The sequence below is a fragment of the Paenibacillus hemerocallicola genome (assembly GCF_006265175.1).
Classification (GTDB): domain Bacteria; phylum Bacillota; class Bacilli; order Paenibacillales; family NBRC-103111; genus Paenibacillus_AB; species Paenibacillus_AB hemerocallicola.
Genome location: NZ_VDCQ01000012.1, coordinates 114,457 through 159,387, shown reverse-complemented (window position 1 = coordinate 159,387; position 44,931 = coordinate 114,457). Strand labels below are relative to the sequence as shown.

The following is a 44,931-nucleotide window of genomic DNA, read 5'->3' as shown; positions in this document are numbered from 1 at the left end:
CGTGACATTAAGCGGTGTCTACTTTTTATTCTAACTGCAAACCAACCTTATTTGTGACGCAGATGGATGAATTCCTGTCGAAACCCGGCTTTCTAAAGGAAATAAGGTTGAAATGGGCATTAAAGTCGACGCAAAGCGGGAAAACGATGCGGATAGTGCTGAAACCAACCTTATTGTGGCAAGGATGGATGGAATCCGGCCAAAAGGCTTCTACTACCCGCGGGTACCTGTGGCGGCTGCGTTTCCCCGTCCTGACCGCTTTGTACGGGCCATCTCTGATAAGGACACCTTCACCTAAGTAGTAACAATGAAGCTCATTATTAGTGAAATAAGGTTCAGTTATGCTTTCCCAAGCTTTCCTGGACCGGTTGATCCGGATCTAGCAGCTCCCATCCCTCCGGCGGTTCGCCGAAGTCCGGTATGTCCATGCTGACGCCGTCCCGCAGCGCCGACTCGTGGGCCACGAGCCCCGGGGCGCAATATTTGGCCGCTTCCCAGACGTTGACCGGAGGAAGCTTCCCGGTAAATGCCGCCTTGACGAAATCGTCGACCAGAAATTGATGCGAGCCGAGATGGCCGTTGCGGAGACCCTTGAACGAAGCCGGCAGCCGGTGCACGGGATGGATCGGCGAGAACAGGCTGTTGAAATCTTTTTGCAGCACCTCGTGCAGATGCTCGTCCTCTTTCGGAATATGGTTTCTCGCGCAATGGAGCAGCTCGGACAAATCGACGATTTTATTGTGCGCGAGCTCGGTCCAATATTGCCCGCCGCTGCTCTCCTCGAAGCTGCCTTTCGTCCCGAAAATGCTGACCGGGTTGCTGCTGGACTTGCCCCACCAGCCGACGCGCCGGAATTCGTTGATCCGCACCATGCCTCCGTCCGAGGAACGCAGAAGAGCGGTTTGGTTGCTGTACGGGTTGCCCCACAAATTGCCCTCCTCCGTGAAAATGCCGTCCTCGTGCCGATCGCGGTAGCCGAGGCAGCTGACTTGCGTCAACCTGGCTCCCGTCACGGAAACGATCATGCTCGTCGAATGCGTCGGATAAAACATCGGCGGAAAACCGGCCACCTTCTTCCAGTCGGCCCCCCCGGAATGCTGGAACGCTTGATAAAAGCCGTGCGACATATCATGCAGATAAGCGGCTTCGCCGTACACGAAATGCCCGAAATCGCCCTTCTTATAACGGTCGCGGCAATAGATCGTATGCGGATAATAGTAGCACGTTTCACCGTTCATATAGACGAGACGCGTTTCTTCCACGACCTTGACGACCTCGGCAATCTCCTCCAGCGTCGAAGCGATCGGCACCGCGCAATATACGTGCTTGCCGGCTTTCAACGCCTGGATCGTCAGCGGACCGTGCAAATGCCGTTGCGCGAAGATGGCGATCGCGTCCACGTCGCTCGCGCACAGCTCGTCGTGGGAAGCGGCGGTACGCCGAATACCGTATTTGGCCGCGACTTGTTCCAACCTATCCGGCAACAGGTCCGCCAGCACCACCTCGCTGACGAGCGGATGCGCCTTGAACAGCGGGATAAACGCTTCCGAGAAGGAGCCTACCCCGCATATACCGATTTTCATCATACTGTGATTACCGCCCTTTCATGAAAACCCTTACTTTCCTCTATTGTAAAAAAAGCGAAACCCGAATGACATACCCTCAATTGAAGCATCCATATCTTCATTTTCCGTGGCGGGATGCTATAATGTTAAGTAAAACAGCAGACCTGCGGAGGTTTCATCGAAATGAAATCCGAGTTATTGTCCGATTATATGCCGACCATCACTTATTACGATTATTGGGAGCGGAAAGAAAGGTTTCTGCTGTTCGAGGACCGTTATACGGATTGGACATGGTTTGCGATAGAAGAAGGCGCCATTTATTATGAATTCGACGATCACAAAGGGACCGCCTCGTTCGGCGATTTGCTCGTGTGCCCTCCGGGAACCGATTTTCACCGGGTCGTGGTCGAGCCGGCAAGCTTCCATTTTATTCACGTCAAGTGGTCGCACGAAAAAGAGAGCGGCATAGCAGATCCGGCCGACTTGCTGCCTACCGGTAAAATTACGGTCCGCGATACGCTGCGGCTGTCGGCCAACTATGCATGCTTGCGCAGCCTGCCGATCGTGACCAGGCTCCCCCAGAGCAACAGAAGAAACCATTACATCCGCGATTTGTGGTATACGTACTGCTCCGAAGAGGAGCCAGCCGAAATCCATACAATCCCGTTCCGCAACCGCAAAGCGGACAGCCCGATGAAGGAAGCCGAGAAGAAAATCCGGCACAGCGCCTTCGAATCGTTCGAGCTGCGGGATGTGGCCGAAGAGCTCGGCATGAGCCCGGCCAAGCTGACGAAACGGTTTAAAGCGAGCTTCGGTCTCACGCCAAGCGAATATCTGACCGGTCTCCGGCTGGAGAAAGCCCGTTCGCTGCTCCTCGAAACGTATCTTACGCTCGACCAGATCGCCCAATGCTGCGGCTACGAGAACGGCTTTTATTTAAGCCGCATTTTTACGAAGCAGTATCGGATGCCGCCTTCGGAGTATCGCAAATCGTACAGGGTGTGAATATCCGAAAGCCATATCCGCATTTTCCACATAATCGCGGGACCAGGCCGACAAAGAAACGGCGACCGCATAAGCCGCTTATGGCGGGCGTGAGCAGCACGTTGCCTGTAAATAACGGTACAAAATTCCGTTATTGTCCCGAATTTCATTGCACTCTTCATTATAAAGTCATTGTTTTCCGTTAATTCGAATTTTCGAGGTGAAAATGACCGTGAACCGCGATATAGAGGAACGGTATTCCGTTATTTTGCCCTGGGCGCTCGTATTCGGGTCAATAACGTAAGCCAGTTCCGCTATTTGTTGGATTCAAGCGGCCGTAAGTGTCGGGAATGGCGGCAAGTTTTCACCGATCATGCGATGCTGACACTTCCATGTGCGAATTATGCTGCGGCAGGAAAAAGAAGCAAACTGCTGTCCCATGGACAAAAGTTTGCTTCTTTGTATGAATGAAGCTCGCCGCACCGACTTACCGGGCGAGAGGATACGGGCCATCCTCCCCCCCTGAGCCAAGCCTCTCATGCCCCGATCGATCCCGCCCCGTTCTCGCTCATCGTGGAGACGAGCCTCCGATACGCCTCGTCCTTCGCCATCAGCTCTTCATGGGTCCCTTGCTCCACGAGCCTGCCTTGGTGCATAACCAGAATCAAATCGGCGTTGCGGATCGTCGACAGCCGGTGGGCAATGACGATCGTCGTTTTGCCCGCTCTGCGCTTATCCAGATTTTCCTGCAGCTTCTGCTCGGTTTCCATATCGAGCGCCGATGTGGCTTCGTCCATAATCATCAGCTCGGGATCGCCCATCATCGCCCTTGCGATCGCGACGCGCTGCCTTTGGCCGCCGGACAGCGTGTAGCCGCGCTCGCCGACGACGGTATCGTAGCCTTGCTCCAGCGACTCGATAAAATCATGGATTTGCGCGCTCCTGCAAGCGTCGATCATCTGCTCATCGGTAATGCCGACACGGCCGAGCATCAAATTGTTGCGGATCGTATCGGGGAGCAGGAAAGGCTCCTGGAAGACGACGGACAATTTCCCCATCCAATCCGTCATCCGAATGTCGGACAGCGGGATGCCGTTTATACGGATACAGCCGGACGACGGCTCGAAAAACCGCAGCAGCAGCTGCGTAATCGTCGATTTCCCTCCTCCGCTGGCGCCGACGATAGCCAGCTTCCTACCTGTCGGCAGCGACAAATCCAGGTCATTCAACACATGGCGCTCCGTACCCGGATAAGCAAACGTCACGCTCTCGAATTCGATGCTCTTCACGGGGGCACGCAGCTCTCTGGTGCCTTCCCCTATTTTCTCCTGCTCGAACAGCTCCTTCACCCGGTCCGAGTACGCCAGCTGCCCGGACATGTTCATCGCGAAATTGAATACGGTCTGGTAATTCGTAAACAATTGGTTCGAGTACTGATACACGATGACGAACGCCCCGATCGACACATTGCCCTTAATGACCGAGTAGCCGCCGAAAACGAGAACGGCCATCCGGCCGATCCATTGCACGGAATTGCTTAGCAGCAGTTGAGAATTCGCAAGCTTTCCGTTCTGCATCACTCTATCGAAGAAGATCGCGAACGTGCCGCGGAAGCTTTTCTCCTCCCAAGCCATCCGGTTGAAGGCGATGACTTCCCGCGTGGAGGAAATCCCTTCTTCGATTTTCGTAAGCAGCTCGCCCCGCTTCTCCTGCATCTCTCTCACCTGCTTGCGCATGATCGGCGCAAAATATCGGCCGATGGCGATGTACAGCACGCTGAAGACCGTTACGATGCCCAGCACTACCGGACTGTTCCAGCCGATAATCGCGATAAGCAGCAGCGTGCCGCCCAATTGCTGAATCCCTCTCGGCAATTCGTCCGTGACGAACGTGGACACTTGCTGGATATCGCTGGTGAAATATTGCACCCACTTGGCTGTACGGCCGCTCTGGATCGAAGAGACCGGAGTTCGCTGGATGACGGACATCAGACTGCTGCCCATATGCTTATGGAGGCATAGTCCGTTCATGCGGGTCAAATATCTGCCCCACCAGTTCAGCACGTACGAGGTTAAATAAGTAAGCGTGAAGTACAGCAGCACCCATTTCAGCTTGTCGTAATGCTTGCCCACGAGAACGTCGTCGATCAAAAACTTTTGCGAGCCTTGCGCCATAATTTGAGCGGACTGGCCCAGTACGAGCACGAGCATGCTCAGCCCGATCGCCCATCGCGCCTTGCTCACGTATACCCAAATCCATCGGATCGTCTTCATCGCATACCTCTCTTTCGCCTTATCCGCCGACGACAAGGTCGCCTTCCAGCTCGTACAACCACCCTCGCCGCTCAATGAGCTCCCGATAGTTTCCGGCCTCCGCTACTTTGCCGTCCTTCACGACGATGATCCGGTCATAATCGCGTACGGTCGACAGCCTATGCGCGACGGTGATCGTTGTGCGGCCCTTCATCAGCCGCTCAAGCGCTTTCAAAACCTCCCGCTCGCTTACGTTGTCGAGTGCGGAGGTAGCCTCGTCCAGCAGCACGATGCGCGGGTTTTTAATAAACAGTCTCGCAATCGATATCCGCTGCCGCTGACCTCCGGACAGCTTCACGCCCCGCTCCCCCACATTAGTCTCGTATCCGTCGGGAAGCGCCATAATAAATTCGTGGGCATTCGCCGCCATGGCCGCATCCTCGACTTGTTTGTCCGTAGCGTCCGGATAGCCGAAACGTATATTCTCCCGTATCGTCGTGCCGAATAAATAGATTTCCTGGAATACGATGCCGATCGAATCGCGCAGCTGATCCAGCGCCAGCTGCTTCATCGGTACGCCGTCAAGCCGGATCTCGCCATCCGTCGGATCGTAAAATCGGTCGACAAGCTTCAATATCGTCGATTTGCCGTTCCCGCTCGTCCCGACCAATGCGATGCGTTCGCCCGCTTGTATATCGAGCGTAAAGCCGTATAAAATATCCGGTCCTCCGTAGCCGAACCGTACGTTGCGGAAGCTCAGGCTCCCGTTAACCCGCGGCAGTATGGTCGGCTGCGCCGCTTCCGTTACCGCCGGCTTCAGCCCCATGAATTCTTTCAGCTTCTCCCCTTGATGAAGCAGCAGGCTTTGATCCATGAAAATGGAGACGAGCTGCGACGATTGGCGGTTCAGCATCTGGTAATACATTGTAAAGGCGACGAATTCGCCGACCGTCAAAGCGCCGTTGCGGTTCAAATAGGCGCCGTAAACGAACATGACCAGCATGCCAGCGAACGAGGACAGCTGCCTGGCCAGCGCCCGGAGTCCCCGGTAGATGAACTGCTTCCTTTGGCTCTCGTTATAGCTCTCGTGCTTGCGCTCGAACCGTTCGAGGTCCCACGATTCGCTGCGGTGCGCCCGCATTTCCGTAAGTCCCGTAATGCTTTCGTATATTTTGCGGTTCCAGTCGGTTCTACGGTCTCTGGCGATTTTGCCCCAGAACGACGTCTTCTTGGTCAAATACGGACCCGCCATATAGTACAGCAAAAAGCAGGGCAGCGTCACGAGCGTCAGCTCCGCGTTCATGTGCAGCACGAAAGCGAAGGCGACGAACAATAACAGCGCATTGTTGATCAGGTTCGGAAAATGCCTTTGGTAGATGCCTTGCACGGCCTGTACGTCGCTATTGAGCAGCGACAGCGTTTCCCCGACGGCATGACTCTCGTAATAAGAGAAGCTGAGCCGCCTCAGCTGCTTGATGCAATCGAACTGCAAATCCCGGGACGCCTTTTCCCTGATGAGCCGGGACAGCAAATTGTTCGCCGCCATCGCGGTAAACATGCACAATAAGATCAACACGAGGACGCCGACGATGACTTTGAATTTATCCGCGTTCCCCGCCATGACGACATCGTCGATGATATGCTGCAGCACCCGGAATATACTCATTTGCGATAGCGAGATGAACAGTCCGCAGACGATAAACAATACCATTTGCCATTTGTACGGCTTGAGATACGTCAGCAGCCACATGTAAATCCGGAAATAGTAGGCTCCGTTCTTCGCAGGATCCCGCTCGTATTCCCGCTCCCAATCGTCATCCGGATCCCGTCTTCGCCCCCGGTTCCGTCCTTGTCCCCGCCGCGCGTCTTCCGGGTCGCGCTCCTCTTCTGCCCGCATTTTCGCCAAGCGGATCATTCCTTTCCAGTCCGTGAATCGCCGCTAAGATGTGGATGCACTTCCATCCGTCCACCAGCATATCACATGCCCTATTCGCGATGAAATAGATGATGTTATTTCAATACATGGATTAAATGACTTTCCGCATGGATGCGATGGCGGTGCGGGGCCGGGGTATGTAAAGCAAGCATTCCGCTCCGAACCAACCATATCTTAACGAGCTATCTTGGACAAAATCGGGTATAGTAGTTGGTAGAGTTCGTTACGCATAGATCGGGTAATAATGATTGCGGAGTTCGGCTATGCCGTTTATGTTGGTAACATAAACTTTTATGCAAGCAAACTCCGACTCACTCCTATCGAGGTGATTGCCGTTGAACGTTTTAAAGCAAAAAGACCGTCAAGAATTGGACAAAAAAATCCCTTCGATGCCGTGGTATGTCGAGAAATTCATTAATTACAAACTGCCGGATCTGTCCCCCTCCTCGTTGCTGGAGTATGCGCGCGACTACGATACGTTCTTCTCCTGGCTGCTGGCCGAAGGGATAAGCGATGCCCCCTCGATCAAGGACATTCCGATAGAAGTGCTCGAGAAGCTGAGGATGGAAAATATAGATACATACAAAATGTTTCTGGCTACGAAAAAAGACCAGGCGAATACGAAGACGACGATTTCCAGAAAGCTGTCCTCCCTCCGCTCGTTGTTCCATTATTTGAGCCAAATCGCCGAGGACGACGACTTCTATCCTTTGCTGAAGCGGAACGTCATGGCCAAGGTCGAAATCAAACGGACGCACAAGCCGAAGGATACGGCCGCCAAGCTCGAAGGCAAGCTGCTGCAGGAATCGGAACTCGTGGAGTTTATCGATTACGTAAAGACGGGTTATCCCCATACCGTATCCAGAAACAAGCAAGCGCTATATTCCTACGAGCTGAATAAAATCCGCGACGTATGCTTGATCAGTCTCATTCTGAACTCCGGATTGCGCGTATCCGAGGTCGTCAACCTCAATATCGAGGATATGGATTTGAAGAAGAAGCTTCTATACGTATACCGAAAAGGGAAAAACGACGAGACGTTCAAAACCCCGGTTTACTTCAGACAGGAAGCGATCTCCGAGCTGACTGCTTATTTGGAAATACGCCAGCTCCGCTATAATCCGGACAAAAGGGAAAAAGCCTTGTTTCTCGCCGTCGCCAACGGTTCGAAAGAAGGCAAAAGAATGACCAAACGGGCTATCCAAGAGATGGTGATCAAGTACGCGAAATATTTCGGGAAGCCTTATTTGTCCGTCCATAAGCTCCGGCACTCGTTCGCAACCGACTATTATTTAAGAAACGATCTGTACAAAACGCAGGATCAACTCGGTCACGCCTCGCCAGAAACGACGCAAATCTATGCCCATCTGACGGACAAAACGATGGCGGAAGCTATCGATAAATCTTGAACGCGAATTTCTTGCCTCCCGTAATCAGTTCGACCAGCTCGCGGCTGTCTCCCCATACGGTGCCTACGACGTTGACTCTGGCGTCCTGCGGTATGTCGGTCAAACATATTTGCAGCTCGCCGGAGTACCGCTTGTAGCCGGCATTGTCAATCGTGACGCTGTACTTGCTCCGCTCCTTGCACCGGTCGGCGGCAAGGGGAGCCCCGACAGTAGCGAATCTGCGCGATCCCGAGGAACGAATGACATAGTCGGGGGCGTCCGGCCGATTCGTATGAACGCCGGAGAACAGGATGCTCCGCTCCTCGTCCGAAATGCCGTCCTCCGGAACAATCCCCAGCTCTATAATCTCCGGGTCTATCCCGATTAATTGTCCAAGCTCATCGTCGGATGCATAGGCGTCCCCGAAGTATACGGCATCGGCCAAGCCCGAGTGGAGTAAAAATTGGGCCGATACTGAAGGCGACATCGTCCGGTGCTTCTCTATCGTTGGCAATCCTTCATGGATCGGCCCTCTTCTGCCCTGCAGGGAAGGAACGAACGCAGACAGCTTCAAGCCGTATTCCGAGACGATTCGGGCTTGATTCGCCGCCTGATTCGCCGTAAGTCCGGTATAGGCTCTCGGGTAGAAGTTATGGCAGGCGCTCATTCTCGAAAAATCCGTATGGCGGGCTTTGAGCTCCGCCAACTGAGCCATGCTTATCGTGCTCGCATTCAGGACAAGCTCAAGCCCATGCTCGTTGCCCGACATGGCGGCAATCTCCTCATATGGAAATCCGTAATCGATCCGAAGCGCGGCGAGTCCGAGTCGGCGAAACGGAGACAAGTCATGCACGGAAGCGCCCGCTACCTTCATCGTGGTTGGTGAAATATCCGCCGTCATCTCCATTCCAAGCTCGTTCACGCGGCGGCAAAGCCGTTCCATCTCCGCCCATTTCGTCCGAAAGTCTACTTCCGGCAAATGGAGCGATGTAAAGACTCGACGGTATCCCAGCTTCGCTGCCGTCTCCACATAGGCCAAATTGGACTCCAGAGAGAATTCGTCGTTCGTATAAACGGAAATTCCAAGCATATCCTCACCTCGAAAGGGTATGATTTGACCTCGCAAAGCCCGTCAGAGCGTTTCTTCGGATGGAGACAACAGCAGCTCCAGCCGGCTGCAGAAGCTTTCCTCGCTCTCCAGCCCCGCCCAATACAGCTTGACCTCCCGCTCGATCGTCCTGAACTTCTTATCCCCGATACCGAGATCCGTGAACGGATGGAACGACGCGATCATTTCCCTGAATAGCGAGAATCGGGACGGCCTGTACATGTTTTCGTCGCCGACCCATTCGGCAGCCGGCTTCAATGCCGGAATACTGTACGTTTGTCGACGTATCGACAGCTGGGACGTCTCGGACGTCAGGAAGCGGACAAGCTTCATCGCCGCTTCTTTTTGCCGGGAGCCGCGGTTCACGGCGAGCCCGATGTTCATGAGCAACGTCGCCGGCCGGCCGAAATGGGGCACCGGAGAAATATCGAACTGAACCGGCTTGTCTTGCAAAAAGTTAAGATGGAAATAACTCGTCATAATGACGGACGCCTTCCCTTGAATAAACAATTGCTCGGCATCCCCGTTGGAGATGTTCTCGGACAATATCGGAAAGTGCTCCTGCACGTCGCGGCAAAAACGGAACGCTTCCATCATGCCCGTGCCGGATAGCCGGATACGCCCGTTCGCTTCTTTTTCGAATGCGCCTCCGCGCTGCAGAAGAAAGACCGACCATCGATTGGCCGAAAGGAAATGGTAGTAGAAGCCCAGACGTTCGCCCGGAATGGCCAATTGCGAAGCGATATCGAACATGCGCTCCCAGCTCCAGCCGCCGTCCGGTTCGGGAATGCGGTTGTCGCGGAAATGCTCCCGGTTGTAGCACAGGATGACCGGCGAGTATATAAAAGGCTGGACAAGCAGCTTGTCGCCGTGCTTGAAGCTGTCCGTCAGGAAAGGATAAATATCCGGATCCGGCTGTTGCGGCTCCAGAGCGTCCGTCCAATCCTGCTCCAAATAAGTATAGAAATGGTTGTTGTTCAAGGTGATGACGTCAAACATCCCGTTGTCCAAATACTGCTTGACAATATCGGGACTTTCATTCGTAAACGGAACCGCCTGCACCTCTATGTCCGGATTCATTTCCCGAAATCGGGCCAATAGCCTATCGATTCCCGTCTCCCTCGGGATCGACGTATAATAGCCGAATTGCAGCCGAACCGGCCCGCTTGCGCGGGCCGGTCCGATCACTTTATTGCCGACTCTGGGAATTTTGTATATCAACCCTTCGGCGACAAGCAATTCCAGTCCTTTGCGGACCGTAAGATTGCTCAATTGATACTGTTTGGAAAATTCTCGTTCGGAAGGCAGAAATTCGCCGGGAATTCGATGGCCGGAGACGATTTCTTCCCGCAGCGTATGAACGAGCTCGTCCAGACGGGATCGAAACGTTTTGCGGTCGGTGCGGTCTTCCATATCGTGTCCTCCAGATTGCCGTACCAGATGTAACTTTCTAACAGAATAATCATACCATGAGCGCGATTGCCGGACAACAACGCACTCGCACGCGGCAGCAAGGCCGCCATCCGGATGATTCGTGCTCACGAAACAGCACGGATTACTTGCTTTCCGCTATTTTTTTGTTCAGCATCTCATCCGCTTCACGCAACGCCGAGTTGATATCGACGCCGTCTTTCATAACTTTCTTGAACGCTTCCTGCGATAAGGTTTGGCCGTAAGCTCCATCCTTGCTAGGCGGAACCGGTGCCGCCGGCTGGGACAAGAAAATCGACTTCAGGTTTTTGCCTTGCAAATACGGAATATTTTTCCCGAATTCGTCTTGGATCGCCTTCGTTGACACGATCGGAAAACGCGCGTTTCGGGACATTTCGGCTTGCACGTCATCCGAGAGAATCGTCGAGATCACCTGGAACGCCTGATCCTTGAATTTACTCTGCTTCGTAATGTGCAAAATCCACTCATCCACCTGCATTCCCGTATTCGGCTTATCTTTGAATTGAGGGTATTGCACGATATCCCAATTGATTCCTTCTACGCCTTTGAAGTTCGGGAAGTGGTTCAGACCCGGATACATGGCGAGCGTACGCTCCTTAATAAATTGATCGAAAGCGCTTGGCACCCAGCGGTAATTTTCGTTGCCCGGTATATCGTACACCGATTTCATATAAGCGAAAATCCGTTTCCAGCCTTCCGTATCGAGAGTGGCCTTATTCGTCTTCGTATCGACAAAACCGAGGGAAAGCACGGATGCCATGCGGCTCGGCACGTCGGGTTCAAGTCCGCGGTATTGGGTCTGACCGTCCTTGCGGGTCAATTTGAGCGCCATGTCTCTCATTTCATCCCATGTCATGCCGTCTTTCGGGTAGCCGACTCCGAACTTGTCGAAAATGTCTCTGTTATAGTACGTCGCGTTGAACGAGATCGTCCACGGCAGCCCGATCAAGTAATCATTTCCGCTCGTGATTTTCACGGCGTCCAGTCCCTGCTTGTTGATTTTCGACGTATCGAACTTATGCGATTTGACAAACGGTTCGATGTTATCCGCAAGTCCCAGATCCGTAAACGTATATATGATCGGCGATGCGGATTGTACGATGTCGGGTATCGTGCCTGTAGCTACTATCTTGTCTAGCGGAGTCTCGGTCAAATTAATAAATTCGAATGAAATATTCGGATATTTCTTCTTTACCGGCTCGACGATATATTTGTTCCGCTCCTCCTCGCTCAGCCAGGAGAAGTTGATGGCGAACTTCAACGTGACCGGATCCGCGCTTACTTTCACGGGAGTATCGGCGGTCGCCGGCACATCCTTCGCTTTCGTTGCCTCCGGTTCCTTCGTTCCGCTGCATGCGGAAATGACCGACAATGCCATGATGCTCAAACCAAACGACGCCAACGACTTCTTTCTCATGAAGGCTCCTCCCTTTTCTCGACCCATTATCTATATAAAGGCTAAATTATGCCCTTATATCAAAAATATGTAAGCGTTTTCTTTTTTGGCGGCAAAATTCGCTCCTCCAACAGTCCATGACATGTTCATTTTGCTTTCCTTATCCGTCGTACTTTTTCTTTGTGATTTCGTTCTGATTTCCTTCTATGCGTGATTATAATGACATTATTTGGGGATGTCAACCGTATTTTTAATCAATTCGAACAAATAACTCGTATAGTTTCGTTACTTCGAATAATTCTGATTCTATTCTGATTTATTTTTGACGCAAAACTACGACAGCATAATTCGCGTAAAGCGTGCATGTACCGCATGATCGGTGAAAGCCGCCTGCCTTTGCCGACGCCATGCGGGACCGATTTCGATAAATAGCGGAACTGGAGTATGCTGTTGACCCAAGCAATCGTGTTGATTGCAACATAACGGAAAACTGTTCCGCTATTCCGCTGTTCATGATCATTTTCACCCGGAAAGATTAAGATAACGGAAGTCGGTTCCGTTATCTTCAAGAGTGTAAAGGTATTCGGGACAATAACGAAATATAGTTCCACTATTTGCGGCAACACGTTGCACCACGCTTCAATAAGGGGCCTCCATATTGTAGGCGGATAAAGTTTTCACACAAAAAAAAGACTATCTCCGGAAAATATTCCCGGAAACAGTCCATGTTCGTTTACCGCGATGATCGCGCCACATTAACCTATTGATCGGCTTACACGTCCCGGCAATTGTCGCATCACTGTCCGATGTTCGACTGCCCTACATGCAGCAAACCCTTTATCGCGATTTATTGTATGTGTCTTTGGTAACCGTTTTCGAATCCGATGATTCTACCCGAACTACTTTGGATAACGGATAAGATTGACTTTCCTTGATCGTTTGGTCCGGCAGCTCGAGCCGGGTACGAAGCGCCGTCAAAGCCGCGTCCAGATCCGTTTCGGTCGGAACGATATAAGGACTTTCCCATTTTCCTTCCAGCGGTACAAATTCGATATGCTCAGGCTTCAGCTTACGAAATTGGGTGATCCATTCGCGGATGCGGGATTCGGGCACATCGGTTCTTACGCTTTGTCCGGCAATGTCGAGCACGTCCCCCCACTGCGAGATGCCGTTAAAGGAAGTAAGCTTGTCGAGCAATTGGCTGAGCACCTGCTGCTGGCGGCCATTCCGCGCAAGATCGGAAGATTCGGCGGTTCCTTCATTCGATTTCCGGTATCGGACGAAGTCGAGAGTCTCTTTTCCTTTCAACTTCTGCATGCCTTTCTTCAAATTGATGTTCGTCCCGTCTTCTTCATCGACGTATCTCATATCCATATCGACATCGATCTGAAGGCCGCCGAGCTCGTCGACCAGTTTCCGGAATCCGTCGAAATTGATTACGGCCATATAGTCGATCGGAACATGCAGCAGCTCGCTGAAAAAGGTTCTCGTATTCGTAATCGCGTTGTCTCGATCTTTGTTATAATAGTAGGCATAGTAATAGTTCGCTTTCTGCGAAGAGATGTTCTCCGGCTTCAGCTGCATATCCCTTGGCAGCGAAACGATCGTGGCGGTACGATGCTCCGGATTCAGCGCGACCAGCATCATGACGTCGGTATTCATCGAGCCACCGCCCCCTTCACGATTGTCGACGCCCGCTATAAGAAAGGAAATCGGCTTGAGGGCCTCATCCTTTGTAACGGGCTTGCTGTCCGTCGGGGCAGGCTGGGACGGTCCGGAAGCCGAAATCAGATTTAAAGCGGTATCCGCTTTGTGTACCAAACTGCCGGCATAAATCGCCGCGCCGACGAGACATGCGCCGACGATCGAGACGGCGATGATCCCGATTTTTTTTCCCATTCGCTTGGTCGGTCTGGCCCTCATGATTTTCCCCGCTCCCGATATACCGTTCAAGTCGATTTTTGAACGAATATGTAGAATGCACTCAACTTTTAGACGTATTTACCCGCAAAAAGGTTTAATGTTTCGGTTTTCCTTACAATAAAAATTCCTAGTATTGATTGGAGTCCTCAAGAGTGTTACACTAAGCAAAATTATCGTTTACCGACAGCATAGGAGGACACTTTGTCCATAAAAAGAAACGCGTCGACGAATAGTATGGAATAGGAAAGAATGATGAGGTGATTTTGTTATGAAGCCTATTTCAAACCGGTACGAACTGAAGCAGCTTCTGGGCCCGATTCATGACGGCCAGTTGTATGAAGGAAAGGATTTATCGCTTCAGCGATCGGTTTTTATATATGAGGTACAGCTTCAAGGAGAAAGCGCGGTACAACAATATATCGGCAGGCTGGGGAGCGCGGCTCAACAAGGAGCGACCGACTCGCCCTTTTTGCATGTTCTGGACATCGAAGTCGGCTCCGGTTATATCCATGTGGTCATTTCCTATAAGCCCGGGAGCTCCTTCCGGCAATTCGTCCGCAACCATCCTCCGTCCTTCAAAGAAACGACGGTCATGATCTCTGCACTCGGCCAGGCATTGCTGGACGCGGCGGAGGAGAGGCATCTCAACTTCTCGCTCGATCCGGGCAACATATGGATTACCGAAGACGGTACGATTAATGTGATCAATACGTGGGACCGCCCGGAACAGCCTAATAAAATTTCCAAAAGGTTAAGTCAGCTGTTCGTTCAACTGATGACGAGATCGGATTACGTTCCGGCAGACGCCGAGACGTTCTCGACCAACCTGCTGCGGGCTCTGGAGCTCCCCACGAAGAAAAAAGAAGAGGTCGTCGCCGCAGTAACGGATGCATGGAAGGAAAGGATCACTCTCGTTTCATTCGTTCAATTTACCCAATCGCTGCTTCAGCCTAAGTCATCGGTGGCCGCCCGCGAAGAGCGGGCTGCTCCGGTCCAAACATGGTCCGCGCCACCACAGATTGAAGAGGAGCCTGCGGCCTATATGGAAGAGGAACGGGAATCGCGTCCTCCTTCCAGGGCCCGCTGGTTCAAAATAGGCAAAAAGGTCTGGTTGGGCATTTCTTTCTCGGCTGTGGGGTTAGCCGTATTCGCGGGCGCTTTCGTACTTCTCGTCGAAACGATGAACCGCGACAGATCGAAGCCGGCCGACCCGGTAATCGTCGAGCATCGTCCGCAAACGACGACACCGCAAAAAACGGCGGAAGAAACCAATAAACAAAAAACCGTTTCCGTTCCCCCTTCCGAAAGTCAGCCTATCGTCGGAGTTCCGACATTGACCGGCCTGCCCAAAGAAGCGGCAGAGAAAATGGCGCTCGAAACGGGTCTGCGCTATACGTATTATTTGGAAGTCAACAGTCAACCGGCCGGGACCGTATTCAAGCAGGAGCCGACTCCGAACGAACAAGTGGAGAAAGGCAGCCATGTTACGTTCTGGATCAGCAAAGGTCCCGTTCAGCAATAATTTTTCTCGTCAGCAAAAACAGGCTGCACTTGGCGGCCTGTTTCCTTTTTTTGCTACTTTATACCGCATTACGGTACGTTGACGACAAAAGGTACTACGAACGTTTGACCGTTTTGTTGGAATTGCCCCCAAATCTTGTACAATCCGCTCTTCGGAAATCGGGTTTGGAATTTCGCGTCAGGTCCTTTCGCTTTCTCGTCGGTCGGATGGACATGCAAATATTGTTCGGCATCGGCGCTCAGTATGACTACGTGTCCGACCGCTCCCAGGTAGGGCTGCAGATCGGTAATCGGCTGCTTCGTCTTCTCGTCCGTCAGCCGGAAGTTCAATTGGATATCCGTCCCCGCCGTCAAACGATCGTAGGTAAGCGTCACCTCTTTGCCGTTCACCGACTTGACGAGCTTGCCGTCCGCAGCGATAGGCGCGGAAGCGGCGGCCTTTCCTTCCGCCGATACCCACTCGCTTTTCGTCGTTGCAGCGCCGCCGGTCGGCAAGTAATCGGCTAACAGCTTGTAGTCCCCGCCTGCGGGAAACTGCGTACCGATCTCGAATCTCCCGTCTCCTTTATACTCCGGATGAATATGGTCGAAATACGACAAATCTTTGCTGACGATAATCAAATGCATCATTTTCTCATGATTGAGGTCGAATTTCTGTACGGGCTTCCCTTGCTTGTCTTCGATTTGTACCGATACCGTCGTATTCGTGCCGGCCTGCGGTTTCGAGGCGGACAGCTTCCATACGGCTTTGGTCGTGTCGGAGGCCGGCTCGCCTCCCGCACCCGAATGTTCTCCGTGTTCGCCATGCCCTTTCGATACGGGGTCCGCGGATTTGGAGCAGGCGGATACAAGCAGCAGCGGGATGAGCAGGCCGATCAAAAAAAATCGTTTCTTCATTTGTTTGTTTTCCTCCATTTACTATAGCTTGATGCGCTGCAAGCGCAGGGCGTTCAGGACGACGGATACGGAGCTGAGCGCCATTGCCGCTCCGGCGAGCCAAGGAGCGAGAAATCCGATGGCCGCGATCGGAATGCCTATTATATTGTAAGCAAGCGCCCAGAACAAATTTTGCTTAATGTTCGCCATCGTTTTTTTGCTCATCAGGATCGCATCCGGTATTCCGTTCAAATCTCCGCGCATAAGCGTGACGTCGGCGGAAGCGATCGCCACGTCGGTTCCGGTGCCGACGGCCATGCCGGTGTCCGCCGTAGCGAGTGCGGGAGCATCATTGATCCCGTCGCCGATCATGGCGACTTTGCGTCCCGCTTCTTGCAGTTTCTTCACTTCCGCCGCCTTCCCTTCCGGCAACACTTCGGCAAGCACGTGCTCAATGCCGGCTTCGGATGCGATCGCCCGGGCCGTTCGCTCGTTATCGCCCGTAATCATAATCACTTCCAGTCCCATTTCCTTCAAGCGGGAGACGGCTTCCTTGGACGTCTCCTTAATCGTATCGGCAACGGCCAGCATAGCCGCGAGTCTCCCGTTTACAGCCGCCAGCATGGCCGTTTTGCCTTGCTCCTCGAGCAGGTTCATTTCGGAAACGACCGTCCCGATCGGAATGTCATAGCGGTCCATCAGCTTCCGGGTACCGATCAATAGCTCGTTACCATCCACTGTCGCTTTAATGCCAAAACCCGGGATCGCTTCGAAAGCTTCGGAGCCCGGCAAGTCGATCCCGCGGTTGCGAATGCCGCTTACGATCGCCTCTGCCAACGGATGCTCGGAATTCCGTTCGGCCGAACCGATCCAGGCGAGCAATTGCGACTCTTCCCAGTCGGGCTCTATCCGGATATCCGTGAGCTCAGGCTTTCCCTTCGTGACTGTTCCCGTTTTGTCCAGTACGACCGCATCTACGCGGTGCGCCGCCTCCAGATGCTCGCCGCCTTTGAACAAGATGCCCAGCTCCGCAGCCCTGCCGGATCCGGCCATAATGGAAGTAGGCGTAGCGAGACCCAGCGCGCAAGGACAAGCTATGACCAATACCGCAATCGATTTTTCCAATGCGCCGGCAAAATCGCCTGAATCGAAAGCGAAATACCAGAGAAGAAAAGCAAGGACCGCGACCCCTACGACGATCGGCACGAATATGCCCGATATGACGTCGGCGATGCGTTGAATCGGCGCTTTGGAGCCTTGCGCCTCTTCCACGACTTTTATAATTTGCGATAGTGCCGTTTCTTTCCCGATTTTGGTTGCGCGCATGCGGAGCGCCCCGTTTTTGTTCAATGTGGCCCCGAATACGGAATCTCCCGTATGCTTGTCGACTGGGATGCTTTCCCCGGTCAGCATCGATTCGTCTACGGCAGATACTCCTTCCAGCACTTCGCCGTCTACGGGAATTTTCTCTCCCGGCTTCACGAGTACAATATCGCCCGCAATTACTTCTTCCACCGTAATGCTGACTTCAGTTCCATCCCGGACGACGAGCGCCGTTTTGGCCTGAAGACCAATCAGCGTCTTGATCGCTTCCGACGAACGGCCTTTGGCCAGCGCTTCGAACAGCTTGCCGAGCAGGATGAGCGTAATCAGCACGGAGCTCGTCTCGTAATACATGTCGACTTGGTGCATATGCTGCCCGATGGAACGAATCGTCAAATACAGACTGTAGAAATAAGCGGCCGATGTCCCTAGCGCGACAAGCACATCCATATTGGCGCTGCCGTTGCGCAATGCCTTGTAAGCTCCCGTGTAGAACGGCTTGCCGATCGCGAACTGCACCGGAGTAGCCAGCGCCAGCTGAAACCATGGATTCATGAACAGCTCAGGCACCCATATCCAGGAAGTAAACGAGAAATGTCCGACCATCGCCCATAATAACGGCAGCGATAATACCGCGGAAACCGTCAGCTTCCGTTTCTGCTTGCGGATTTCCCGTTCCCGGTGAGCGCCCGCATCGTTCGCTTGTTCCTTCGTCTTCGCTTTGTAACCGAGCTGCTCCACCTTGCGGATCATATCCTGGAGCGTTGCGCCGGTCGGACTATAGTCGACGCGAGCGGTCTCGAGCGCAAAATTGACTGTCGCCCTTTGGACGCCCGGCAGCTTGTTCAACCCTTTCTCGATCCGGGCCGCGCAAGCCGCGCACGTCATCCCGCCGATTTGCAGCTCGACGGTCTGTTTAACGGTTCCATATCCAAGGTCTTCAATTTTTTGCTCCAGCCGCCCGATATCGACCTTGGACGGATCGAATCGAACCGACGCCTGCTCCATCGTGAAGTTGACGCTGGCCTCCGATACGCCGTCCAGCTTGTTCAAGCCTTTCTCGATACGGTTTGCGCATGCGGCGCAAGTCATTCCGGTTATTTGCATCGTGGTCTGTTCCGAACGCTCTGCATGTATCGTGCTCGTGCTCATAGTCATCACCTTTGCTCGTTATGATACATTACCCCCATAGGGTATGTTGCGCGGTAAAAGGATGGAGCCACCGGCAGATGGCTCCTCCGACTACTTAAACGACGTCGTACCCTTGGTCTTCGATAGCCGTTTTGATCGCTTCCAGCGTCACTTTCGACTCGTCGAATTGAAGCGATACCGATTTGCTGTCCAGATCCACCTTGGCGGATGCTCCCAGCTTCTTGACGGCTCCTTCTATAGAATTCACACAATGTCCGCAGGACATTCCATCGACTTTCAAATTTACGTTTTGCATGCTGAAACCTCCCTGTCTCCGTTTATCTTTCTCCGATATGATGAAATCCCGTTACGCGATGTGATCCGTTGGCACTACTGATTGTCCGGACGGCCGCCTAGTATTCCATCGCCATTTATTCCGCCTTACATCTCCAATCATACAATACCCCCCAAGGGTATGTCAACAATCTTTTCAGGGATGCTTCAAATGCTGCAGCGTTTGTACGAATATTTGTTCGATATGGTCGTCGTCCAACGAATAATAGACCGTTTTCCCCGCTTTGCGCCGTTTCACGATCCGTAAATTGCGCAAATAACGAAGCTGATGGGAAATGGCGGATTGTCCCATTTCCAGCAGCACGGACAAATCATGGACGCACAATTCTTTGTTCAGCATCGCGTAAATCAGCTTCACCCGCGTCGGGTCACCGAGCGCTTTGAATAAATCGGCCATGTCGGCGGCGGCCGTCTCCGTGATCATCGTCAGCTTCACGTTTTGCAAATCCGTCTCCGTTCCCGTACATGTATCGTCGCAAGAATCATGCAATAATTTCTCCACCTTGACACCACCTCCGGCTTAATCGAACCTTGTTCGCTGTATGTATTATACCAAATTTCCGACAGGTTTTTCCTATAGGGCGTTCCGGCGCGGATTTAGCCTATAAAATCCCCTTCTTTTACGTATATAAACTTCGTGCTTGCAACAATAATAACGGTGGCATATAATACATATGAATAATTGCTCATATATTATTGGAGGAATTGCAAATGGGAAACGACAAGTATAAAACCAAACTCTCAAACGGGACTCATCCTCGCGATCATGATCACGAACACAAGCACGATCAAGATCACGATCACGACCACGACCACAACGAGCATGACCATGAACACAAGCATGACCATAATGATCACGGCCATAATCATTCACACGACCACCATCACGGTCATTCGCACGGTCACGGTCATGGGCACGATCACGCGCACGGAATCGGCCATCACCATCACGGACCGAACAACGAGAAAGGCTTGACGATTGCCCTGCTCATTACGGCCAGCATTATGATTCTCGAATTTTTCGGCGGACTGCTCACGAACAGCTTGGCTCTGCTATCCGATTCCGGCCATATGCTGAGCGATGCGGCGGCGCTTGCATTAAGCCTCGTGGCGATGTGGTTCGCGGTCAAGCCGGCCGCCCCGAACAAGACGTACGGTTTCTACCGGTTTGAAATATTGGCCGCATTGTTTAACGGAGCGACTTTGTTCGTTATTGCCGGGTTTATCATATGGGAAGCGTACGAGCGGCTCCTTAACCCGCCCACCGTATCCAGCGGTTCGATGATGGTTATCGCGGCAATCGGCTTGTTGGCCAATTTGGGCAGTGCATGGGTACTGATGCGCAAGGGCGACGTGAAAGACAATATCAATGTGCGAAGCGCTTATCTGCACGTGCTCGGAGACGCCTTGGGCTCCGTCGGCGCCATTATCGCCGGACTGCTCATGTTGGCATTCTCGTGGTATATAGCCGATCCCATTATTAGCGTCGTCGTAGCGCTTCTTATTTTGAAAAGCGCATGGGGCGTCATCAAGCACGCCATTCATATATTGATGGAAGGTACGCCGGTGACGATCGACTGCGAAGACGTAAAGCGATCTCTGCTGCACATTCACGGCGTACGCGACGTTCACGACCTTCACGTATGGACGATAACGTCCGGGCTCGACTCTTTGAGCTGCCATGTGCTCATCGAAGATGATGCTGACAGTCAGGACGTCCTGCAGCAGGCCATTCATCTGATCGAACGCAAATATAAAATTATGCACACGACGATTCAGGTCGAGACATCCAGCCTTCAGCATGGGGAGCTGAAAGTATAGTCGTCCTTTTCGAACAAAAAAATTCTACATAACATATGTTATGTAGAATTTTTTGTTCCCCTCTTCAGATCAGCTTCACCATTCGGCGAAAAAGCGATCCTCCCACCTGCAAGGAGCCGTCCTCCGCATATCCCATTTTCCCGTACAAAGCGAATGCGCGATCATTATCCTGCTCAACGATCAATGAAAGCTTCGAATGCCCGTGCTTCATGGCTTTCGCTTCGAAGGCGGCCATAAGTCCTTTCGCAATCCCTTGACCTTGATAAGAGTCATATACGGCGATCGAATCCAAATAATATTCGTCCTGCCGCGGCTCCCTCGCAATCGTATAACCGGCAATGCCCTTCTCTGCATGAATACGGTCCAGAAACGGCTGATCCAACTCTTCCGCCCTGCTGCCGTCATAAACGATCGCCATGCCCGCAACTAGTCCGTCCCGTTCCTCCACGACTACATTTTCGTAGCTGATGCGATTCCCCTTCTTACGGTAAAAATCGGTCAAAATCCGCATCGTTTCCGCATCGTCCGGCGTTCCCGCGAGCGAATACGCGATCGAACCGATCGCGCTGAGCACGAGCGGCATCACTTGTTCCGCGTCCTCGATCGTTGCTTGTCGAATCATGATGTTCTCCTCGTCCGTCAAATGCGCTTCGCTACTTGCTATAAGCATCCGCAACCAATATACCACTTCAAGCGGAAAATGCAAGCAGGCAGGCATCCGGAAGGATGTCAGATGCTGGAAAGGACCGCCTGTACGCCGGTCGCTATTAGCAGGATGAACGTAGCGCGTCGGAACCAGAGCTGATTCAAGCCTCGTGCAACGGCCAAACCGATTGCCTGTCCGACGAAAATGGCCGGGATGAGCAAGACGGCATAACTCATCTCCGAAACGTTTACGCGGCCGCTCATCATCTGAATCGTGAAGCTTATCGCGTTCACGATGCTGTAATAGGCGATCGACGTTCCCCGGAAAGTCTGCTTCCCGATTTTGTTGGACAATAAGTAGAGCACGACAGGCGGCCCGGGCATGCCGATACTGGAGCCGAGAAAACCCGACGCGAAGCCGATTCCTTTCCCGTTGCCGAGCGGAAGTCTGATGTTTATGAGAAGCGGAATCGCAAACAATATAATGCATATGCCCGCCACGAGCTTCAACCAATAAATGTCGAGCATAACGAACACCACTCCGCCCAGCGGCAATCCGAATAAGCTTCCGATCAGAAGCTTGCGAAGCAAAGACCTATCGGTATCGCGCACGACGCGCGGCAGCGTCGAAACGGAAGAGATCAAGGAAAGGCCGAGAGCTACGGAGACGGCGGAATGATCCTGATGCACGAGCAAAAGCAGAGGTATGGCCAGTATGGCGAAGCCGAATCCCGTGCCGGCCTGTACGGCGGCCGACACCAGGACGATCAAAAACGAAAGTCCCCATTCCACGGTAAGTTCCCTCCGGATGATGTCAATAAGTCCAGTTTACAGCTTGCGGCAGCTTCTGTATTGTTCATAACGACATGACGTTTGTGTTTTTCGCAACACGGGCGACGTTGGAAAAACCCGTGTGTACAACATCACGGGTTCAAACGCTCGAATTGCTCGAAAGCGGCTTTATACTTCTCCTTCGCCTTCAGCTCTTCGTCGTACGCACTGGCATAGCTGGTAATATAAAACTCCAAAAACTGCGACTGGCCCATAGAAACGGATCGCGTGAAATGCTCGACCGCATATTTATAATACGACATCGAGGAATGCGCCGACTCCAGCACCTGCAGAAAATCGGCACCCAGTATGCCCTTTTGCTTCGCCTTGTTCATCTCCGCGCTGCTCGTCTCGGTCAACACCGACATATACGTATCCTCGAAAGGTTTCCAATACAGCTCGTTCATCATTTTAAAATATTGGTCGCTTTTCTTGATATCGTAATATTCTTTGGCTATCCGGATTTTCTCGCGGAAAACCGGCAAACTCCCGATGTAGGCGTCGACCTTGGCGTACAAATCCGCTACGCTTTGCTTCAGCTTCCGTTCCTCCGTATCTTCCGGCTGTACAGGTGCTGTCGATGGTGGTGCCGCTGTTGCCGTCGTGACGGAGGCGGTCGAAGTCGCCTGGTCCCAGCCGATCTGTGCACCCAATGCCTCGCTTACGACCTTGAGCGGCACAAGCGTCGTACCTTCCATATTGATGCCGGGCACTTCTCCGTGTACGGCCTTTCCGTTTACGACAACGTTTACGATCGGATGGCCTTTATAATCGCCATTCGTCCCTGCGGCTACGGCGACTCCGGATACGGCTACCAATAGTCCCGCAGCCAATATCGCCACTTTCCGTTTGATCATCTGACTCTCTCCTCCCTCTTCTCCTATATTCTAGTAGAGATGCTGCATGCAGGCAACCGTTGAAAATGAAGAAAAGCGGCAAGGCTCCGACGCCTATGCCGCTCTCTCCTCCGCCCGAAGCCGATTAATGGAACTCGGCCAGCTTCCGCTTCACTACGCCGTTTGGCGTATCGACGATCTCGTAAACATTAATATAATTCAAGGAGCTGAATTGGTTCAATTTCAAATTCGTAAAGGTCAGCTCGTTCGTACCGTTCAGCAGTCTCGTCGTACCTAGGAAAGCGACCGTTTGGGTCGAGATGACTTGCTTGGTGCCGTCGACAAGCTCGAATTGCAGCTTGGACAAATTGGCGTCGGATATGATTTGCTCGGTTCGTTGCACGCCCAGATCCATTCGGAGCGAGTACGAGAACGTCGTGCTGAGTACGCTGTGAAGCAGCAGCTTCTCGCGAAGATCGATTTTGTACGGGAATACGTTCCAAACATCGTCTGTCAAATTGTCCTGCTGGAACGCCGTCTTGACCGTGCCGAGCGGAACTTTGCCGGCATCTTTCGCATTATAGACGCGCAGCAGAAGCGGTTCATTCTCGTCCATGGCCGACATGAGGAACGAATAGCTGATCAGATAGCTGCTGTTCGTCGCAAGCTGCGTCGCCGCGGTTGCCTGCTTCGTTCCGGAGTATACGCTGCCGGAGGCGTCCACCAGCTCCAATGCAAGGTCGGGCGTCGCCAACACGGTAGTATCGGCATTCGTCAGCTTGAGCTTGGCGATCGCGGTCTTGAAGCCGTTGTTGTCATTTTCATACAGCTTGAGCTCCGATACGGCGACATCGATTTTTTTGTCCAAGGCCAGATCGATCTTGCTGCCGATCGCATAATCGCTGCCCGATCCTTGCACGTACAGTTGGGCGTTATCCAAATTCGCGATCAAGGCCGGAATCGATTTGGTCGTAGTCGAAGTTCCGGAATTCGTTCCGCCGGTATTACTGTTGCCCGATCCCGTAGTCGAACCGGTTGTTCCCGACGTATTCGCAGTGCCGTTCGATGACGTATTCGAATTGCTCGAGCCGGTGACGGTTCTCGTCTCGAATAAGGCAATCTGCATATCGGACACGTCGACTCCTTTGGGCATCAGCGCATTGAAGGAGAACGTTTCGCTTTCATTTTGCGACAAGTACGCCGCATGGGTGGACGGATCTTCGGCCGTGACGGATACTCCGCCGTTTCGGGACTGCACCTTGGCCGTCAGCTTCGGCACCGCCGTCACCTTGCTGCCGTTATTGTCTATGCGAACTTTGGCGGATACCCATTGTCCGTCGGCGCTTTGGGAGATGGCAGCCGATTCGACCTTTACCGAAACGGTCTCTTGTCCTTGGGAGTCCGTAATCGGTCGCGCGTCGCCGATAGCCGACGGCTTGAACGATTTCCCTGCAGCCATGCTGTCCAGCACCGTCGGGGTCGTTCCGGTCAAATAGTAGAACTGGAGCGCCCAGTCGTTTGCGGAATCATCGGCCGGGATAGCCGCACGGACGGAAATCCGCTGCGGCTTGCCGGGGAGCAGAGATTTGTCCGCGCCGTCGATGGCCGTAACCGCGACCGTCTGACCGGCGGAATCCTCCAGCCTCATTTTCAAACCGGAGGGCAAAGTCAGTCCGGATGTACCCGCATTCAGTGCGATAAGGTCGATATATAAATTCCAATCGTTATTTTCGTATACGAAATATTCGTTGCCGATCCGGAATTCGACTTTGTCGTCAACGGACAGCGACGTATCCGCCTTGGACAGCGGGACAATTGCCAGCGGAGCCGTCTCGGCTGCACTTTGCATGGCCGCCGCTACCGAAAAGGAGCCGATATCGTTCATCGAGACCGAAGCGCCGTAATTCCAGGTGAACAAGGCCACTCTCAACTGATCCGCCTGGGAGCCTTTCGCAATGCGGGCTTCATAGGCGAATTCCTGTTCTTTGCCGGAGAGCACCCGGGCGCTTTGCTGTCCGGTCAATTGGGCCGAGTAGCTGTAACCGGCCGCGTCCGTTACGCGAACGCCGAAGTAATTGTAATCCACCGACTCGGCGCTGCCGTTATGAAGTCCGATGGAGAAGCGTAAAATCGAATCGTCCGAAGCTTCGGACAGCCGGACTTTCTCGAGAGTAAAATATACGCTGTCGCTGACGTATATTCCCTCTTTCCCCGCCAATGCCGCATAGGGGGCAAGAGCTAGGCAAAAGACGACGAACGTGAGCAGGAGCATTCGCGCTCTTCGATGCATGGCGCTGCGTTTGTTACGTATCATGGGTATGTGTACCTCCATTATTAGTCAAATCGTAGCGCGTCGATAGGCTTCAAGCGGGAAGCTTTGTTCGCCGGGTACAACCCGAATATGACGCCGACCAACACGGAAAACAATAGCGCGTACAAACCGATCTCAAGCGATAGCTCCGTAGGCTGGCTCGGATTGATCATCGGCCAGGCGAGAGAGGCCGCGATGCCGAGCAGAAGGCCGAGCAAGCCCCCCAGCCCGCTTATGACGGTAGCCTCCATCAAAAACTGCGTCAATATATGCCGCCGTTGGGCTCCGATCGATTTCCGGATGCCGATCTCGCGAGTCCGCTCGCTGACCGTGACCAGCATAATGTTCATAATCCCGATTCCGCCGACCAGCAGCGATATGAGCGCTACGCTGATCATTTGATTCGTAAGCGAGCTCGAGGCTTCTTTCCGCGCGTTCATCAGCTCGTCTTGGTTCATAATCCGGAATCCGTTGCTGCTCTTGAATTTTGCGGTCAAAAATTGGGTGATCGTATTTTGCGCCGCCGTAAGCTGATCGATCTCCGGCGCTTCCAAATAGGTAGTCCGAATTTGGCCAAGCTTGAAAGTACGCCGCGCGGTTTCGATCGGAATGATGACGGAGCTGTCGGGCGACGTACCGCCGAGGCTGGAGCCCTTCGCCTTCAGCTTGCCGACAACCGTAAATACGATGCCGTCGATATTGATGTCCTGACCGACCGGGTCCATTCTCCCGAACAGCGTTTCCGCCGCGGTGTTCCCGAGCACGGCCACCTGACTGCGGAATTCGACGTCGCCCTCCACGATCTCCCGCCCGCTTTCGATTTCCGTCTTCATCAGCGAAAAGTAGCGGTCGTTCGTGCCGAGCACGTTAAACGATTCCGACGTCCGGTCGTATTTCACGTTGGAGCCGCTCTTCGTTACGGTCGGCGCGATCGATTCGATTTCCGGCAATATTTCAAGCTCCATAATGGTATCGTAGTCCAATTGCGTCGCGCGTCCGTTGCCCAGCAAATTGACGACGAGCAGGTTCGTGCCGAGACTTTCATACTGCTTCTCGATCTGTGCGGTCGTTCCTTGTCCGATCGATACGAGCGTGATGACCGAGCCGACACCGATAATAACCCCCAGCATCGTGAGCAGCGTACGCATCGGCTTGCTCATAATGGTGCGGAGCGCCATCGTCACTAGCTCGAATATATTCATACTTGCACCACCTGCCTCGGCGGATTCGCGTTCCGCTTATCGTCGACGATCAGGCCGTCACGGATCGATACGACCCGTTTGGCGGTGTCCGCGATATGCAGGTCATGCGTTATCAAAACGATCGTATTGCCTTGCTCGTTCAATTGGATCATCAGCTCCAGCACTTCCGCGCCGGTCTTGGAGTCCAATGCGCCCGTAGGCTCGTCGGCGAGCAGCAATGACGGGGAACCCGCCAGCGCACGCGCGATCGCGACCCGCTGCTGCTGGCCGCCCGACAATTGGCTCGGCTTATGATCGATGCGCGGACCCATGCCGAGCGATTCCAGCATCTTCTTGGCCCGCTCTCTCCGTTCGCTTTTGGAGACGCCCGCATAGATGAGCGGAAGCTCTACATTTTCTAGCGCTGTAAGACGCGGCAATAAATTGAACTGCTGAAAAATAAAGCCGATTTTTTTATTGCGCACGACCGCGAGCTGACTGTCTCCCAGCTTCTCGGTGGCGACTCCGTCCAACACGTAGGTTCCTTTGGTCGGACTGTCGAGAAGACCGATCGTGTTCATCAACGTAGATTTGCCGGAACCGCTCGGTCCGACGATGGCGACAAAATCTCCTGTCGTGACGGTGAGCGAGACGCCTCTCAATATTTTGACTTCCTCGTCTCCGTGTCCGTACGTTTTGTGGATGTCGGTCAGTTCGATTATGTTCATCCTTATCGGCCTCCCCCGCCGCCTCCGCCTCCGCCTTGCTGTATTTGGAACGTTCCGCCGCCACCGCCGGGACCGGCAGCGCCTCCGCCGCCTGCCGGAAAGCCGCCGCCTTGCTGGAATTGCTGCCGCAAAGCGTCGATTTGCTGCTGGGAGCCGTTGCCTGAAGACCGCCGTGTCGGCAGGACGACTTCGTCGCCTTCTTTCAACCCTTCCGTAATTTCCACGCTCGTTTTGCTGCGGATGCCGATTTTGACCGGGACATTTTCCTGAGTCGTACCGTCCGGCTTCTTGATCGTAACGGTCGCGCTGCCCCGCTGAATTCTCAGAGCCTCGACCGGCAGCGTCAGCACGTCCTTCTTGTCCTGGATTAATATTTCCGCCGTTCCCGTCATCCCGTATTTTAAGGCTTGTTCCTTATTCTCGACCGCGACGATTGCGTCATAATACGTAACGCCGTTCGTGGTCGTACCGACCGTGGACACTTGAAGCACTTCGCCCGCGAACTTCCGTCCCGATATCGCATCTACGCTCACTTCGGCCTTCAAGCCCGGCTTGATGCTGGACAAATCCAACTCGTCTACCTGGATCGGCAGCGTCATGACGTCCAGACTGGCTACCCCGCCGAACAAGGCGCCTTGATCGACCGCTGCGCCGATCGGAAACCGGGCCAGCACGTTTTGTCTCTGGTTGGCGAAATCGGTAGAGAATACGCCGTCGAAGGGAGCACGGACGGTCAACTCGTCGACCCGCTTTTGCGCTTGCTCCACCGTATTTTTCTGCCTGTCGACGCTGGCCTGCTTGGAAGCGATCGAGTCCTTGAGCGTATCGTTGACGACTACGGCGATGACTTCGCCCGCTTTGACCGCGTCGCCGGTTTTCTTCCGCAGCTCGGATATCGTTCCCGACGTTTCGGACAGGAACGCGACCGTCCTGATCGCCTCCAGCTTGGCGGTGCCTTTCCCTTTGATCTCGCGTCCGTTCAGAATGACGGAGCCGGTCGCATCCATTCCCGCGTCCATCGTCCCGTCGTTCTCGATCGCGATCTCGACGTCGACCAGCCGGTTGCCGGAAGCGTCGGCCTTAAGCTCCTTGCCGACCGATTGCACTTTGCCGGTCTTGGTCAACGAGTAGCCGGTAATGGTCAAATCGACGGCGTCTCCCGCTTTGAATTGCGCCGCTTCCTCCAGCGGGAACGGAATCTTGGCGATCAAGGTCGAGTTGACCGTTACCGTTCCCACCTTCACATTTTTGTTCAGCGTCGAGCCGACGTCCAAATTGCCGAGCGAAAGCTTGCCGTCCGTCGGCGCGACGATTCTCAAGTTTTGCTGCTGTTTGGTCAGATCGTTCAGCTCTTGTACCAGGTTATCGTAATTCGTGATCGCGTCCTTCAGGCTCGCCTCCAAGGTGGCGTTGGACACCTCGACCAAAATATCGCCCTGCTTGACCGGCTGGCTCCGGGCCAGCTTCAGCGTCTTGATCGTACCGTCCGCCGGTGCGGTTATATTTTGCAAATTTTGGGTCGCGAATTGCGATGTTCCCGATACGGACAAGCGAATATTGCCCTTTTGAACTTTGATCGTGGATGCTACGCTTTGGGCCGCCGATGTCGGCTTATCCGACTTGCTGATGAATGCATATGTACCTCCGCCCCCCGCGACGAGTACAACCGCCAGAACGACCAGCCATTTGGTTCTGCGCTTCAGTGCCATCTCCATCTTCCCTTTCCCGTCTCTACGCTAAAATAATCGGATCGCTTGCCCGTCCCATCCGGTCCGCCGCCGGCACGATTACGCTTACAATGCTTGGAAGCAAACGGTAGGCCTGCGCCTTTGTATGGGCGAGACCGTCCCGGCGACCATGGGAACATTCTTAACACATGATGCGATTATAGGCTCTGAATGTGAACCATTTATGAACAAAACCTTAAAACAAGCTAAAAACTAAAAGGCCGCCCCGGTTGTGGAGCAGCCTTGCGAGCGAAGCTTAGGATTGCGTCATCAGCTCAACAAGCCCTGACATATAGTTCGACTTGATCCGTGCACTTTCCTCCTCGGTTAAGGAGCCTTGTGAGACATAACGGTTGATTTGTTTGCTTGTCGACCTGTACAGCTCATAGATCAAATTGTCATAGCTCCTGCCCGTTGCCTTGGAAATCGATTCGCCGCCCGCCAGTCTGTCGAGCAAAACGTCCAAATCGATATTTGCAATGGCAGCCGCTTCCGATAAAGCGTTGTTCAGCTTGTCGTCCGTATAGGAGCTTGGATCGATATCCGCCGCTTTCTCGGTCACCTCGGTGCAACGGGTCTCCCCATTCTCATCAGTCTCGCAATCTTCCCAATTGTCTTCGTATGCTGCTCCATCTGGCTCCTGCTGTTCATTCAATCCGTAGCCCGACGTATGGATGATAGCTGCCAGTTGCTCTTCGGCCTGCCCTTTCAGCCGTTCCGCATAATTCGCCGACAGCTTGCCTTCCAGCCACGCCCGGTCGATCGGTTCGCCGATAGTATCGCTTAACGAACGGATCAGCTCCGATTCAGGCAAGCCCGAAGCGGCGGCAAGCGTACTGCCTGCGGCGAGCGCGGCGGAGATTTCCTCCTCCTCCTTGCCGGATAACGCAACGGTTTGCGATATGACGAATCCAAGCTTGTTACGGAGCAAATATTGCCCATAATGCTCCATCCAGTTCGTAGTGGGTGCGTCGTAGCCCTCGGTGTCCACAATTGTCCTGATCGCCTCGGCCCCTTCCGATTTCAAGGAGTCGGCTTCTGCGTCCGATATTTTTCCCGCCAGCACGGCGGAATCGAGTTCCCGGACGAGCGGCTCCGTTATCGCGACCGCCAATGGCCCGTACACCTGTCCGGTCACGGACGCCAGACTTTTCCCTTCCCGAAGCTCCTTGCGCAATTGATTCGAGTCAAGATCATAGAGGGATGCGGCCGTTTGAACAACCGCGGCGATATGGCTATTCAATATTTGTTGTCCTATTACGGTATCCTGTAGGAAAGAATCGGCTCCACCGGATCCGGAGACGGCTTCCAGAATCGATGCCTCCGCACGTTGTTTCGCTTGCTTCGACTCGTCGGCGGTCAGTGCCCCGAGTTGAACTTCGGCTTCCAGACTTTGCCCGATCGATTGAACGAGCTTGTCCGCTAGCTCGGACTCGCTGAGTCCCGCAGCTTCCGCGAGCGTTTTTCCCGATTGTACGTCCCGTATGAACGTATCGTAATCTACATCCGCCAAAGCCGCCGCTTGATCGCGCAGATTCGAGACGTATTTGCCGACCAGCACCTCGATATAGTCCGTCCGCGCGTTTCCCGCATTCGTCTGATTGCCTTCCTCCGTCTGCGCATTCGCTGCGGCGGGATAGGCCGCGGTTTGCGCGAATACCGATTGAGCCGGCAGTGCTATCCCTCCCGAAGTTGTCAATAGCGCCGCTCCCACCAGAACGGCCAGTCTTTTTCTCATCGTTACTCTCATTTCACTCCATCCTTTCTCGTTCACTGTCTCTATGTATGGTTCCTACGAAAAATAGTATAGGCCGCCAATGTGTTATGTGTATGAACTAACGCTTAAACGAAGCTGAAAATAAACTAAAAATTAGCTTAAAACCGGTATCCCGGTAACGTCTCGACAAGAAAAAAATACAACAGCGTAATCCGCAAACGATATAGAGGCGTTATGCAGTCGCGATAGGACGTTGCCTGTACAACGTCACATCCTCTGCCAAATGCTCGTATTGACAAGCTCGGCCAAATCGGCGTCCGTCTTTAGCTATCATAGAGGCACTAATTTCCGCTATTCTCTCGAATTTCATTACACTTCCGAATATAACGGCACAGGCTTCCGTGATTTCGATCTCCCGGGGTGAAACCTTGTAAAACTTACTGAAACGTTAAAGAACCGCCCTCCATCGAGAGCGGTTCAACCTTTTAAACGATTTAGCTATGTCAAGAACATTCTTGACAAGTTCTTGTATGCGCTAAAAAGACGATCAACGAGAATCATGCTTGATTTCCTTGTATCGGCAGCTGTACGCGAACCGTTGTACCCTCATTCAGACGGCTTGACAGCTCGATTTTGCCGCCGTGCAGGTCGACGATTTTTTTGACGATCGCAAGCCCGAGCCCGCTTCCGCTCCATTCCGAGTTTTGACGCGCGGCATCCGCCTTGTAGAACCGGCGAAAAATGTTGCCTTGGTCTTCCGGCGATATGCCGATACCCGTATCGGCGATCAAGACGACGGCCTGCTTGTCGTCCTGCAGAAGGGAAATGACGATCCGACCGTCCGGCGGCGTGAACTTGATCGCATTGTGGAGCAGATTCATCCATACTTGTCCCATCGAGTCTTCGTCCGCAATGACGCGTACGTGAGGCAGCTCCAGCTCGATATCGAGCCGTTTGGCCGACCACAGAGGCTCGCAGGCGACGACGCACCTTCGCAACTGCTCGTCCAGCTCGATGACCTTCGGATGGTGCGGATGATGCTCCGAGTCAAGCGATGCCAGCTTCAACAAATTTTCGCTCAGCCGGGACAGCCGCGCCGATTCGCTCTCGATCAATTGCAAATAGCTTTGCCGGTCCTCGTCTTTCAGCGTATCCTGCTGCAGCAGCTTGGAGAAGCCGCGTATCGACGTAAGCGGAGTCTGGATGTCGTGAGAGACGTTGGAGACGAATTCCTGCCTCATTTTCTCCATCTTCTTCAGCTCTCCCGCCATATGGGTAATGCTCTGTGCCAATAGGCCCAGCTCGTCCTTTTGACGAATATGGAGGCTGACGTTGAAGTCGCCCCCGGCGATTTTACGCGTAGCTTCGGTAATTTTTTTGAGCGGTCTTACCAAATATACGGCAGCCAACACGATCAGAAACGTGCTTATGAGCAAAATCGGCAGCAAATTGCGAAGATCCAACAGCTCGAAGCGGCGAGGAGTCGGTCCGAACGAGGACACGAAGAGCGCATAACGCTTCCCTGCGTATTCGAAGCCGGTACCAACGCTGCCTTGCGGGCAAAAATTGCGCTCGCCGTCCTGAAAGCTGGAATATGCGCTGCCGGCCAGCACCAGCTCTACAATCTCCCCCGGTATGTCGCACCGGGAATTCATTCCCGGGCGGGACAAATAGCTCTCCCCGGTCTCCGAGTACAAATACAGCTCTTGTCCGCGGTTAAGCTTGCCGGCGATCGATACGGTCTGGCCCAGCTGCTGCGTCTCCGTCTCCTGGATAAGCCTCACGACAAGCTTGGCCGCGTTCTGAAGCAGCTCCTCTACCCGATCGTTCAGCTGGTTGCGGTAATAATGGGAGAACATGAAGCTCGACAGCGCCAGGCTGCACCAGACGACGACGAATATTACGATGGCGATGCGCAAGTACAGCGTACGGATCAAGGATGCACCTCTAGCCGATAACCGAGGTTGCGGATCGTCACGATCGACACCTTCTCGGAGCCGTTCTGCTCCAGCTTCTCTCTGAGCCGTTTCACGTGAACGTCAACCGTCCTCGCATCCCCTTCATAGTCGACGCCCCATATTTGCTCGATCAATTGGGCACGCGTAAATATATGTCCGGGGTTGCTCGCGAACTTGAACAGCAGTTCGAATTCCTTGGGCGGAATCATGGAGCTTTGGCCGTTTACGGTCAGCTCGAACGTTTTGCGGTCGATCGTCACGTCCCCCACTTGAACCGTCTCGGAATGCTCGATCCGGTACCGTTTCAGAAGAGCCTTCACCCGCATGATCAATTCCATCGGGTCGAACGGCTTTACCAAATAGTCGTCGGTTCCGAGCTGGAACCCTTTCAGCCTTTCGGCGATTTCGCTCTTGGCCGTCACCATGATGATCGGAATGTCCAACGTTTTTTTCAAATCCCGGCAAAAATCCCACCCGTCCATGACAGGCATCATAATATCGAGAACGATGAGATCGATTTTCACGTTGGCCAATACGTCCAACGCTTCCTGACCGTTGGCCGCTTCGAAGGTGGCGAAGCCTTCCTGCTGCAAAAAAGCTTTAACCAGCTTCCGAATGGCAAGATCGTCGTCCACGATCAATATTTTGCTCATAGTGGCTCCATAATTCCTTTCGATCGGAAATAAAAGCAATCCCACCGAATGATAACATCCCATCCTTAAATCCAGCTTAAAAACCGCTTCAATCGTCCGCCGACCCGACCAGCCCGCTCATTACGTCCGAGAACGAATCGTGTACGGCATAATCGGCACGGACATCGAGATTTGTGGGCGATTTGTTGATCAACAGCAGCCGGTCGCCTTTGTAAGAACGGATTAAACCCGCGGCAGGATATACGCTTAACGAGGTGCCTGCCACGATCAGCATATCGGCTTCCGATATTGCGGTCTCGGCATCCGAAAACACGCGTTCGTCCAGAGGCTCTTGATACAACACGACGTCAGGCTTGATGAGTCCGCGGCATTTACCGCATTTGGGTACGGCTTCCCCCAAGCTCAGCCATTCGTCCAAGGAGTAGAAAGCGCCGCAAGCCATGCAGTAGTTCCGGTGAACGGACCCGTGCAGCTCCAGAACTCTCCGGTTGCCGGCGATCTGATGAAGCCCGTCGATATTTTGCGTAATAAGCGCGCTCAGCTTGCCCGAAGCCTCCAACCCGGCCAACGCCAAATGTCCGGCATTCGGCTTGGCGTTCCGGTGGATCATCTTCTCCATATAGAAACGGTAAAACTCTTCCGTATGCTCCATAAAAAAATCGCGGCTCAACATCCGCTCCGGCGGATGCTCCGTGCCCTGCCGCGTCCGGAACAGCCCGTTCTGGGAGCGGAAGTCCGGAATGCCGCTCTCGGTCGAGGTGCCGGCTCCACCGAAAAATACAATTCGCGAGCTATCCGATACGAGTCTGCGAAGCTGCTTAACGTCCATCGATACTTTCCTCCCGGTTATTGCTGTAATAACGATTCGGCCAACAACTCGTAGGAACGGATTCTTGCTCCGTAATCGTGCGCTGTCGTCACCACGATAAATTCGTCCGCCCTGTATTGCTCCCGCATATCGAGCAGCTGCCGCTTAACCCGCTCCGGCGCCCCGACGATCGCTCTCCCGCTATACTGCCGTCTCTCCTCGCCGGAAACCGCCGACGCTCCCAAAAACAAGCCGGCCCCCAGCTCGGCGCTATGCGCCGCCTCTTCGTCCGTCTCCGCGCAGACTACGCTGACGGCCACGATAACCCGCGGAACGGGACTTATCGCGGATGCCTGAAAGCCGTCCCTGTACGTATCAATGATCGTTTTGCCGTCCTGATCGCTCATGAAATGACCGAATACGTAACCCGTACCGAAGCGCGAAGCGAATTGAGCGCTTTTGATATTCGTCCCGAGCATCCACAATTCGGGCGGGACCGCGGGGAGCGGACGTGCCGATACGGGTTGCCCTTCTACGTGAAAATCGTCGGCGATCAGTTCTACAAGCGACTGGATCGCCTCCGGCAACCGTCGCACTCCCTCCAAATAGTTGTCGCTCAGCGCCATCGATGCATGCGCATGCCCCCCGGGAGCGCGACCGATTCCCAAGTCGACACGTCCGGGATACAGCGTCGCGAGCATATGAAACGTCTCGGCTACTTTATACGGCTTGTAATACGGCAGTAAAATCGCACCGGAGCCGATGCGGATTCGTTCCGTCTTCGCTCCGATATGCGATAGCACTACCTCCGGACACGAGGATACGATACTCGGCATATCGTGGTGCTCGGCCACCCAATACCGCGAATATCCGAGCTTTTCCGCGGTTTGCGCGAGGCTTACGGCATGACCTAGAGCGGATTTCGGGTCCGCCCGCCCCAATACCGGTACGAGATCCAATACGCTAAGTGTAATCGGCTTCATCACTATTCCCCTTTGCTTCCAATTATTATAGCTTACATGAATGGGAAACGGAATAAGACCGCACGGTGCTTGAAACGAAAGAAGGCCCCGGCGCTCTTGCGAGCCGGGACCTTCTCAACCTTTTAGCGACCTCGCCAACGGCGCAAATCGGGCAAATCGAAATGCTGCAGCATTCCGGGCAAAACCGTGCTGACCGTATCGAACGGCTCATAAAATCGTGAACGTACCCATGAAGCGACATTGTCGATCCCGTCTTCCACGGCAACCGACCCGATCCGATCGTCAAGCGCCGCCGCCAGTTCGGCGTATATGCCGAAGCGGCCTTTGGCATACAAGCTCGTCCTGTCCGGTATGCTGCCGGGAATATGCTTCACCATATCGACAGCCCGCAGTATATCGTATACGCGTACGGCCGCCAGACTGTCGTCCAGCCAGTACAAGTCCGTCGTCAGCTTATGGATCGTCCCGTACCGTTCCCACATCGGCAGCGGATTGATAGGATGGGGCGTGCAGACGCCGTCGGCCGTAACGTCCAAGACGAGTACGATGTTTCCTTGGGCGCACGTTTCCCGGATCCAGGAGAGCTTCTCCTTCAGCTTATTCGTCCCCCGCTCCCATAGCCCGATAGCGACGGGAAAGTTGCCATCTGCCAGCAGCGGATCCCGGAATGCGAACCCGTGGTTGAATACGCCCTCCTGACTCCACCATATGTAGCTTTCGACGGTCAATCCTTCCGTCACGGACAGCGTCAAATGCCTCGGATTCAGCTCCGGGGCGGTACGCGAGCCGGAAACCCGTTCTTTTAGCCAGGAGAGCGCCCGTTCCTTGCGCAGCTCATCCGGGATCGTCGCCAGGCGACGTTCGATTGTATCGAAACGGTCGATATTTTCATCATGGACAGCCCGCGCATCGGCGTAATCCCCTCGCACTTGGCCGCTTTGGGTACAATTCAGTTCCCCTTGCTCGAACGGAATGATCGCCGCGGCGATCGGCTTCTTCGCTTCGGTCCCGAGCAGTTGCTCGGCGAAAAAGGCGGCAGCCGCATCCGCCAACCGCGGAGTATATTGGTGCACCGAACGGTCTTCGGCCAAGCCGGGCATATTCCCGATCCCGGACATTTCCCAGAACCGTTTCGTGCGGGCGACCGTCCGCCTCGTCCCCTCGATTGGGAAAAAATCGGACGTAACCGCCAAAACCAGTACAGGACGGGGCGCCATCGCCAATACCAAATCCTCGTGGTCGAAGCCGAGCTTCGTCATGCCCCGCCATATTTGCTCCGCGTCCTGAGCCTGTCCGGCGTACATGTACGTCTCCCGGTTCATGATGAACGTACCGGGCGCCGCAGCGGCGATGCGCGGTTCGCACAGCATGAGCATGCTCGTCTGCAAGCCCCCGCCGGAATTGCCCGTAACGCCGATACGCTCCGGATCGACCTCGGGCAAGCTGCACAAGTAATCGACCGCCCTCATCGCATCATGGAGGAAATAACGGGCCAAGCCGTCTCCGAGCGGCAAGCATTGACTGCCGACATAATCATGCTCCCTCGTTCCCGGCTGGACGGGCAGCTCACCGCTCGACGGCTCGTAATAGCTGAGCCGTTCTCCTTGCCCGATCGGATCGACGGCCAGGACGATCAATCCTTCCGCGACGAGCCGCTGACAAACGTGCTGATAACGATTGTACTGCTTCGCATCGTCCGCATGTCCGCATAGAAAGATGACCGCCGGAGCCGGACGATCCAATGCGTCAGGCATGTACAGGTTGCAGGTGACGTAAGTCGACGGCCGCGATTCGATAATGACATTGTCGATCCGAAAGCCCGCGCAATCGACGGAGCCAGTCACCTTCGGATTTAACGGATTGTCCGACGAGGGCAACCCGCCGAAAGATTCGATCAACTTCTCGCGCATGAACGCCTGCCGCACCCGCAGCTCCTCTATCGTGCGAATCTCGTCGCGCGCGCGATCCCCCTCGTCGAATGCCGCCTTCGAGCGGTCATATACGTACCGTTTGAACTGATCCTTTACGTCGTAAATGCCCAGGACAAACTTCTCCAAATTTTCGATCCCCATTCCGGCACCTCCCCTTATTCGAATAAGATCGTTCCGAATTTCTCCGGCATATGATAATCCACTTTGCCGGTCGGCGACCACGCCCAATAATGCCTTTTACCTTGCCGGTCGTCGTCGATCCGGTAAAAATTCATTCTCCAATTCGTACCGGGTACCGGCGGCGTGAAGAAAGATCCGACCGGGAAGACTAGGTCGTACACGAGCCCCCCATTTTCGCGGGCAGTGACAGACGTACGGAGCAGCTCGTCGTCCCAGTCCACCTGTACAATCGGCCTTTCGCCCGGTTTCTTGTCGATCATGGCGTCGAATACGACATTGCGCGGACTGATCTCGTATTCCTTGTAGCGCGTTCCGAGTCCTTCCTCATCGAGAAATATTTCGACGACATCCTCCTTATAGATCGGATCGTCCCGCTTCGAATAGGTCGCCACGACATGATCGTCCTCGCATTCGAACCGGACGTGTACGCCTTCGTCGGAACGGCACATTTTGACGACGGTTTGCAATCGTGCCGCTTCCCCGTCTACCGTGTCGACCAGCTCCATTGGTTCGATTTGCTGCCACCGGATATCCGGACCGCCAACATATCCGCATCGGTATACATAGCTCTCCATTCGCAAACTTCCTTTCCCGCAATGCCAACATTTAATCTAGGTTCGTCTGATCTGATTAGCAATCGATTACCAATTTGCGACTTCATTATAATACGCCCATTTTTTTTCAGTCAATGCAATGTTTTCGATATTCCGGAAAAAGCAAAGGACGAAAGCTCCCGCTTTCGTCCTTCTACCGATATACTTTGCGGGACAGCTCCTCGCTCGCCTGCTTGATCGAAACGCGTACCTTCTCCCACACTTCCCCGGTAACGCGGACGACCGGAATCGATATGCTGATCGCGGCTGCGGCTTTGCCCTCGGCATCGAGTACGGCTGCGGCAACGCATTGCACGCCTTCCACCGTCTCGCCCATATTGTAGCCAAAGCCTTCTCGATTGACCTTCTCCAGCTCGGCCAAAAGCCCGGAATAGGTGGATATCGTCTTGTCGGTTACTTTCTCCAACACATCGTTCGGGTAAATTTCGCGGAGCTGCTCCGAGGTCATCCCGGACAGCAGCACTTTACCCGAAGCGGTAGCATGCAGCGGCCGCATATCTCCCGTATTCGGCGTAAACCTCAAGAAATGCGTGCTCGACTTTTCTCCGATATAGAGCAGCTTATCGCCGAGCCGGATGCTCAGGTTGACCGTTTCGTTCACTTCATGAAACAGCCGGTCGGCCACCTGCTGAAATTCCTCGCTCAGGTTGCTCCCTTTCAGCCGTTTGTTGCGGATCGTAAACAGCTTATGCCCCAGCTGGAACTGCTTTCCCGTCTTGTCCGTCTGCAAATACCCGCGCTCCAGCATGTTTTGCAGAAGCAAGTAAGTGCTGCTCGGCGGCGTCTTCAGCAGTCTGGCGATTTCAGTCAAGCTGAAGGAGTCCTTGTCCCCTTCGAACAACTCGAATATGTCAAGCACGCGGTCGGCCGACTTTACTTTATGCTTCTGCGATTCCATCGATCGTGTTCTTCCTCCCGTGAATAGCTTCACCTATATGAATAATAGCCTATAGCCGGATAGATGTCGATAGACGGGCGGCAAGAGCCGCGAAATGGAACGGAGTACGATTTATTCAGAAGGCAAGGCGACGGCATCCTCCGCCATCGACCGCTTCTGCCGGGCTGCGACGCACACCCGGTCTCTGCCGATTTTCTTCGCCTCGTACAAAGCGTAATCGGCTCTGCGCACGCATGACTCGAACGATTCGAGCTCGCTGCCCTTCCATTCGGCAACTCCGATGCTCGCCGAACACGGGATGGAAATTTCCCCGGCGCGGAACGGATACTTGCGCACGGAATCCAGCAGTCGTTCCGCAACGCCATAAGCCGACCGCATGTCGCAATCCGGCAGAAGGATGACGAATTCCTCTCCTCCGAACCTGGCGGCAATCCCTTTCTCGGGAAGGCTGCCGCGGATGATCGCGGCAAATTGCTTCAGGATGGAATCTCCGGTCTCATGACCGTACGTGTCGTTGATCCTTTTGAAGAAGTCGATGTCCATGAGCAGCAACGAGAACGAGCGGCTGTCGGGAAACGACTGCAAAGCTTCGAACTGACCGACTATATACCGCCGGGAGTACAGCCCGGTCAAAAAGTCCGATTCCGCCTGCTGTTTCGACTGTATCAACATCGCCTCGGCCTGTTCTTTCTCCACCCTCATCGATTGAATTCGGGCTGCTAGCCCCAGAGACAGGACAATCGCCTCGAATACGGAACCGACTTGGGAGGCATACCGGATATGAAAGATTTGGGGCAGCATTCCGGCATCCGCGAGCAGCGTCAATACGCTGCCTATCATAAATACGCCCCAGCCCGCCATGAAAAACCGGGCAGGCATAAACCCTTTCCACAAGCTGGCGACCCCAACGCCGACGATCGTTAAATCGATAAGGACAAGCATGCACGCAGCGAGACGCAGTCCGGCACTGTAATTTGCGAACAGCACAGCGATATTGGCGAGCTCAATCAGAATGAACCAGGTGAATAGGCGGTGTATGTTCGGAAAATAGCGGTCCAGCTTGAGAAAATTACGCGAAAACAACAAAGCGGCAATGTGCGCCAAACAGATGAAGAAGACGATCGCCCGATTGTTCCACCATACCGCTTCCGGCCACAAATATTGGTAAGCCATTCCGTTCAACGAGGCATACAGCAATGCCGCGATCGCGTTAATGAACACATAGTACGCGTACGTTCTGGAACGAAGCAAGAAGGCGAGTATCGTGTTGTACACGCTCATGACGACCAGGATGCCGAAGGAAGCGCCCATCAGCAAATCCATCGCTTTTTGCTGCTCGGCGTGCTTGACCGGCGTTGCGAGCTTGACAGGGAATATCATCGCCCCTTCCGTCTCGAAACGGAGAAAGACGGTTTTCGTCTCGTCCGGACCGATATCGAGGTAAAACGAAAAATCTGGATTGCGCACTTCCCGTTCGGCGAAAGGATATGCGTCCCCGGTCCGCTTGAACAGCCATTGCCCGGAGCCGTCGGATACATACATATCGATTTTATCCATCGGAGGCTGGTCTATGTTCAGCAGCCATTGCCTTTGAAAAGTCCGGTTGTCCAGCTCCAGCTTCGCCCAGTATACCGATTTCGTATAACCGTAGCCGGGAATGCGGCCGTCATTATGCGCAAATCGCTCGGCAATTTCCGGTTTTCCCATATCGCTTATCGTCAGCGTACCGTCCCGGTCCTCCAATATATCCAAATACCTGTTGGCGTCGTAAGACTGTATCGTCTCATTCAATTGCAGTGCCCCGTCCGCGGAAGCGCCGGACACATCGGAAATCCATGCCAAATGGCATAACGCCATGAATACGAGCAACATTACGGTCCTCAAGTCCATCATCTCCGTCGATCAAGCTGTCTGTAACTGTTACGAAAAGTACAAAGTAAAAGAACTGGCGGTCCGACATTGTACTAGAGTTTACCAGACTTTTCCCGAAATCCATATGTGAATTAATTAACAAAACGGCAAAAAGGCGCTCCCCGGGCGGGATGCGCCATTTCCTCGGCGTATGGCTTGCTTATACTGGCATTGCGAAATCGATGCCGGTTTTCCGGAGCACCGAGCGAAACAAAGGCGGCAGCGGAGCGATAAAGGTGCGGCCGTCGGCAAGACTTATTTTCCAAGCGTGCAGCAGCTGATGGTTGACGTCTTCGAACGCTTTCCCTCCGTATTTGATATCGCCCAGGAGCGGATGTCCGATACTTTGCAGATGGGTGCGGATTTGATGGGTTCTTCCGCTGATCAGCTCGACTTCGATCAAGGTGTACCCCCGCCCCGCTTGGAGCGGCCGGTAATGGGTCGTCGCCTCTTTTTCCGCCGCTTCGGTCTCTTTTCGTTGACCGGCCGTATCGTCCCTCACGACCCTCGTCCGGTTGCCGGACTCGTCCCGGACCAGCTTCGCGTCGACCGTACCTCTTTCCGTCAGGGCTCCTTCCACGACGGTAATATAATATTTGTCCAATTCCCGCTTTTGAATCCATTGGTTCAATTGATGCAGCATCCCGGCCGTTTTGCCTATTAACACAAGTCCGCTCGTATTGCGGTCCAGCCGGTTCGCCGTCGCCGGCAAAAACAGTCTGCTGTCCAGCTCTCCCTTTTTGTGCAAGTAAGCATGCACCCGCGTAATGAGCGTTTCCTTCTGTTCGCTTTGGTCCGGATGCGTCAGCAGTCCGGCCGGCTTATTCACGACGAGAAGCTCCCCGTCCTCATAGACGACGTCGATCTTGGAAATGACGCCTGCGAATTTGACTTTTTTCTCCACGGCGCCCGCGTTCGCCTCTTTGAACATATCGTCTTCGATATGAATCGTCAGCTCGTCTCCGGCGGCCAGCTCGTACGTATCTTTTTTGCGCTTTCCGTTTACCTTCACTTTGCCTTGGTCGATCATTTTATAAATTTGACCCAACGGATAATTGGGCATCAAGCTTCTGACATAACGGTGCAGTCGTTTTCCGCTTTCGGATGGCGTCACGATGCGGGTGATCATTGGCGTTTGCACTCCCCGGCACGGCTCGTTCGTCCGTATCATATTCACTATTCGATTATCCATCATATCATGTTTGGCGGAAAAACGGGAATGCGCCATAATCGTACATTTCGATGAACATCGTAAATTTACAGCGAATCCCCCAGCCGAAACAGCACGAAAACGGCCACTATTCGCGGCCGTGAACAATCTATACCTTAAATCTCTCGATCATCCGGTTCAACTGGGCGGCCATGCCGTGAAGCGTTTCGGTGGAGCGCTTCATTTGCTCGATGGACGTAAGCTGGCCTTCGGAAGAATCGGCTATGTCCCGGTAATGCTTGGCCGCTTCGCGGGATATGGCCGCCATCTCGTCGATGGCCGCGTTCACCTGCTCCGACCCGGCAGCAATTTGTTCGGATGTAGCGGACACTTCCTGCACCTGGAAGGCTACCCGCTCCACCTCCGCCAAAATCGTCCGGAACGAGGCGTCCGCCTCCCGTACCGCCTCCACGCCGGCTTGCACATCCTTCGAACCGTCGCGGATCGATCCGGCTACGCGAATCGTTTCCTGCGAAATGTTATGGACAAGCTGGGCAATTTGACGCGAGGACTCCTCGGCCTGCCCAGCCAGCTTGCGCACCTGATCGGCTACGACGGCGAAGCCTCTGCCATGCTCCCCCGCTCTGGCCGCCTCGATCGCCGCATTAAGCGCCAACAGATTGGTCTGGGAGGAAATATCCGTCATGACGACGACGATTTGCCCGATTTCTTCGGTTCGCTGCTCCAATCGGGCAATCTCGTCAGCCATCGCTTCGGTCGACGAAACGATCGATGTCATCGTATCCATTGCCCGCTCGGCGCGGACGTTCCCGAGCTTCGCTTCGTCGGTAGCGCGGAGAGACGCTTCCGCCACGATAGCGCTAGACTCGGCAATCCGCTGGATCCCGCCGCTCATCTCTTCCATCGAATTCGCGGTTTCCGTGGAGCGCTGCACTTGCACCGCCGCGCCGGTCGCAACTTCGCGGATGCTCGACGTGATCCGGATGCCGGAACCGGCCGTCTGCTCGGCATTGGCGGACAACAACCGCGAGGCGTCGTTCAATTGCACCGCATTATCCCGGATCGCCCGAATCATGGAAGACAAATCGCCGACCATTTGTTGAAACGCCCGCGACAGCTCGCCGACTTCATCCTTGCGGCTTATGTCGACCCGTACGGTCATATCTCCCGCTTGCACAAGCTTCAGCGCATCCGTCAACCGTTTCAACGGACCGACAACAATGCGCGCGAACAGCCAGATCGCCGCGACCGCTACGATCAGCACGGCCGCCGTAACCGCCAGCATGTATCGGGAGTTGCTCTGCAGCCGATTGTAGACGACCTCGGCGTCGAAATCCGCCCCTACGATGCCGACCATCGCCCCCGTATTATCGAGAATCGGCACATAGGCGGTGACCGTCGCACCGTATTGCTCGTCGTTCGACAGTTCCCCCACTTGCTCCCGTTTCTGCTCAAACGCCTGAGCGAGCTCCGGATACGGTTCGTTCTCCGCTTCGCCAAAGGCGGAGACGTCGTCCTTGGCGTCCAGGGGCGCACCGTCAACGGCGTATAGGTACTCCTTCTTGCCCTCGATCGTTCTCTCGGTCATCGTATACAAATATTTCAATCCGTTCGTTTCCTTCATGTCGTTCAGCAGCAATCTGAGCTGCCTGTAATAGTCCGAATCCGCTTTAAGATTGCGGAATGCTTCCGCGTCGATTCTTTTGGCCGCGTTCGCCGCGATCGTCTTGGCTTGATCGCCCAGCGATTTCTTGATCAAATTCGCGGACGACATGTACAGCGAGTAGCTGAGAACGCTCCCGGCCAATAGCATCAGAGCAGAGAAAAAAAGTAAAATGCGAGTTTGCAAGCTTTTCAATCCGAACCCTCCCGGCCTTTGTCACCATTGACGCAATAGTACCATTGTACTACAACGAATCCGCGATTTCGACAGGGGGTACTCTCATTTGCCAAAAGATTCGACCTTTCGTCCTATCGCGGCGAAGTGGGCGGGCAACACGTCGACCGATTGATCCAGCCTCTCCAGTTCGTCGGTACGGATCAAGGAAAACCCCGCATTCAAAAAATCGTTTATATATGCGGATAATGACCGGTGATGGGCACCGAGCGTCGATCGAATCGTTCCCGTGCCATGCGATTTCCAAAATTGCTCCCGGTAGTCCAGCACCTTTCGGGAACCGTCTCCGAGAGGATGGCTGTACGGGGACTGGAAGCACGGGTGCATGATTACCCAAATCATCATGCCGTTCGGCTTCATTATGCGGTGCGATGCGCGGAACACTTGACGGTGGTCCGGTACATCCATCAGCATGACACTGGATACGACATAATCGAACGATTCGTCAGGCAAGCTTCCCAAGCTCATCGCATCGTCCTGTACCCAACGTACTCCGGCAATATCGCTGCTCGCTATGGCGAGCTGATCCGCGCTCAAATCCACGCCCGTTACCCGGGCGCCGGCAAAGGCCAAACGACGGCTCAATTCCCCTTGCCCGCAGCCGACGTCGCAGATCGTTTTGCCGCGCATATCGTCGAGCCGGGTCAACTGCGTCATAATATAGCGGAACGAAGCCTCGGGCCCTCCTTTTCTCACCATGTCCCGATACTGCTCCGCGAATCCGTCATATTGAGCCAACTTGCTTCCCCCCTACTGTGATCATATAATTAACACCATTTAATAGATCCGCCCGTATTAATTTAGCAAATATTTGTGTATGGCGCGATGAACGCCGTCCTCTCTATTGGAGACCGTCACCGCGTCCGCCCTTTGCTTGATCTGCCACGGAGCATTGTCCATCGCTACGCCCAAGCCCGCATA

36 protein-coding genes (1 of these 36 only partly in view) are annotated in these 44,931 nt (G+C 54.0%); 5 read left to right on the top strand and 31 right to left on the bottom strand.

Annotated features, from left to right (window positions below; genetic code table 11):
- Window positions 1–112: 112 nt before the first annotated feature.
- A complete protein-coding gene (locus tag FE784_RS11505) occupies window positions 113–298 on the top strand; it encodes a hypothetical protein (protein WP_139602345.1) in 186 nt (61 codons plus the stop codon).
- Window positions 299–335: 37 nt separating this feature from the next.
- Here the strand turns inward: FE784_RS11505 and FE784_RS11500 are convergent, their stop codons facing one another.
- The gene (locus FE784_RS11500; protein WP_139602344.1) at window positions 336–1,586 is read right to left on the bottom strand and encodes a Gfo/Idh/MocA family protein; all 1,251 of its coding nucleotides are present in this window, start codon (window positions 1,584–1,586) and stop codon (window positions 336–338) included.
- Window positions 1,587–1,748: 162 nt separating this feature from the next.
- On the opposite strand from FE784_RS11500, the gene FE784_RS11495 reads away from it, so the two are divergent.
- Complete coding sequence (locus FE784_RS11495) at window positions 1,749–2,570, top strand: AraC family transcriptional regulator (protein WP_139602343.1); 822 nt, start codon at window positions 1,749–1,751, stop codon at window positions 2,568–2,570.
- 515 nt (window positions 2,571–3,085) lie between these two features.
- Here the strand turns inward: FE784_RS11495 and FE784_RS11490 are convergent.
- Window positions 3,086–4,822, bottom strand: coding sequence for an ABC transporter ATP-binding protein (locus FE784_RS11490; protein ID WP_139602342.1), 1,737 nt, complete (start codon window positions 4,820–4,822; stop codon window positions 3,086–3,088).
- A gap of 19 nt (window positions 4,823–4,841) precedes the next feature.
- Entirely contained in the window at window positions 4,842–6,698 is a 1,857-nt protein-coding gene (locus FE784_RS11485) for an ABC transporter ATP-binding protein (RefSeq protein ID WP_246131990.1), read from the bottom strand.
- A 374-nt stretch (window positions 6,699–7,072) separates the two neighbouring features.
- On the opposite strand from FE784_RS11485, the gene xerS reads away from it, so the two are divergent.
- Window positions 7,073–8,146: a tyrosine recombinase XerS gene (gene xerS, locus FE784_RS11480; RefSeq protein WP_139602340.1), complete on the top strand. Its 1,074-nt coding sequence runs from the start codon at window positions 7,073–7,075 to the stop codon at window positions 8,144–8,146.
- Here xerS and FE784_RS11475 read toward each other — a convergent pair.
- From FE784_RS11475 to FE784_RS11460, 4 genes are all read right to left on the bottom strand, one after another.
- On the bottom strand, window positions 8,130–9,215 hold the full coding sequence (locus FE784_RS11475; RefSeq protein ID WP_139602339.1) for a DUF871 domain-containing protein: 1,086 nt from the start codon (window positions 9,213–9,215) through the stop codon (window positions 8,130–8,132). The genes xerS and FE784_RS11475 overlap by 17 nt on opposite strands.
- A gap of 42 nt (window positions 9,216–9,257) precedes the next feature.
- Complete coding sequence (locus tag FE784_RS11470) at window positions 9,258–10,646, bottom strand: extracellular solute-binding protein (protein ID WP_139602338.1); 1,389 nt, start codon at window positions 10,644–10,646, stop codon at window positions 9,258–9,260.
- A 142-nt stretch (window positions 10,647–10,788) separates the two neighbouring features.
- Window positions 10,789–12,102, bottom strand: coding sequence for an ABC transporter substrate-binding protein (locus tag FE784_RS11465; RefSeq protein ID WP_176706121.1), 1,314 nt, complete (start codon window positions 12,100–12,102; stop codon window positions 10,789–10,791).
- 816 nt (window positions 12,103–12,918) lie between these two features.
- Window positions 12,919–14,004, bottom strand: coding sequence for an LCP family protein (locus FE784_RS11460; protein ID WP_139602336.1), 1,086 nt, complete (start codon window positions 14,002–14,004; stop codon window positions 12,919–12,921).
- Between the two features lie 268 nt (window positions 14,005–14,272).
- On the opposite strand from FE784_RS11460, the gene FE784_RS11455 reads away from it, so the two are divergent.
- On the top strand, window positions 14,273–15,526 hold the full coding sequence (locus FE784_RS11455; protein WP_139602335.1) for a PASTA domain-containing protein: 1,254 nt from the start codon (window positions 14,273–14,275) through the stop codon (window positions 15,524–15,526).
- A 68-nt stretch (window positions 15,527–15,594) separates the two neighbouring features.
- Here the strand turns inward: FE784_RS11455 and FE784_RS11450 are convergent, their stop codons facing one another.
- The 4 genes from FE784_RS11450 to FE784_RS11435 form a co-directional block, all read right to left on the bottom strand.
- Entirely contained in the window at window positions 15,595–16,422 is an 828-nt protein-coding gene (locus FE784_RS11450; RefSeq protein ID WP_139602334.1) for a hypothetical protein, read from the bottom strand.
- A gap of 21 nt (window positions 16,423–16,443) precedes the next feature.
- Window positions 16,444–18,882, bottom strand: coding sequence for a heavy metal translocating P-type ATPase (locus FE784_RS11445; protein ID WP_425465538.1), 2,439 nt, complete (start codon window positions 18,880–18,882; stop codon window positions 16,444–16,446).
- A gap of 88 nt (window positions 18,883–18,970) precedes the next feature.
- Window positions 18,971–19,171 carry a copper ion binding protein gene (locus tag FE784_RS11440; RefSeq protein WP_139602333.1) on the bottom strand — a complete coding sequence of 67 codons (201 nt, stop codon included), beginning with the start codon at window positions 19,169–19,171 and terminating at the stop codon, window positions 18,971–18,973.
- Window positions 19,172–19,345: 174 nt separating this feature from the next.
- Complete coding sequence (locus tag FE784_RS11435) at window positions 19,346–19,711, bottom strand: ArsR/SmtB family transcription factor (RefSeq protein WP_139602332.1); 366 nt, start codon at window positions 19,709–19,711, stop codon at window positions 19,346–19,348.
- Between the two features lie 209 nt (window positions 19,712–19,920).
- Here FE784_RS11435 and FE784_RS11430 point away from each other — a divergent pair, with 209 nt between their 5' ends.
- Window positions 19,921–21,030 (top strand): cation diffusion facilitator family transporter, encoded by a 1,110-nt coding sequence (locus FE784_RS11430; RefSeq protein WP_139602331.1) that lies wholly within the window; start codon window positions 19,921–19,923, stop codon window positions 21,028–21,030.
- Window positions 21,031–21,094: 64 nt separating this feature from the next.
- Here FE784_RS11430 and FE784_RS11425 read toward each other — a convergent pair whose 3' ends face one another.
- From FE784_RS11425 to FE784_RS11330, 20 genes are all read right to left on the bottom strand, one after another.
- Window positions 21,095–21,652 carry a GNAT family N-acetyltransferase gene (locus FE784_RS11425; protein ID WP_139602330.1) on the bottom strand — a complete coding sequence of 186 codons (558 nt, stop codon included), beginning with the start codon at window positions 21,650–21,652 and terminating at the stop codon, window positions 21,095–21,097.
- A gap of 107 nt (window positions 21,653–21,759) precedes the next feature.
- Window positions 21,760–22,467, bottom strand: a complete 708-nt coding sequence (locus tag FE784_RS11420; RefSeq protein WP_176706120.1) for a sulfite exporter TauE/SafE family protein — start codon at window positions 22,465–22,467, stop codon at window positions 21,760–21,762.
- Window positions 22,468–22,598: 131 nt separating this feature from the next.
- Window positions 22,599–23,363, bottom strand: coding sequence for a stalk domain-containing protein (locus tag FE784_RS11415; RefSeq protein ID WP_139602328.1), 765 nt, complete (start codon window positions 23,361–23,363; stop codon window positions 22,599–22,601).
- A 124-nt stretch (window positions 23,364–23,487) separates the two neighbouring features.
- Window positions 23,488–25,656 carry a hypothetical protein gene (locus FE784_RS11410; protein WP_139602327.1) on the bottom strand — a complete coding sequence of 723 codons (2,169 nt, stop codon included), beginning with the start codon at window positions 25,654–25,656 and terminating at the stop codon, window positions 23,488–23,490.
- Window positions 25,657–25,676: 20 nt separating this feature from the next.
- Complete coding sequence (locus tag FE784_RS11405) at window positions 25,677–26,855, bottom strand: ABC transporter permease (RefSeq protein ID WP_139602326.1); 1,179 nt, start codon at window positions 26,853–26,855, stop codon at window positions 25,677–25,679.
- A complete protein-coding gene (locus FE784_RS11400) occupies window positions 26,852–27,562 on the bottom strand; it encodes an ABC transporter ATP-binding protein (protein WP_139602325.1) in 711 nt (236 codons plus the stop codon). Before FE784_RS11400 ends, FE784_RS11405 begins: the two co-directional genes overlap by 4 nt.
- Window positions 27,563–27,564: 2 nt before the next feature.
- The gene (locus FE784_RS11395; RefSeq protein ID WP_139602324.1) at window positions 27,565–29,271 is read right to left on the bottom strand and encodes an efflux RND transporter periplasmic adaptor subunit; all 1,707 of its coding nucleotides are present in this window, start codon (window positions 29,269–29,271) and stop codon (window positions 27,565–27,567) included.
- Window positions 29,272–29,545: 274 nt separating this feature from the next.
- On the bottom strand, window positions 29,546–31,039 hold the full coding sequence (locus FE784_RS11390; RefSeq protein WP_139602323.1) for a hypothetical protein: 1,494 nt from the start codon (window positions 31,037–31,039) through the stop codon (window positions 29,546–29,548).
- A gap of 524 nt (window positions 31,040–31,563) precedes the next feature.
- Window positions 31,564–32,943, bottom strand: coding sequence for a sensor histidine kinase (locus tag FE784_RS11385; protein WP_139602322.1), 1,380 nt, complete (start codon window positions 32,941–32,943; stop codon window positions 31,564–31,566).
- Window positions 32,940–33,617, bottom strand: a complete 678-nt coding sequence (locus FE784_RS11380; RefSeq protein WP_139602321.1) for a response regulator transcription factor — start codon at window positions 33,615–33,617, stop codon at window positions 32,940–32,942. Before FE784_RS11380 ends, FE784_RS11385 begins: the two co-directional genes overlap by 4 nt.
- 88 nt (window positions 33,618–33,705) lie before the next feature.
- The gene (locus tag FE784_RS11375) at window positions 33,706–34,446 is read right to left on the bottom strand and encodes an NAD-dependent protein deacylase (RefSeq protein WP_139602320.1); all 741 of its coding nucleotides are present in this window, start codon (window positions 34,444–34,446) and stop codon (window positions 33,706–33,708) included.
- A 17-nt stretch (window positions 34,447–34,463) separates the two neighbouring features.
- A complete protein-coding gene (locus tag FE784_RS11370; RefSeq protein WP_139602319.1) occupies window positions 34,464–35,408 on the bottom strand; it encodes an LLM class flavin-dependent oxidoreductase in 945 nt (314 codons plus the stop codon).
- Between the two features lie 122 nt (window positions 35,409–35,530).
- On the bottom strand, window positions 35,531–37,480 hold the full coding sequence (locus FE784_RS11365; RefSeq protein ID WP_139602318.1) for an alpha/beta hydrolase family protein: 1,950 nt from the start codon (window positions 37,478–37,480) through the stop codon (window positions 35,531–35,533).
- Between the two features lie 14 nt (window positions 37,481–37,494).
- Window positions 37,495–38,094 carry a carbohydrate-binding family 9-like protein gene (locus FE784_RS11360; RefSeq protein WP_139602317.1) on the bottom strand — a complete coding sequence of 200 codons (600 nt, stop codon included), beginning with the start codon at window positions 38,092–38,094 and terminating at the stop codon, window positions 37,495–37,497.
- Between the two features lie 172 nt (window positions 38,095–38,266).
- Window positions 38,267–39,031: an IclR family transcriptional regulator gene (locus FE784_RS11355; RefSeq protein ID WP_139602316.1), complete on the bottom strand. Its 765-nt coding sequence runs from the start codon at window positions 39,029–39,031 to the stop codon at window positions 38,267–38,269.
- Between the two features lie 111 nt (window positions 39,032–39,142).
- A complete protein-coding gene (locus tag FE784_RS11350; protein ID WP_176706119.1) occupies window positions 39,143–40,915 on the bottom strand; it encodes a sensor domain-containing diguanylate cyclase in 1,773 nt (590 codons plus the stop codon).
- A 187-nt stretch (window positions 40,916–41,102) separates the two neighbouring features.
- Window positions 41,103–42,071 carry an RluA family pseudouridine synthase gene (locus FE784_RS11345; protein WP_176706118.1) on the bottom strand — a complete coding sequence of 323 codons (969 nt, stop codon included), beginning with the start codon at window positions 42,069–42,071 and terminating at the stop codon, window positions 41,103–41,105.
- A 190-nt stretch (window positions 42,072–42,261) separates the two neighbouring features.
- Window positions 42,262–43,971 (bottom strand): methyl-accepting chemotaxis protein, encoded by a 1,710-nt coding sequence (locus FE784_RS11340; RefSeq protein WP_139602313.1) that lies wholly within the window; start codon window positions 43,969–43,971, stop codon window positions 42,262–42,264.
- A gap of 84 nt (window positions 43,972–44,055) precedes the next feature.
- Window positions 44,056–44,748 (bottom strand): class I SAM-dependent methyltransferase, encoded by a 693-nt coding sequence (locus FE784_RS11335; protein WP_139602312.1) that lies wholly within the window; start codon window positions 44,746–44,748, stop codon window positions 44,056–44,058.
- A gap of 57 nt (window positions 44,749–44,805) precedes the next feature.
- Window positions 44,806–44,931, bottom strand: partial view of a Cof-type HAD-IIB family hydrolase gene (locus tag FE784_RS11330; protein WP_139602311.1) — the 3' portion only. 648 nt of this gene lie beyond the right edge of the window; only the last 126 of its 774 coding nucleotides appear in the window; the start codon falls outside the window, past its right edge; it ends in the stop codon at window positions 44,806–44,808.

What these genes read in the sequence shown, in the direction of transcription:
- FE784_RS11495 (WP_139602343.1), top strand. Translation starts at nt 1,749, where the DNA reads ATGAAATCCGAGTTATTGTCCGATTATATGCCGACCATCACTTATTAC.
- FE784_RS11475 (WP_139602339.1), bottom strand. Translation starts at nt 9,215, where the DNA reads ATGCTTGGAATTTCCGTTTATACGAACGACGAATTCTCTCTGGAGTCC.
- FE784_RS11395 (WP_139602324.1), bottom strand. Translation starts at nt 29,271, where the DNA reads ATGGCACTGAAGCGCAGAACCAAATGGCTGGTCGTTCTGGCGGTTGTA.
- FE784_RS11345 (WP_176706118.1), bottom strand. Translation starts at nt 42,071, where the DNA reads ATGATCACCCGCATCGTGACGCCATCCGAAAGCGGAAAACGACTGCAC.
- FE784_RS11450 (WP_139602334.1), bottom strand. Translation starts at nt 16,422, where the DNA reads ATGAAGAAACGATTTTTTTTGATCGGCCTGCTCATCCCGCTGCTGCTT.
- FE784_RS11370 (WP_139602319.1), bottom strand. Translation starts at nt 35,408, where the DNA reads ATGAAGCCGATTACACTTAGCGTATTGGATCTCGTACCGGTATTGGGG.
- FE784_RS11405 (WP_139602326.1), bottom strand. Translation starts at nt 26,855, where the DNA reads ATGAATATATTCGAGCTAGTGACGATGGCGCTCCGCACCATTATGAGC.
- FE784_RS11375 (WP_139602320.1), bottom strand. Translation starts at nt 34,446, where the DNA reads ATGGACGTTAAGCAGCTTCGCAGACTCGTATCGGATAGCTCGCGAATT.
- FE784_RS11425 (WP_139602330.1), bottom strand. Translation starts at nt 21,652, where the DNA reads ATGATTCGACAAGCAACGATCGAGGACGCGGAACAAGTGATGCCGCTC.
- FE784_RS11500 (WP_139602344.1), bottom strand. Translation starts at nt 1,586, where the DNA reads ATGATGAAAATCGGTATATGCGGGGTAGGCTCCTTCTCGGAAGCGTTT.
- FE784_RS11360 (WP_139602317.1), bottom strand. Translation starts at nt 38,094, where the DNA reads ATGGAGAGCTATGTATACCGATGCGGATATGTTGGCGGTCCGGATATC.
- FE784_RS11410 (WP_139602327.1), bottom strand. Translation starts at nt 25,656, where the DNA reads ATGATACGTAACAAACGCAGCGCCATGCATCGAAGAGCGCGAATGCTC.
- FE784_RS11455 (WP_139602335.1), top strand. Translation starts at nt 14,273, where the DNA reads ATGAAGCCTATTTCAAACCGGTACGAACTGAAGCAGCTTCTGGGCCCG.
- FE784_RS11440 (WP_139602333.1), bottom strand. Translation starts at nt 19,171, where the DNA reads ATGCAAAACGTAAATTTGAAAGTCGATGGAATGTCCTGCGGACATTGT.
- FE784_RS11485 (WP_246131990.1), bottom strand. Translation starts at nt 6,698, where the DNA reads ATGCGGGCAGAAGAGGAGCGCGACCCGGAAGACGCGCGGCGGGGACAA.
- FE784_RS11465 (WP_176706121.1), bottom strand. Translation starts at nt 12,102, where the DNA reads ATGAGAAAGAAGTCGTTGGCGTCGTTTGGTTTGAGCATCATGGCATTG.
- FE784_RS11365 (WP_139602318.1), bottom strand. Translation starts at nt 37,480, where the DNA reads ATGGGGATCGAAAATTTGGAGAAGTTTGTCCTGGGCATTTACGACGTA.
- FE784_RS11400 (WP_139602325.1), bottom strand. Translation starts at nt 27,562, where the DNA reads ATGAACATAATCGAACTGACCGACATCCACAAAACGTACGGACACGGA.
- FE784_RS11415 (WP_139602328.1), bottom strand. Translation starts at nt 23,363, where the DNA reads ATGATCAAACGGAAAGTGGCGATATTGGCTGCGGGACTATTGGTAGCC.
- FE784_RS11390 (WP_139602323.1), bottom strand. Translation starts at nt 31,039, where the DNA reads ATGAGAGTAACGATGAGAAAAAGACTGGCCGTTCTGGTGGGAGCGGCG.
- FE784_RS11460 (WP_139602336.1), bottom strand. Translation starts at nt 14,004, where the DNA reads ATGAGGGCCAGACCGACCAAGCGAATGGGAAAAAAAATCGGGATCATC.
- FE784_RS11470 (WP_139602338.1), bottom strand. Translation starts at nt 10,646, where the DNA reads ATGGAAGACCGCACCGACCGCAAAACGTTTCGATCCCGTCTGGACGAG.
- FE784_RS11490 (WP_139602342.1), bottom strand. Translation starts at nt 4,822, where the DNA reads ATGAAGACGATCCGATGGATTTGGGTATACGTGAGCAAGGCGCGATGG.
- FE784_RS11380 (WP_139602321.1), bottom strand. Translation starts at nt 33,617, where the DNA reads ATGAGCAAAATATTGATCGTGGACGACGATCTTGCCATTCGGAAGCTG.
- FE784_RS11355 (WP_139602316.1), bottom strand. Translation starts at nt 39,031, where the DNA reads ATGGAATCGCAGAAGCATAAAGTAAAGTCGGCCGACCGCGTGCTTGAC.
- FE784_RS11445 (WP_425465538.1), bottom strand. Translation starts at nt 18,882, where the DNA reads ATGACTATGAGCACGAGCACGATACATGCAGAGCGTTCGGAACAGACC.
- FE784_RS11505 (WP_139602345.1), top strand. Translation starts at nt 113, where the DNA reads ATGGGCATTAAAGTCGACGCAAAGCGGGAAAACGATGCGGATAGTGCT.
- FE784_RS11430 (WP_139602331.1), top strand. Translation starts at nt 19,921, where the DNA reads ATGGGAAACGACAAGTATAAAACCAAACTCTCAAACGGGACTCATCCT.